Source organism: Bradyrhizobium sp. MOS001, assembly GCF_004634465.1.
Taxonomy (GTDB): domain Bacteria; phylum Pseudomonadota; class Alphaproteobacteria; order Rhizobiales; family Xanthobacteraceae; genus Bradyrhizobium; species Bradyrhizobium barranii.
The window spans coordinates 1-57,671 of the sequence record NZ_SPVJ01000029.1; the positions used below are offsets into that span (position 1 = coordinate 1).

Annotated in this window: 48 protein-coding genes, 1 pseudogene and 2 riboswitches (1 of these 51 running past the window's edge); of the genes and pseudogenes, 13 read left to right on the forward strand and 36 right to left on the reverse strand. The window is 65.6% G+C overall.

The window, feature by feature from the left end; genetic code table 11:
- Nucleotides 1–247: 247 nt before the first annotated feature.
- The 5 genes from CT676_RS28175 to CT676_RS28195 form a co-directional block, all read right to left on the reverse strand.
- On the reverse strand, nt 248–1,195 hold the full coding sequence (locus CT676_RS28175; protein ID WP_135215839.1) for an ABC transporter substrate-binding protein: 948 nt from the start codon (nt 1,193–1,195) through the stop codon (nt 248–250).
- 102 nt (nt 1,196–1,297) lie between these two features.
- Nucleotides 1,298–2,335: a ribose ABC transporter permease gene (locus CT676_RS28180; protein ID WP_135215840.1), complete on the reverse strand. Its 1,038-nt coding sequence runs from the start codon at nt 2,333–2,335 to the stop codon at nt 1,298–1,300.
- Nucleotides 2,328–3,851 (reverse strand): sugar ABC transporter ATP-binding protein, encoded by a 1,524-nt coding sequence (locus tag CT676_RS28185; RefSeq protein ID WP_028155725.1) that lies wholly within the window; start codon nt 3,849–3,851, stop codon nt 2,328–2,330. Before CT676_RS28185 ends, CT676_RS28180 begins: the two co-directional genes overlap by 8 nt.
- Nucleotides 3,852–3,981: 130 nt before the next feature.
- Nucleotides 3,982–5,427 carry a xylulokinase gene (gene xylB / locus CT676_RS28190; protein WP_135215841.1) on the reverse strand — a complete coding sequence of 482 codons (1,446 nt, stop codon included), beginning with the start codon at nt 5,425–5,427 and terminating at the stop codon, nt 3,982–3,984.
- A gap of 13 nt (nt 5,428–5,440) precedes the next feature.
- Nucleotides 5,441–6,364: a LysR family transcriptional regulator gene (locus tag CT676_RS28195; RefSeq protein WP_135215842.1), complete on the reverse strand. Its 924-nt coding sequence runs from the start codon at nt 6,362–6,364 to the stop codon at nt 5,441–5,443.
- 108 nt (nt 6,365–6,472) lie between these two features.
- On the opposite strand from CT676_RS28195, the gene CT676_RS28200 reads away from it, so the two are divergent.
- The 11 genes from CT676_RS28200 (at nt 6,473) to CT676_RS28250 (ending at nt 17,355) form a co-directional block, all read left to right on the forward strand.
- Entirely contained in the window at nt 6,473–6,796 is a 324-nt protein-coding gene (locus CT676_RS28200) for a Dabb family protein (protein WP_135215843.1), read from the forward strand.
- On the forward strand, nt 6,793–7,872 hold the full coding sequence (locus tag CT676_RS28205) for a maleylacetate reductase (RefSeq protein ID WP_135215844.1): 1,080 nt from the start codon (nt 6,793–6,795) through the stop codon (nt 7,870–7,872). Before CT676_RS28200 ends, CT676_RS28205 begins: the two co-directional genes overlap by 4 nt.
- A 4-nt stretch (nt 7,873–7,876) precedes the next feature.
- Nucleotides 7,877–9,250, forward strand: a complete 1,374-nt coding sequence (locus tag CT676_RS28210; protein WP_135215845.1) for an amidohydrolase family protein — start codon at nt 7,877–7,879, stop codon at nt 9,248–9,250.
- A gap of 21 nt (nt 9,251–9,271) precedes the next feature.
- On the forward strand, nt 9,272–10,174 hold the full coding sequence (locus CT676_RS28215) for an NAD(P)-dependent oxidoreductase (protein WP_135215846.1): 903 nt from the start codon (nt 9,272–9,274) through the stop codon (nt 10,172–10,174).
- 14 nt (nt 10,175–10,188) lie between these two features.
- Nucleotides 10,189–11,073 carry an intradiol ring-cleavage dioxygenase gene (locus CT676_RS28220; protein WP_028155718.1) on the forward strand — a complete coding sequence of 295 codons (885 nt, stop codon included), beginning with the start codon at nt 10,189–10,191 and terminating at the stop codon, nt 11,071–11,073.
- Between the two features lie 54 nt (nt 11,074–11,127).
- Complete coding sequence (locus CT676_RS28225) at nt 11,128–12,522, forward strand: FAD-linked oxidase C-terminal domain-containing protein (RefSeq protein ID WP_135215847.1); 1,395 nt, start codon at nt 11,128–11,130, stop codon at nt 12,520–12,522.
- Nucleotides 12,519–14,045: a sugar ABC transporter ATP-binding protein gene (locus CT676_RS28230; RefSeq protein ID WP_135215848.1), complete on the forward strand. Its 1,527-nt coding sequence runs from the start codon at nt 12,519–12,521 to the stop codon at nt 14,043–14,045. The genes CT676_RS28225 and CT676_RS28230 overlap by 4 nt, the downstream gene beginning before the upstream one ends.
- Entirely contained in the window at nt 14,038–14,988 is a 951-nt protein-coding gene (locus CT676_RS28235) for an ABC transporter permease (RefSeq protein ID WP_063984397.1), read from the forward strand. Before CT676_RS28230 ends, CT676_RS28235 begins: the two co-directional genes overlap by 8 nt.
- A complete protein-coding gene (locus CT676_RS28240) occupies nt 14,985–15,962 on the forward strand; it encodes an ABC transporter permease (protein ID WP_014496503.1) in 978 nt (325 codons plus the stop codon). Before CT676_RS28235 ends, CT676_RS28240 begins: the two co-directional genes overlap by 4 nt.
- Nucleotides 15,963–16,004: 42 nt before the next feature.
- On the forward strand, nt 16,005–16,979 hold the full coding sequence (locus tag CT676_RS28245) for a sugar ABC transporter substrate-binding protein (RefSeq protein WP_071915426.1): 975 nt from the start codon (nt 16,005–16,007) through the stop codon (nt 16,977–16,979).
- A gap of 88 nt (nt 16,980–17,067) precedes the next feature.
- Nucleotides 17,068–17,355 (forward strand): YciI family protein, encoded by a 288-nt coding sequence (locus CT676_RS28250; RefSeq protein WP_085403158.1) that lies wholly within the window; start codon nt 17,068–17,070, stop codon nt 17,353–17,355.
- Between the two features lie 5 nt (nt 17,356–17,360).
- Here the strand turns inward: CT676_RS28250 and CT676_RS28255 are convergent, their stop codons facing one another.
- The 13 genes and pseudogenes from CT676_RS28255 to hydA (CT676_RS28315) all read right to left on the reverse strand — a co-directional run bounded on the left by CT676_RS28255 (nt 17,361) and on the right by hydA (CT676_RS28315) (nt 32,851).
- Complete coding sequence (locus tag CT676_RS28255; RefSeq protein ID WP_135215849.1) at nt 17,361–18,338, reverse strand: dipeptide ABC transporter ATP-binding protein; 978 nt, start codon at nt 18,336–18,338, stop codon at nt 17,361–17,363.
- Nucleotides 18,335–19,324, reverse strand: a complete 990-nt coding sequence (locus CT676_RS28260) for an ABC transporter ATP-binding protein (protein ID WP_063984401.1) — start codon at nt 19,322–19,324, stop codon at nt 18,335–18,337. The genes CT676_RS28255 and CT676_RS28260 overlap by 4 nt, the downstream gene beginning before the upstream one ends.
- A gap of 19 nt (nt 19,325–19,343) precedes the next feature.
- Nucleotides 19,344–20,267 carry an ABC transporter permease gene (locus CT676_RS28265; protein ID WP_135215851.1) on the reverse strand — a complete coding sequence of 308 codons (924 nt, stop codon included), beginning with the start codon at nt 20,265–20,267 and terminating at the stop codon, nt 19,344–19,346.
- A complete protein-coding gene (locus CT676_RS28270; RefSeq protein ID WP_135215852.1) occupies nt 20,264–21,205 on the reverse strand; it encodes an ABC transporter permease in 942 nt (313 codons plus the stop codon). The genes CT676_RS28265 and CT676_RS28270 overlap by 4 nt, the downstream gene beginning before the upstream one ends.
- A gap of 17 nt (nt 21,206–21,222) precedes the next feature.
- A complete protein-coding gene (locus CT676_RS28275; protein WP_135215853.1) occupies nt 21,223–22,827 on the reverse strand; it encodes an ABC transporter substrate-binding protein in 1,605 nt (534 codons plus the stop codon).
- Between the two features lie 141 nt (nt 22,828–22,968).
- Nucleotides 22,969–24,639 (reverse strand): ABC transporter ATP-binding protein, encoded by a 1,671-nt coding sequence (locus CT676_RS28280; protein ID WP_135215854.1) that lies wholly within the window; start codon nt 24,637–24,639, stop codon nt 22,969–22,971.
- Nucleotides 24,636–25,484, reverse strand: coding sequence for an ABC transporter permease (locus tag CT676_RS28285; RefSeq protein WP_008131147.1), 849 nt, complete (start codon nt 25,482–25,484; stop codon nt 24,636–24,638). Before CT676_RS28285 ends, CT676_RS28280 begins: the two co-directional genes overlap by 4 nt.
- The gene (locus tag CT676_RS28290; protein WP_063984406.1) at nt 25,481–26,515 is read right to left on the reverse strand and encodes an ABC transporter permease; all 1,035 of its coding nucleotides are present in this window, start codon (nt 26,513–26,515) and stop codon (nt 25,481–25,483) included. The genes CT676_RS28285 and CT676_RS28290 overlap by 4 nt, the downstream gene beginning before the upstream one ends.
- A 28-nt stretch (nt 26,516–26,543) precedes the next feature.
- The gene (locus tag CT676_RS28295; protein WP_135215855.1) at nt 26,544–28,163 is read right to left on the reverse strand and encodes an ABC transporter substrate-binding protein; all 1,620 of its coding nucleotides are present in this window, start codon (nt 28,161–28,163) and stop codon (nt 26,544–26,546) included.
- A 107-nt stretch (nt 28,164–28,270) separates the two neighbouring features.
- Nucleotides 28,271–29,643, reverse strand: a pseudogene (locus tag CT676_RS28300) (NAD(P)/FAD-dependent oxidoreductase).
- Complete coding sequence (locus CT676_RS28305) at nt 29,640–30,389, reverse strand: SDR family oxidoreductase (protein WP_135215856.1); 750 nt, start codon at nt 30,387–30,389, stop codon at nt 29,640–29,642. The pseudogene CT676_RS28300 and the gene CT676_RS28305 overlap by 4 nt, the downstream one beginning before the upstream one ends.
- A gap of 1 nt (nt 30,390) precedes the next feature.
- A complete protein-coding gene (locus CT676_RS28310; RefSeq protein WP_135215857.1) occupies nt 30,391–31,365 on the reverse strand; it encodes an NAD(P)-dependent oxidoreductase in 975 nt (324 codons plus the stop codon).
- Nucleotides 31,366–31,381: 16 nt separating this feature from the next.
- Nucleotides 31,382–32,851: a dihydropyrimidinase gene (hydA, locus tag CT676_RS28315; protein WP_135215858.1), complete on the reverse strand. Its 1,470-nt coding sequence runs from the start codon at nt 32,849–32,851 to the stop codon at nt 31,382–31,384.
- A gap of 56 nt (nt 32,852–32,907) precedes the next feature.
- On the opposite strand from hydA (CT676_RS28315), the gene CT676_RS28320 reads away from it, so the two are divergent.
- On the forward strand, nt 32,908–33,570 hold the full coding sequence (locus CT676_RS28320) for an aspartate/glutamate racemase family protein (RefSeq protein WP_135215859.1): 663 nt from the start codon (nt 32,908–32,910) through the stop codon (nt 33,568–33,570).
- Here CT676_RS28320 and CT676_RS28325 read toward each other — a convergent pair.
- The 12 genes from CT676_RS28325 to CT676_RS44355 form a co-directional block, all read right to left on the reverse strand.
- Nucleotides 33,567–34,244, reverse strand: coding sequence for a flavin reductase family protein (locus CT676_RS28325; RefSeq protein ID WP_135215860.1), 678 nt, complete (start codon nt 34,242–34,244; stop codon nt 33,567–33,569). The genes CT676_RS28320 and CT676_RS28325 overlap by 4 nt on opposite strands.
- Complete coding sequence (locus CT676_RS28330; RefSeq protein ID WP_135215861.1) at nt 34,241–35,173, reverse strand: N-carbamoyl-D-amino-acid hydrolase; 933 nt, start codon at nt 35,171–35,173, stop codon at nt 34,241–34,243. The genes CT676_RS28325 and CT676_RS28330 overlap by 4 nt, the downstream gene beginning before the upstream one ends.
- 115 nt (nt 35,174–35,288) lie before the next feature.
- Nucleotides 35,289–36,971, reverse strand: a complete 1,683-nt coding sequence (locus tag CT676_RS28335) for a long-chain-fatty-acid--CoA ligase (protein ID WP_135215862.1) — start codon at nt 36,969–36,971, stop codon at nt 35,289–35,291.
- A complete protein-coding gene (locus CT676_RS28340) occupies nt 36,968–38,263 on the reverse strand; it encodes an aminotransferase class III-fold pyridoxal phosphate-dependent enzyme (protein ID WP_135215863.1) in 1,296 nt (431 codons plus the stop codon). Before CT676_RS28340 ends, CT676_RS28335 begins: the two co-directional genes overlap by 4 nt.
- A gap of 10 nt (nt 38,264–38,273) precedes the next feature.
- Entirely contained in the window at nt 38,274–39,854 is a 1,581-nt protein-coding gene (locus CT676_RS28345; RefSeq protein WP_167768190.1) for a hydantoinase B/oxoprolinase family protein, read from the reverse strand.
- Nucleotides 39,851–41,860 (reverse strand): hydantoinase/oxoprolinase family protein, encoded by a 2,010-nt coding sequence (locus tag CT676_RS28350; protein ID WP_135215865.1) that lies wholly within the window; start codon nt 41,858–41,860, stop codon nt 39,851–39,853. Before CT676_RS28350 ends, CT676_RS28345 begins: the two co-directional genes overlap by 4 nt.
- Before the next feature lie 425 nt (nt 41,861–42,285).
- Nucleotides 42,286–43,833 carry a PLP-dependent aminotransferase family protein gene (locus CT676_RS28355; RefSeq protein ID WP_135215866.1) on the reverse strand — a complete coding sequence of 516 codons (1,548 nt, stop codon included), beginning with the start codon at nt 43,831–43,833 and terminating at the stop codon, nt 42,286–42,288.
- A 153-nt stretch (nt 43,834–43,986) separates the two neighbouring features.
- Nucleotides 43,987–45,420 (reverse strand): NAD-dependent succinate-semialdehyde dehydrogenase, encoded by a 1,434-nt coding sequence (locus CT676_RS28360; RefSeq protein ID WP_038934240.1) that lies wholly within the window; start codon nt 45,418–45,420, stop codon nt 43,987–43,989.
- A gap of 179 nt (nt 45,421–45,599) precedes the next feature.
- Nucleotides 45,600–47,009 (reverse strand): dihydropyrimidinase, encoded by a 1,410-nt coding sequence (gene hydA / locus CT676_RS28365; protein ID WP_135215867.1) that lies wholly within the window; start codon nt 47,007–47,009, stop codon nt 45,600–45,602.
- Between the two features lie 12 nt (nt 47,010–47,021).
- On the reverse strand, nt 47,022–47,762 hold the full coding sequence (locus tag CT676_RS28370; protein ID WP_135215868.1) for an aspartate/glutamate racemase family protein: 741 nt from the start codon (nt 47,760–47,762) through the stop codon (nt 47,022–47,024).
- 121 nt (nt 47,763–47,883) lie between these two features.
- Nucleotides 47,884–49,305 (reverse strand): PepSY domain-containing protein, encoded by a 1,422-nt coding sequence (locus CT676_RS28375; protein WP_135215869.1) that lies wholly within the window; start codon nt 49,303–49,305, stop codon nt 47,884–47,886.
- A gap of 12 nt (nt 49,306–49,317) precedes the next feature.
- Nucleotides 49,318–51,690, reverse strand: a complete 2,373-nt coding sequence (locus CT676_RS44355; RefSeq protein ID WP_166351663.1) for a TonB-dependent receptor — start codon at nt 51,688–51,690, stop codon at nt 49,318–49,320.
- 114 nt (nt 51,691–51,804) lie between these two features.
- A riboswitch (cobalamin riboswitch) is annotated at nt 51,805–52,007 on the reverse strand.
- A 71-nt stretch (nt 52,008–52,078) separates the two neighbouring features.
- Between CT676_RS44355 and CT676_RS28390 the strand changes: the two genes are divergently transcribed.
- Nucleotides 52,079–52,651, forward strand: coding sequence for a histidine phosphatase family protein (locus CT676_RS28390; RefSeq protein WP_135215871.1), 573 nt, complete (start codon nt 52,079–52,081; stop codon nt 52,649–52,651).
- A gap of 6 nt (nt 52,652–52,657) precedes the next feature.
- Here the strand turns inward: CT676_RS28390 and cobT are convergent, their stop codons facing one another.
- The 6 genes from cobT to cobM all read right to left on the reverse strand — a co-directional run.
- Nucleotides 52,658–53,710, reverse strand: coding sequence for a nicotinate-nucleotide--dimethylbenzimidazole phosphoribosyltransferase (gene cobT / locus CT676_RS28395; protein ID WP_135215872.1), 1,053 nt, complete (start codon nt 53,708–53,710; stop codon nt 52,658–52,660).
- A 10-nt stretch (nt 53,711–53,720) separates the two neighbouring features.
- Nucleotides 53,721–54,470 (reverse strand): precorrin-6A synthase (deacetylating), encoded by a 750-nt coding sequence (gene cobF / locus CT676_RS28400; RefSeq protein ID WP_135215881.1) that lies wholly within the window; start codon nt 54,468–54,470, stop codon nt 53,721–53,723.
- 41 nt (nt 54,471–54,511) lie between these two features.
- Nucleotides 54,512–55,189: an energy-coupling factor ABC transporter permease gene (locus CT676_RS28405; RefSeq protein ID WP_063984424.1), complete on the reverse strand. Its 678-nt coding sequence runs from the start codon at nt 55,187–55,189 to the stop codon at nt 54,512–54,514.
- Between the two features lie 36 nt (nt 55,190–55,225).
- Nucleotides 55,226–55,444: riboswitch (cobalamin riboswitch) on the reverse strand.
- A gap of 45 nt (nt 55,445–55,489) precedes the next feature.
- Entirely contained in the window at nt 55,490–56,221 is a 732-nt protein-coding gene (gene cobA, locus CT676_RS28410; protein WP_028148459.1) for a uroporphyrinogen-III C-methyltransferase, read from the reverse strand.
- Nucleotides 56,218–57,528, reverse strand: coding sequence for a cobyrinate a,c-diamide synthase (locus CT676_RS28415; RefSeq protein ID WP_135215873.1), 1,311 nt, complete (start codon nt 57,526–57,528; stop codon nt 56,218–56,220). Before CT676_RS28415 ends, cobA begins: the two co-directional genes overlap by 4 nt.
- Nucleotides 57,528–57,671: the end of a precorrin-4 C(11)-methyltransferase gene (gene cobM, locus CT676_RS28420; protein ID WP_135215874.1), read on the reverse strand. It continues 639 nt past the right edge of the window; only the last 144 of its 783 coding nucleotides appear in the window; its start codon lies off the right edge, out of view; its stop codon occupies nt 57,528–57,530. Before cobM ends, CT676_RS28415 begins: the two co-directional genes overlap by 1 nt.

A 57,671-nucleotide genomic window follows, 5' to 3' on the forward strand; every position in this document is an offset into this window, starting at 1 on the left:
TGATTGCGGGACATCCCGCCCTCGATCGCGGACACGACACGCTTGCGAAGATCCAGAGAATAAGGCTTGCCCATCCATGCTGGCCTCCAACCCAGCCAGAATGGTGAATCAGAAACACACCGATTTGGGAATCCCAAATCGATTCAACCTAACCCCATCCCGCTTTAGCGCGTGGCACGACGGACGGCGTGGATCACAACGCCGCCCGTCATCTCGTGTTCCGACCGCTCCCGCAGCAGGCGGCGTTCTACTGAGAACGATCCGAGGTCCAGCCCTTGTACTCGGCGACGTTGTCCCGGGTCACGAGCTTCGAGGGCAGGAGCTCGACGGTCGAGGCCGGCTTCTGGCCATTGAGAATGCCGACGCCCACCTGCACCGCGCGCCGCGCCATGAAGAACGGGTCCTGCGAAGCGGACGCCTGGACCTGCGGCGCCGCCGGATCCTTCAGCGCGGCCTCGATGTCGGGCGCGCCATCGACCGCGGTGATGACAATGCCGCTGCGGCCTTGCTGGCGCGCCGCGAGATCGGTGCCGATCGCCTGCGGATCGTTGATAGCGAAGATGGCGTCGATCTTGGAAAAGCGCGTCAGATAGCCCTGCGCGATGGTGAGACCGCCTTCACGCGAGCCTTTGCCGTCCTGGTCGCTGGACAACACCTTGATCCCGGGATTCTTCGAGAGAACGTTCTTGCAGCCGACGACGCGGTCGATCACGGCCGAGACCTGCGGCCCGTTCTCGATGATGACGTCGCCCTTGCCCCCCAGCTTGTCGACGATGTACTGGCATGAGATCTCACCGGCCTGCACGTTGTTCGTGGTTATGGTGGCGTCGGCGCCTTCGGCCGCGGTGTCGACCGCGACGACCACGATGCCCGCCGCCTGCGCCTTCTTGATCGCCGGCCCGATCGCCTTGGGATCGCCGGGGTTCAACAGGATCAGGTCGACGCCGGCGGCAATGAAATTGTCGATCTGGGTAACCTGCTTGCCGAGGTCGTATTCGAAGCCGACCGTCGTGATCTTCACATTGGGATTGGTCTTCCTGGCCTCGAACTCGGCGCCCTTCGACAGCGCGACGAAGAACGGATTACCCATCGACCCCAGCGAGACGCCGATCGACTTGAGTTCCTTGGCGAAGGATGGCGCGGTGCTTAGGGCAAGCGCCATCGCGGCGCCGGCGAGCGTGATCGTCTTCAACATTGGCTTCCTCCCTGGTCTGTATTCTTATCCGGCACGGCAGACCAGTTGCCGCAGCGGAAATTCGCATCACACCATGCGCACTCAGGTGCGCGCCGAACCCATTCAGGTTCTGGCGGAGCCCTGCAGCCGGTAGCGGTCCAGCGCCACGGCGCCGATGATCACCAGGCCCTTGATCACATATTGCCAGATGTCCGAGACGCCGACGAGGATCAGGCCGTTCGACAGGACGGCGATGATCAGCGCGCCGACCAGCGTGCCCCAGATCGAGCCGATGCCGCCGACGAACGAGGTGCCGCCCAGGATCACGGCGGTGATCGCATCGAGCTCATAGGACTGACCGAGCTGGAGACCGTTGGCCGCATAGAGCCGCGCCGCCTGCATGGCGCCGCCGAGCCCGGCGAAGAGTCCCGAGATGCCGTAGACGAAGATCAGCACGGTCCAGACCTTGATGCCGGCAAGCCGCGCCGCGCTTTCATTGCCGCCCACCGCATAGATGTGCACGCCGAGCACCGTCCGGCGCAGCACCAGCCACGAGACGAGGATGACGAGCAAGGCGATCACCGAGAGCCACGGGATCGACGCGACGCCGGGAACGAGCGTCAGCGAGCCATTGCCGATGAAGGCGTAGGGAATGGAAGGATTGAAGACGGTGGTGTCGGCCCCGAGCAGTCGCGCCAGGCCGCGTACGGCGGTGAGAGAGCCGAGCGTGACGATGAAAGGCGGCAGGCGGAGGAGTGCAATCAGCGCGCCGTTGATGACGCCGAAGCCGAGGCCGGTGAGCAGCGCGGCCGGCAGCCACAGCATCCCGAGCTCCGGCAGCTTGGAGAGCGTCAACCCGGCCATCGCGGACGCCGCCAGGATCGAGCCGACCGAGAGGTCGATGCCGCCGGTGAGGATGACGAAAGTCATGCCTGCGGCGAGCACGGTGTTCACTGCGGCCTGCTGCAACACGATGCCGAGATTCTGTCCGGTGAAGAAGCGGCCCTCCGACAGAAAATGGAAGCCGCCGCACAAGATCAACAACACCGGCAGCATACCGGCGGCGCGGATCAGAAGCCTTATACGCTGACGCTTCGTCTCCTGCGCGGCCGCGAGGCCCGCGGCGGCGGCGGTGTCCGTTTTTGGAGAGCCGTCATGCATCGAGTTGCTCCATCCCCGTGGCGAGCGCCATGATGTCTTCCTGGTTCAGGGGCGACGTCGCGCCACGCTCGATTTCACCGGCGATATGCCCCGCCCGCATGACGACCACGCGGTCGCAGATGCCGATGATCTCGGGCAGATCGGACGAGATGACGAGGATCGCGGTGCCGGATTTGGCAAGATTGTCGATGATCGAATAGATCTCGGACTTGGCGCCGACATCCACGCCGCGCGTCGGCTCATCGAGGATAAGGACCTTTGGCGTGGTCGCAAGCAGGCGCGACAGCAGCACCTTCTGCTGGTTGCCGCCGGACAATGCGCCGACGGTGACGTTGATATCGGCGGCACGAATGCCGAGCGCTGCGAACGCCCTGTTGGCACGGTCGCGGGCCTTGTCGCGGTCGAGGATGTAACCGATCCGGGCATCCCGGCCGAGCACCGCGAGGTTGATGTTGTCCAGGCATGACATGTCCAGGAACAGGCCGAGCGCCTTGCGGTCCTCGGTCAGATAGGCGACGCCGATGTCGAGCGCCTCACCCGGCGTGCGGATATCGACCGGGCGTCCTTCCAGCTCGACACGGCCGGAGGTCCTGGGCGCCGCGCCAATGATGAGATGCGCAAGCTCGGTGCGACCCGCGCCGATCAGGCCGGCGAGGCCGACCACCTCGCCCGCATGCACGGTCAGCGAGCAGCCCTTGACGCGCCGGCCATCGGCCATGTCGATCGCTGCGAGCACGGGATGCCCCCGCCCCGCCTCCGGATCATGATCCTTCTTGTAGAACGAGGAGACGTCACGCCCGACCATTAGCCGAACGATGGTGTCGGCGCGGATGTCCTGCTTGTCGAGCGCCCCGACCAGCCGGCCGTCGCGCAGCACGGTGACGCGGTCGCCGAGCGCGTAGACCTCGTCCATGCGATGCGAGATGTAGATGATGGCAAGCCCCTCGGCGCGAAGCTGGCGGATCAGCGCGAACAGCCGCGCGCTCTCGCCGGCCGACAACGCGGTGGTCGGCTCGTCCATGATCAGGATTTTTGATCTGACGTGCAGCGCACGCGCGATCTCGACCAGTTGCCGCTGGCCCATGGAGAGGTGCGCCACCAGCGTCGACGGCAGGAAGTCCGCGCCCAGCCGTTTCAGGATGGGGCCGACGCCCTCGCGCATGGCGCCGCGTGCCAGCAAGCCTGCTCGCGACAGCTCCCGGCCGAGATAGATATTCTCGGCAACACTGAGATTGGGAGCCAACGACAGCTCCTGGTAGATGATGGAGATGCCCGCCGCGCGCCCCCCGAGCGGACCTTCGATCCGTACCGGGCTTCCTTCAATGCGGATCTCGCCGCCGGGATCGGGCCTGTAGGCGCCGGACAAGATCTTCATCAGCGTCGACTTTCCGGCGCCGTTCTCACCCATCAGGGCATGAATTTCGCCGGCATAGACGGTGAGATCGACGGAACGCAGCGCCTTGATGCCAAAGAAGGATTTTGAGACCCCACGCATCTCCAGGATCGGATCGTTCATCGTGCCTCCCGACGCACAATGCGTTTCCTACCCGCGTCTCAATGATTTTGTCAGCGCGGTTCACGCATTAAACAAAAGGCTGCGGCACAGAGCAATACCGAACAGACGGGAATGCAACGTCGAGGCGGTGCTAGTGGCGCGGCCGATACAGTTCGCGCCAGGCGGGAAGCCGCTCGGCATAGGCATCGACCAGTCTTGCGTCGGGCTCGAACGTCTCAATGCGTTGCGGCCGCGTGCACACGGCGGCGATCGCCTCACCGGTGACAGCAAGCCGCCCCAATCTCGCCGCACCGAACGCCGCGCCGGTCTCGCCTCCGGCAAAGCGATGGACCGGAACATTCAGCACGTTTGCCAGCACCGAGAGCCAGAACCCGGACCGTGAACCACCGCCAATGGCGTCGGCTTCCGTCATCGCAATGCCGGCATCCGCGAGCGCGTCGCGGCAATCGGCAAGCGCGAAGGCAACGCCCTCGAGCACCGCCTGCACGATCGACCCGCGATCGGTGCCATGGCTCAAACCATTCAGCATGCCGCGCACGGCGGGATCGTCGTGCGGTGTCCGCTCACCCGCCAGATAAGGCAGGAAGCTCACAGGCGACGGTGCCTGCGGGCGCAATCCAAGCGGCGCCAGCAACTCGGCCTCGGTGGCGCCGAACAGGCGCGCGATCCAGGCCAGGCAGGATGCGGCCGAGAGGATCGCGCCGGCCTGAATCCACATGTCGGGAATGGCGTGGCAGAACGTATGCACCGCGCGGTCCGGGTTGGCAGCGATTCTGCTGGTCGGTGCCAGCAAGGCCCCCGAGGTTCCCAGCGACACGAACGCGGTTCCCGGCCTGATCGCGCCGATGCCGACAGCGCCTGCCGGATTGTCGCCGGCACCGCCTGCGATCACCGGCTGTCCGGTCATGCCCCAACGCCGCGCCAGCTCGCCGCGCAGCGTGGTCGCGGGCGCGCATCCCTCGACCAGACGCGGCATGTGATCGCGCGACAGGCCGGTCGCTGCCAGTGCTGCGTCCGACCAGTCCCGGCGCGCGGCGTCGAGCCACAGCGATCCCGATGCATCCGAGACGTCCTCGATGGCCTCGCCGCTCAGCACCAGGCGCAGATAGGCCTTTGGCAGCAGAACGAGTTTCGTCGCCGCAAAGATTTCGGGCTCGTGCGTCGCGATCCAGAGCAGCTTCGGCGCGGTGAATCCCGGCATCGCCTTGTTGCCCGACGTCGCACGCAAGGCGGGCCAGCGTCGTTCCAGGACACGACACTCGGCGGCGGAGCGTCCGTCGTTCCAGAGGATGCAGGGCCGCAACGGTCTCGAGCTCGCATCGAGCAGCGTGGCGCCATGCATCTGCCCGGACAGTCCAATGCCTTCGACGGCCGCCAACGCGCCGGCATGCGTCGCCTTCAAGGCATCCAGCGTGGCGAAGGTTGCATCGATCCACTGCGCGGGATCCTGCTCGAAATAGCCTGATAGCGGCGAGGCGGTCGTCAACGGCCGGCTCTCGCTCGCAATCACGCGCTGGGCACCGTCGACGAGAACGGTCTTGACCGCCGAAGTGCCGAGATCGATGCCGAGATACATGGCTGCTACCCGCTCACTTCGCCGCGTCCATCCAGATGCCCGGCTCCGAATGCTCGCGGATGTGGGTGACGAGGAAGTCGGAAAAAGCCCTGATCTTGGCGGGCAGCCCGGCGCGGTTCTGGTAGGCGATGTTCATGGTGAGCAGTGGCAGCTCCCAATCCACCAGCACCGGGACGAGACGGCCCGCCGCGATATCGCTTTGAACGATGTAGAGCGGCTGGATGAGGATGCCGAGCCCTGCCAGCGCCGCGCCGCGAATGACCTGGCCGTCATTGCTGTCGAGCGTCGGCGTGATGCGGACGGTCTGCGCGCCATGGCTTTTGCGCAGGCGCAACGAATAGGGATCGTTTGCGAGATTGTAGACCAGCATGTTGTGGCGCGCGAGATCGGCGGGCTGCTCCGGCTCGCCGGCGCTTGCGAGATAGGAGGGCGCGGCGGCGAGCACGCGCCGCATCTGGCCGATGCGGCGGACGATGATGTTCGAATCCGGCTCCTGCTCGCGCGTCCGGATCGCGACGTCGATGCCGGCCTCGATGAAATCGGGATAGCGGTTGGCGGTCGTGATCTGCATGTTGAGCTTCGGATAGCGCGCGCGGAAGGAAGGCAGCATCGGCGCCAGATAGATCACCGCAAAAGACAGCGAGCTCGTGACCCGCAGCGTGCCCTGCGGCGACAGCGCGCGATCGCTGACGATGTCCTCGGCCTCCGCCAGTTCGCTCAGCACCCGGCTGGAGCGCTCCAGCAGCTCCTGCCCCGCCTCCGTCAACCACAGCCTGCGTGTGTTGCGCTCGATCAGCCTGACCGCAAGGCGCTCCTCGAGCGCGCTGAGATGGCGGCTCGCCGCCGCATTCGACATGCGCAAGGCCTCGGCGGCTTTTGACAGGCTGCCGAGCTCGGCCGTCTTGGAGAACACCTCCAATTGCAGCAGGCGATCCATTTTTCCACTTTTAGAAAAAGAGACTTACAAATATTGACCTTTATTTCCACATCCCGCAAGTCAAAATGGCCAGAACACGAGCAAGATAGCAGGTGAGGAAACTGGGAAATGTCGGGCCCGATCAGGCACATCGTGATGTGGCGGCTACGCGGGGAGACCCCCGCGGAGCGTTCCGCGGCCCGTTCCAAGGTCAAGACCCTGTTCGAGGGACTGCGGGGCCGGATCGACGGCCTCACCCACATCGAGGTGGGCGTCGACGTCAGCGATGTTGACTACGCCTGCGACGTGGTGCTGTTCTCCGAATTCACCAACCAGGCCGCACTCGCCGCCTATGCCACCCACCCCGAACATTTGCGCGTCCGCGAGGCGCTGGGCGACTTGCGGATCGGACGCTTCCAGGTCGATTATCCCATCAAAGAGACCGGCGCATGATCGGTTCGTTCACCTTTGAAAACCTGCCCTGCCGCGTCGTGTTCGGCAGCGGAACGCTGGCCTCGGCCAAGGCCGAGATCGAGCGGCTCGGCGGCAAGCGCGCGCTGGTGCTGACGACGCCGCAGCAGGAGGCGCAAGGCAAGAGCTTGGGGGCCGCCCTCGGCCCGCTCTACGCCGGCATCTTTCCCGGCGCGACCATGCATACGCCGGTCGAGGTCACGGAGCGCGCGCTCGCGGCGATGAAGGCATGCGAGGCCGATTGCGTTGTCTCGCTCGGCGGCGGCTCGACCACCGGCCTCGGCAAGGCGCTGGCCTTGCGCACAGGCGTCAACCAGCTCTGCATTCCCACCACCTATGCCGGCTCGGAGATGACGCCAATCGTCGGCCAGACCGAGAACGGCCTGAAGACCACGGTGCGCGACGCAGCCGTGCTGCCGGAGACCGTGATCTACGACGTCGACCTCACCCTGACGCTGCCGGCGAGCCTCGCCGCAACATCCGGCATCAACGCGATCGCGCATGCCGTTGAAGCGCTCTATGCGCGCGACACCAATCCCGTGACGTCGCTGATGGCGGAAGAAGGCATCCGCGCGATCGCGCGCGCCCTCCCCGCCATTGCGGCCAAAAGCGATGACCGCGAGGCTCGCACCGAAGCACTCTACGGCGCCTGGCTCTGCGGCGTCTGCCTCGGCACGGTCGGCATGGCGCTGCATCACAAGCTCTGCCACACGCTCGGCGGTACCTTCGATCTGCCGCACGCCGAGACCCACACCATCGTGCTGCCGCATGCGCTGGCCTACAACGCACCGGCGGTGCCCGATGCCATGGCGCGGATATCGCGCGCGATCGGCGCGGCCGACGCGTCCCAGGGGCTCTACGAGCTCGCGAAGCGGCTGGGCGCGAAGCTGGCATTGCGCGACATCGGCATGCCCGAGAGCGGCATCGACAGGGCGGCTGATCTTGCCGTCACCAACGCCTACTGGAATCCGCGCCCGCTCGAGCGCAATGCCATCCGGGAGTTGATAGCCCGCGCCTGGGCCGGCGAGCCGCCTGTTACCATCAAAGCGGCGGCCTGAAGCGATGCGGCGCACGCTGATCAAATCCGCGGTCATCATCAGCATGGATGACGCGATTGGCGACCTCAGCACCGGCGATGTGCTGGTCGAGGGCAGCCGCATCGTCGACGTGCGCCCATCGATCGACCTCGGCAGCGGCGCTTCCGAGACCGAGATCGTGGACGGCACCGGGCGCATCGTCATCCCCGGCCTGATCAACGCGCACATGCACACCTGGCAGACCGCGTTGCGCGGCTATGCCGCCAATTGGACGCTGCTGGAATATTTCCGCCGCATGCATGCCGGGCTCGCGACCGTGTTCCGGCCCGACGACATCCACATTGCGACCCTCGTCGGAGCGCTGAACCAGATCAATTGCGGCACCACCACGCTGGTCGATTGGTGCCACAACAATCCGACGCCTGACCATACCGACGCTGCCGTGCGCGGGCTGATCGAAAGCGGCATCCGCGCCGCCTTCTTCCATGGCTCGCCGAAGCCCGAGCCGAAACCGGGCGAGCCGCATTTCTCCGAGATTCCGCATCCGCGCAGCGAAGTCGAGCGGCTGCTGGCAGGTCCCTTCGCCGATCGCGACGGCCTCGTCACGCTCGGGCTTGCCATTCTGGGTCCGCATTATTCGACGCTCGACGTCGCCATGCACGATTTCCGCCTGGCGCGCGAGCTCAAGCTGATCGCCTCGATGCATCAGGGCGGCGGTCCGGCCAAGACGCCCGGCGGCTGGGAGAAGCTGATCGAGGCCGGCCTCGTCGGCGCCGGCATCAACATCGTCCATGGCAACGACCTGCCCGACGATCTCCTCGACAAGATGGTCGATCTCGGCGTCTCCTTCTCGGTGACGCCCGAGAACGAGATGATCCAGGGCCACGGTTTTCCGATCACCGGACGGCTGCTCAAGCGCGGCGTGCGCCCGACCATCGGGATCGACCTGGAATCCGTGCTGGCCGGCGATCTCTTCTCCGTCGCCCGCGTCGCGCTGTCGATGCAGCGGGCGCTCGACAATGCGGAGTCGCGTCAAGTGAGCGGCACCATTCCGGCGACCACCACGATCCCCGTCCGCGAGGCGCTGCGCTGGATCACGACCGAAGGCGCCCGCATGCTCGGCCGCGAGGGCCAGATCGGCTCGCTGACGCCGGGCAAGCTCGCCGACCTCGTCATCATCAACGCATCCGATCTCAACCTCTTCCCGGTGCACGATCCCGTCGCGACCGTCGTGATGCAGACGAGCCTTGCCAATATCGAGGCCGTCATGATCGGCGGTACCTGGAAGAAGCGGGACGGCCGGCTGCTGGTCGAGGGGCTGGAGACGAAGAAGGACCTGCTGGCCCAATCCGGCCGGCGGCTGGTGCAGGATATCGAACGACAGGGACGCGCCGCCTGAAGGCGCCGATGGATGAGATCAATGACCGACGCTTCAAGGAATGTCGCTTTCATCGGGATCGGCAAGATGGGCCTGCCGATGTCGGCGCTCGTCGCCAAGGCCGGCTACGCCGTGACCGCATTCGATCAGAGCGCAGCCCGGATCAACGAGGCGCGTGCGCAAGGCATTTCGATTGCGGCTTCGCCGGCCGAGGCCGTGAGCGGAAAGGCCACGGTCATCACGTCCCTGCCCGATGACGCCGCCTTGCGCGGCGCGCTGCTCGGCCCCGCTGGTCTGATCGCCGCGATGGCGGCTGGATCTGTTCTGATCGAGACCAGCACCGTGAGCGTCGAGGCCTCCACTGAAGTTGCGGCCGCGGCTCAAGCCCGCGGCATTGCCTATCTGCGTTCGCCGGTCTCCGGCAACGCCAGCATCGTTCATACCGGCGCCCTGACCTGCTTCGTCTCCGGGCCGAAGGATGCCTTCGACAACGCCAAGTCGTTGTTCGCCGCCTTCACCCGCGCCCAGACCTATCTCGGGCCGGCCGAGGAAGCGCGCTACGCAAAGCTCTCGGTCAATCTGATGATCGCGGTGTCGGCCGCGATGATGGCCGAGAGCCTGGCACTGGCGCGCAAGGGCGGCATCGCCTGGCAGGACATTTTGAAGGTGCTCGACGATAGCGCGGTGGCCTCGCCGATGGTGAAGTACAAGACCGCACCGCTGCGGACACGCGATTTCGAGTCGACTTTCTCGTGCAAGCAGATGGCCAAGGATCTCGATCTCATCCTCGGCGCCGGCCACGCCGTGGGCGTGCCGCTGCAGCTCGCCGCGCAGGTGCGTGAGACCTATGGCTCGCTGGTCGCGCAGGGCGACGGCGACACCGACTTCATCGCGACCGTCAAGCACCTGGAACGTCTGTCCGGGCTTGGCGAACCCAAACTCTGATCGCGGAGACACCTATGCGTAACTTCAACGAGACCACGATCACGGACGCGGTGCTGGAGCGGATCAAGGACGCGACCGATCCACGCATCAAAGAGGTCAGCGAAGCGCTGGTGCGCCACCTTCATGCCTTCGTCCGCGAGGTCCGCCCGACCCAGAAGGAATGGGAATACGGCATCGATTTCCTGACCCGCACCGGGCACATGTGCGACGACAAGCGCCAGGAGTTCATCCTGCTGTCCGACACGCTCGGCGTCTCCATGCTGGTCGACGCGATCAACCATCCGGTGCCGGAAGGCGCGACCGAGACGACGGTGCTCGGCCCGTTCTTCGTCCAGGCCGCGCCGGAGAAGGACAGCGGCGCGGATATCTCGGGGCCGATGGAAGGCGATCCCATGCTCGTCACCGGCTCGGTCTCGACCGTCGACGGACAACCGCTCGCGGGCGCCATCGTCGATGTCTGGCATTCCGACGATGACGGCTATTACGACGTGCAGCAGCTCGACGACATCGGCGATCTCGCGATGCGCGCGCGCTTCCATACCGACGCCAATGGCCGCTTCCATTTCTGGTCGATCAAGCCGGCGGCGTATCCGATCCCGCATGACGGCCCTGTTGGCGAGATGCTGGAGGTCCAGGGCCGCCATCCCTGGCGTCCCGCCCATGTCCATTTCATGATCTCGGCGCCCGGTTTCGAGCAGCTGGTGACCCATGTGTTCGTCGCCGGCGACAAATATCTCGACTCTGACGTGGTGTTCGGCGTCAAGGACAGCCTGATCCGCGAATTCACTGGTCATCCTGCTGGCCGTGCGCCGGATGGTCGCATGGTGGAGCGCGACTATTTCCACCTCAATTACGATTTCGGCCTGAAGCAGGTCGCGAGTAACGCGAGAGCCGCCTAGGCTAGACGAAGGACCAACAAGAGTCCGGCAACAGGGAGCAGACGGGAGCTAAGGATGGGACCGCGGGTCAGCACGAGCATATTGGCCGATCGCCTCACCGGCATGATCGGCCCGCGCGCGAGCGTCGCGCGCGGCGTGCTCGATCAGCACGGGCAGAGCGAATCGCATTATCGCAATTTGCCGCCGGACATCGTCGTCTTCCCTGAAACCACGCAGGAGGTCGCCGAGATCGTCAAGCTCTGCGCCAGTGCGGGCATGCCAATCGTTCCGTTCGGCGCGGGCACCTCGCTCGAAGGCAATGCGGCCGCGGTCGCGGGTGGCGTCTGCTTCGACTTCGCCCGGATGAACAAGGTGCTGACGGTGCATGACAGCGACATGGACGTCGTCGTGCAGCCCGGCATCACGCGAAAGCAGCTCAATGCGGAGCTGCGCGGCACCGGACTTTTCTTTCCGATCGACCCCGGCGCCGACGCCTCGATCGGCGGCATGACGTCCACGCGTGCCTCCGGCACCATGGCGGTGCGCTACGGCACCATGAAGGACAACGTCATGGCGCTGGAGGTGGTGCTGGCCGACGGCCGCGTGATCCGGACCGCAAGGCGCGCACGCAAATCGGCCGCCGGCTATGACCTGACGCGGATGTTCGTCGGCGCGGAAGGCACGCTTGGCGTCATCACCGAAGTCACCTTGAAAGTGCACCCGGTTCCGCAGGCGATCTCGGCCGCTGTCTGCAGCTTCGACACCCTGCACGATGCCGTGGACACTGCGATCTCCGTGATCCAGTCCGCGATCCCCGTGGCCCGCATCGAGCTGCTCGACGACGTCATGATGCGCGGCATCAACGCCTACGCAAAGCTCGGCTATCGCGAGGCCCCCACCCTGTTCTTCGAATTCCACGGCTCGGAGAGCTCCGTTGCCGAGCAGGCCGAGGCCGCGCAAGCCATCGCCGCCGACCACGGCGGCCATGGTTTTGCCTGGGCGAAGGCGCAGGAGGACCGCAGCCGGCTCTGGCACGCCCGCGACAACACGCTCTATGCGGGCCTGGGCCTGCGGCCCGGCGCACGCGCCGTGATCACCGATGTCTGCGTCCCCATCTCGCGGCTGGCGGAATGCCTGACCGAGACCAGGCGCGACGCGGACGAGCACGGTTTTACCGCCCCGATCGTCGGCCATGTCGGCGACGGCAATTTCCACATGCTGATCCTGATCGACCCGGCAAAGCCGGATGAGGCCGAGGGCGCCAAGGCGCTTCAGGCCCGCATGGTCGCCCGCGCCATCGCGATGGACGGCACCTGCACCGGCGAGCACGGCATCGGGCTCGGCAAGATCGAATATCTCACCGATGAGCTCGGCGAGGCCGTCGACGTGATGCGATCGATCAAGACCGCGCTCGATCCTGATGGACTGATGAATCCCGGAAAGATTTTTGCGAGCGGAGTGCACGCATGAGCAGCGCCGCATTGGCTATCGAGCCCGCCTCACCCGCGCCTCTGCTGGAGCTGCGCGGCATCAGCAAGGAGTTTCCCGGCGTCAAGGCGCTGGATGATGTTTCCTTTGCCGTCTTCCCCGGCGAAGTCCATATGCTGTTGGGGGAGAACGGCGCCGGCAAGTCGAGCCTGATGAAGGTGCTGTGCGGAGCCTACCGTGCTGATGCCGGCGAGTTCTATTACAAGGGCGACAAGGTCGCGATCTCTTCGACCGCGGATGCGCAGAAGCTCGGCATCGCCGTGATCTTCCAGGAATTCTCGCTGGTCCCCCATCTCGATATCGCCCAGAACATCTTCCTCGGCCGCGAGCCGAAGGGCCGCATTCCCGGTACCATCGACCGCCGCAAGATTCTGGCCGACGCCAGGCGCGTGCTCGGCACGATCGGGTTCGAGATCGATCCCTCCACCACCGTCGACAAGCTGGGGGTGGCGCAGCAGCAGATGGTCGAGATCGCGAAGGCGATCAGCCAGAACGCGCGCATCCTGGTCATGGACGAGCCGACGGCGGCGCTGTCCGACCGCGAGACCGAGCTGCTGTTCGCCCTGATCGCGCGGCTGAAGGCCGACGGCGTGTCCATCGTCTATATCTCGCATCGCATGGCCGAGGTGTTCGCGCTCGGCGACCGCATCACGGTGATGCGCGACGGCCGCCGCATCGACGGCGTTCGCCCCGCCGACGTCACGCCGGACCAGCTCGTCCGCATGATGGTCGGCCGCAACGTGGACATGACCTACCCGCGCAATTTTGCCGACAAGCCCGGCGAACTGCTGCTCGAGGTCAAGGGCTTGAGCTCGTCGACCGGTATCTCCGATATCAACATCGAGGTGCGCCGGGGCGAGATCGTCGGCCTGTGCGGCCTGGTCGGTTCCGGCCGCAGCGAGGTCGCCCGTGCCATCTTCGGCGCCGATGCCGTGACGTCAGGCGAGATCATTTTCGACGGCAAGGCCATCTCCGGCGAGCCTGATCTTGCCGCCCGCCGCGGCATCGCGCTGATCCCGGAGAGCCGCAAGAGCGAGGGCCTCGCCCTGCTGCGGTCGGTGAGCGACAATCTGGTGGTGTCCGCGCTGCGAAAACTGTTCCCGAGCGGCCTGTTCGACCAGCGCAGCGCGCAGCGCACCTCCGACGGCCTGATCCGGCAGCTCCGCATCGCAACGCCAAGCGCGCGCCAGATTGTCGGCCTGCTCTCGGGCGGCAACCAGCAGAAGGTCGTGATCGGCAAATGGCTGGCGGCCGGCTCAAAGCTCTTCATCTTCGACGAGCCGACGCGCGGCATCGACATCGGCGCCAAGTCCGAGATCTTTGCGCTGATCGACCGGCTGGTCGCCGAAGGCGCGGCGGCCTTGATGATCTCGTCCGAGCAGGTCGAGATCTGCCATGTCTGCGACCGTGCCTATGTGATGCGGGAGGGTCGCATCGCGGGGCACCTGAAGCGCAACGAACTGACCGAGGAGAACATCGTGCGACTGGGGATGCATCATGCGTGAAGCCGCGGTCGTCTCTCAACCCAATCCGCTGCAACGCATTCCCGGCGTTGCCATCGTCTTGGTGCTGCTGATCGCCCTGTTCAGCGCGATCGCGCCCGGATTCCTGTCGGTCGCCAACCTCTCCAACGTACTGGTGCAGTCGACCATCCTGACCATGCTGGCGCTGCCGATGACCTTGATCATCATGACCGAGGGGCTGGACCTGTCGATGGGCGCGGTGCTGACGCTGACCTCGCTCTGCGTCGCCATCGTGTCGCTCGCGACCAAGTCGATGCTGCTGGGCCTCGGCGCCGGGCTTCTCGTCGGCGCGGCCTTCGGCTTCGCCAACGGCTGGCTGGTCGCCATCGTCGGCATTCCGCCCTTCGTCGCGACGCTCGGCACGCTCGGCATGGCACAAGGCCTGTCGCTGATCGTCAGCGACGGCCAGAGCGTGGTCGGCATTCCCCACAGCGTGCGCGACATCTATTCGGCGACGCTTCTGGGCGTGCCAGTGCCCATCGTGATGGCGCTGGTGACCTATGCTGCCTTCCACGGACTGCTCTACCATACCCGCTTCGGCACCTACATCTTCGCGCTTGGCGGCAACCGCGAGGCGCTGCGCTATGCCGGCCTCTCGCCGAACAAGCTGCTGATCGCGGTCTACGCGATCGGCGGCGCCATGGCCGGCATTGCCGGCCTGCTGATGACCGCGCGCATGAATTCCGGCCATCCGACCGCCGGCCTCGGTCTCGAATTCGACGCCATCGCCGCGGTCGCGGTCGGCGGTACCTCGTTCGAGCGCGGCAATGGCTGGCTGCTCGGCACGTTGCTCGGCGTGATCGCGGTCGGCGTGCTTCGCAATGGGCTCAACCTGATCTCGATGCCCTCCTCGGTGCAGGTCGCAAGCGTCGGCGTCCTCGTCATCGTCGCTCTCTTCCTCGACGGCCTCCGGAGCCGCGCATGACCGACATCTCCAAAGAGGCCCTCTCGCCGCCCCGCTCGTTCCTGTCGCAGGACGCAATCCAGGTGTTCTACCGCCTGCTCGCAGCTCTGCTGATCTGCGCGGTGCTTGCCGTGCTCAGCGACTCGTTCCTGAGCCTCGGCAACATCCTCAACGTGCTGAGACAAGCGAGCCTGACCTTCTTCATCGCCTCAGGCCTGACGCTGGTGGTGCTCACCGCCGGCCTCGATCTCTCCGTCGGCGCCAATGTCGCGCTGTCGGCCTGCATCGCCGGCACCGTGATCCACAAGACCGGTTCGCCGGCGCTCGGCATCCTCACCGGGCTCGCCTGCGGCGGCATCGTTGGCCTGCTCAACGGCATCATGGTCACCGCTCTGCGCATCCCCTCCTTCATCGCCACCTATGGCATGCTCTGGGTGCTGAACGGCCTCACCTACTGGTACATGGCGGGCGAAACCCTGCACGGCTTCCCGGCAGGCTTCCGCCAGATCGGCAGCGGCTATCTGTTCGGCCTGCCGATCCCGGTCTACCTGCTGCTGGTGTTCCTTGGAATCGGGACGCTGTTTGCGCAGCGAACGATCTGGGGCCAGGAGATCTATGCGATCGGCGCCAATCCGGTCGCCGCCCGCCTCTCCGGCATCCCGGTCGCGCGCCGCCTGCTGCTGGTCTATGCGGTATCCGGCACCATGGCAGGACTGGCCTCGATCATCTTCCTGTCGCGGCTCAATTCCGCCGAAGCCGACATCGGCGAAAGCCTGACGCTGCCCGCGATCGCAGCCGTGCTGATCGGCGGCACCTCGCTGTTCGGCGGTGTCGGCACCGTGTTCGGAACCTTCATCGGCGCGCTGATCCTGACGCTGGTGCTGAACGGCATGAACCTGTTGTCGGTCAGCGCCAACTGGCAGCCGCTCGTCACCGGCATCATCGTCATTCTCGCGGTCTGGCTCGACATGAAGACCCGCCGCCGCGCGCAATGAGCTCTTAGAAATCCAACAAGCAAAATGAGGGATGGAGGCTACATGAAACAGAAAATGGGTTATTTGGCGCTGCCGCTGCTGATGGCGGCCGCGTTCACGACACAGGCGCGCGCCGACGGCGAGACCATCGCCGTGTTCACCAAGAACCAGACCAATCCGTTCTTTCAGACGGTGCGGGTCGGTGCCGACAACATGGCGAAAGCGCTGAACGCGAAGACGCTGCAGTACATCCCGACCAAGCCGGACTCGATCCCCGAGCAGCTCAGCCAGATCGAGGACGTCGTGGTGAAGAAGCCGAGCGCGATCGTGTTCACGCCGGTCGACTACAAGGCGATGGTGCCGGGCGTCGAGAAGATCAACGAGGCGAAAATCCCCGTCGTCAACATCACCGACCGCTCCGCCGGCGGCAAGTTCCTCTCCTTCGTCGGCGCCGACGATTACAGCCTCGGACTCGAAACCGCGCGCTTCCTGCTCAAGACGCTGGGCGGCAAGGGCAACATCGTCATCATCGAGGGCGTCAAGGGCTCGCTGACCAATGTCGATCGCGTCCGCGGCTTCAACGACGCGCTGAAGGAGAATTCGGGCGCCAAGCTGCTGGCCTCGCAGCCCGGCAACTACCAGCGGCTGCAGGCGCTCCAGGTCATGGAGAACCTGATGCAGTCGAACCCGCAGATCGACGGCGTGCTGGCGGCCAACGACGCCATGGCGGTCGGCGCGATCGAGGCGCTCGACGGCGCGAACCGCAAGGCCCAGGTGATCGGCATCAACGGCACCAAGGAGGCGATCGACGCGATCAAGTCCGGCAAGCTGCTCGCCAGCGGCGACTACAACGGATTTGCGCAAGGGTGTCTCGGCACCATGATGGCGATCCGCAGCTTGCGCAACCAGCCTGTCATTTCCGAGATCGTGCTGAAGCCGACCGTCATCACCAAGGACAATTACCAGCCGTTCGACGTACCGCTGGAGCAACGGACCTGCCCGACCTTCGAGGACGCCGGCAAGCTCGGCGCCAAATAGCCCAACCGCTCATCACAAGCACGGACGGCCGCCTTCGCGGCCGTCCCAAGAATCGTCACAAGAAAAACGACACGTCAACGGAGACATCATGCTGTTCGCCATTCACGCCCTCGACCGCGCCGGCGCGCTGCCGACCCGGCTCGCCAATTACGACGCCCACAAGGCCTTTCTGAGCGACACATCGCGCTTCGGCGTCAAGATCGTGATGTCTGGGCCGCTGGTCTCCGACGACGGCGCGACCATGATCGGCAGCCTGTTCCTAATCGAAGCGCCCGGCCGCGCCGAGGTCGAAGCCTTCAACCGCGCCGATCCCTTCGCCGCAGCCGGCATCTGGGAGAAAGTCACGATCACAGGCTTCCTGCGCCGCCAGGGCTGAAGGGCCTACGGCGCCTCTTCGAGGTGACAGGCCACCCATTGCTCGGGTCCGGTCGAACGCAGCGTCGGCTCCTCCGTGCGGCAGCGATCGAAGACGTATGGGCAACGGGTGTGGAAGCGGCACCCGCTCGGCGGGTTGACCGGGCTCGGCACGTCCCCCTTGAGGATGATGGGATTGCGCTGGGCGCCGGGCTCGGGCAGCGGGACCGCGGAGAGCAGCGCCTTGGTATAGGGATGCCTTGGCGCGGCAAAGATCTCGCGGCGCGGCGCCACCTCGACGATCTTGCCGAGATACATCACCGCGACACGATGGGTCATGTGCTCGACGATCGCGAGGTCATGGCTGATGAACAGCAGCGCCAGGCCGAACTCGCGCTGGAGGTCCTGCAAGAGATTGACGATCTGCGCCTTGACGGAGACGTCGAGCGCGGAGACCGCCTCGTCGCAGACGATCAGCTCGGGCTCGGCTGCGAGCGCCCGCGCGATGCCGATGCGCTGACGCTGGCCGCCGGAGAATTCGTGCGGCCGGCGGTTGAGCGCCTCGCGCGGCAGCCGCACGGTATCCATCAGTGCCGTCACGCGGGTTTCGAGATCGGTGGCGGATTTGGCGAGGCCGAAATTGCGGATCGGCTCGGCCAGGATGTCGCGCACGCGCATGCGCGGATTGAGGCTCGAGAACGGATCCTGGAACACCACCTGCACGCGGCGGCGCATCTGGCGCATCGTGCTCGGATGCGCGTCGTCGATGCGCTGGCCGTCGAGGATCACCTGGCCCGCCGTGATGTCGAACAGCCGCAGGATGGCGCGGCCGACCGTCGACTTGCCGCAGCCGGACTCGCCGACCAGCGACAGCGTTTCGCCTTTCGCGATCTCGAAGGACACACCGTCGACGGCATAGACATATTCGGACTTGCGGCCGAACAGGCCCTTTTTGACCGGAAAATGCTTCTTGAGGTCGTTGACCTGGAGCAGCGGAGGACTCATGCCGCGATGGCCCCCTTGGCGGAATAGTGGCAGGCGGCGACGTGGCGAGGCGCCTTCTCTTCGAGCCCCGGCGCATATTGGCGGCAAAGATCGGTCGCGAGCGCGCAGCGGCCGGCGAAGACGCAGCCGATGATGGGCTTGCGCAGATCAGGCACCTGCCCCGGGATTTCGGCCAGCCGCCTCGCCGTGCCTGTTAGCGAGGAGCCGAGCCGCGGCACCGCGCCGAGCAGGCCCTGCGTATAGGGATGACGGGGTGAGCGGAACAGCTCGGCCACCGGCGCCTCCTCGACCTTGCGGCCGGCATACATCACCATGACACGTTCGGCGATCTCGGCGACCACGCCGAGATCGTGGGTGATCAGGATGATCGCCGCACCGACCCGGCGCTTGAGATCAAGCATCAGCTTCAGGATCTGCGCCTGGATGGTCACGTCGAGCGCCGTGGTCGGCTCGTCCGCGATCAGGAGCTTCGGATTGCAGGCCAGCGCGATCGCGATCATCACCCGCTGGCGCATGCCGCCGGAAAGCTGATGCGGATATTCGCGCACGCGCCGCTTGGGCTCGGGAATGCCGACCAGCGTCAGCATCTCGATCGCATGCGCCTCGGCCGCCTGCTTGTCCAGGCCCTGATGGATCATCAGCGTCTCGCGGATCTGGCGGCCGACCGTCAGAACCGGGTTGAGGCTCGTCATCGGCTCCTGAAAGATCATCGAGATGTCGTTGCCGCGAATGGCACGCATCTCGCGATCGGACAGTTGCAGCAGGTCCCTGCCCGCAAAGCGGACAGCGCCTGCGATCCTGCCCGGCGGCTCCGGAATCAGCCGCATCAGCGACATCGAGGTCACCGACTTGCCGCAGCCGGATTCGCCGACGATGGCGAGCGTCTCGCCTTCGTTGACATGAAAGGACACGCCGTCGACCGCGCGGTTGATGCCGCCGGGCGTGCGAAAGTGGGTCTGGAGGTTCTCGACTTCGAGCAAGGCCATCGCGATCAACCCCTCGACATCAGAGGCTCTTGGCCATGCGCGGATCGAGCGCATCGCGAAGGCCGTCGCCGAGCAGGTTCACGGCGAGCACGGTGACGGAGAGGAACGCCGCCGGGAAGAACACGATGTAGGGCTTGACCTGCCACAGCGCGCGGCCCTCGGCCATGATGTTGCCCCAGGACGGAATGGTGGGCGGCGTGCCCGCCCCGATGAAGGACAGGATCGCCTCCGTGATCATGGCGCTGGCGCAGATGTAAGTCGCCTGAACCAGCATCGGCGCCAGCGTGTTGGGCAGGATGTGGCGCAGGATGATCATCGGCGTCCGCGTGCCGCAGGCGACCGCGGCGTCCACATAGGGCTGCTCGCGCAGCGACAGCACCACGCTACGGACAAGACGGGAAACCCGCGGGATCTCGGCGATGGTGATGGCCAGGATGACGTTGCCGACGCTGCCGCGCGTCAGCGCCATCAGCGCGATCGCAAGCAGGATCGGCGGGATCGACATCAGGCCGTCCATGAAGCGCATCAAGATGCCGTCGGCCCAGCGGATGAAGCCGGAGACGATGCCGATGGCGAGGCCCGCCGCGGATGCGAGGATCGCAACCGACAGGCCGACCGTGAGCGAGACCCGCGCGCCAAAGAGCACGCGCGAATAGATGTCGCGGCCCAGCACGTCGGAGCCAAACCAGAACGCGGCGGACGGCGCGCGGGTGCGCTTGGCGGGCGCAAGTGCCGTCGGATCGACCGTCCCGAGATAAGGCGCGAAGATCGCGATCAGAACGAGCGTCAGCAGCAGCGCGCCGCCGATCGCGACCGTGGGATGGCCACGCAAGAGGCCGATGAAGCCGCGCCGGATCCTAACCGGCCGCAGGATTTCAGGCAGTTGCGGCGCGAGAACGAAGCCCGCCGGCAGCGCTTGCGGATTGACGGTCGTATCGGTCAATAGCGGATCCTCGGGTCAACGAGCGTATAGATGACGTCGATCATCAGATTGACGAGGACGTAGACGAAGCTGAAGAGGAGCACGATGCCCTGGATGACGGGATAGTCGCGGCGCAGGATCGCGTCGATCGTGAGTCGGCCGAGGCCGGGGATCGCGAACACGCTTTCCGTGACGACCGCCCCGCCGATCAGGAGCGCGATGCCGATCCCGATCACGGTCACGATCGGGACCGCGGCATTCTTCAGCGCGTGAACGAAGAGGATGCCGCCCTGCCCGAGGCCCTTGGCGCGCGCGGTGCGGATATAGTCCTGCTGCAAGACTTCAAGCATGGTGGCACGCGTGATGCGCGCGATCAGCGCGATGTAGACGCAGCCCAGCGCGATCGACGGCAGGATCAGGTTTTGCAGCCACGGCCAGAAGCCCTCCGTGAGCGGCGTGTAGCCCTGCACGGGAAGCCATTCGAGCTCCAGCGCGAAGATGTAGGCAAGGACATAGCCGACGACGAACACGGGCAGCGAGAAGCCGAACACGGCGAACGCCATGATGGCGCGGTCGATGAAGCTGCCAGCCTTCCATGCCGCCACCACGCCGAGCGGCACGGCGACCACGATAGTGAGCAGCAACGTGACGGTCATCAGCGACAGCGTCGGTCCGAGACGCTGTCCGATCATCGCGGAGACCGGAAGGTTGGTGAAGATCGAGGTGCCGAGATCGCCGTGCAGGATGCGCCAGACCCAGCTGCCGAACTGGATCAGGAAGGGCCGGTCGAGGCCGAGGCCCTGGCGAATGCGCTCCACATCCTCCGGGCTCGCCTGATCGCCTGCGATCACCACGGCGGGATCACCCGGCGCGATGTAGAGCAGGCTGAACACGAACAGCGCGACGATTGCCATCACCGGCAAGGTCGAGACGATGCGACGGAGGATGTAAGAGAGCATCTGGCTTCAGCGTACCATCATGCGGATTTCGACACGTTCCAGAAGAACGGCAGCGGCCCCTTGGTGATGCCGGAGACGTTCTTGCGCCATGCCGTGTAGGTCAGGAAGAAGCCGGTCGGCGCGTAGACGACATCCTCGAGCGCCGCCTTGTTGACCTGCCCGATCGCGGCCTTCTCTTCCTCGAGATTCTTGGCGTCGAACCAGGCCGTGATCTCCTTCTCGGTATTCGGGCTGTTGGGCCAGCCGAACCAGGCCTTGTCGCCATTGGCGCGGATGGCGGTGTAGGCGGCCGGATTGATGCAATCGGCGCCGGCGTGCCAGCTGTGGAACATATTCCAGCCGCCTTGCCCCGGCGGTGTCTTCATCGCGCGGCGCGCGCCCACCGTGCCCCAATCGGTCGCGACGAAATCGACATTCATGCCGAGCTTCTTGAGCAGATCCGCGGTGACGTCGCCCTGCGCCTTCGTGATCGACTGGTCCTGCGCGACCACGCATGTGACCGGCTGGCCGGAATAGCCGCTCTCGGCGAGCAGCTTCTTGGCCGCATCCAAATCGCGCTTTCCTTTCAGGATCTCGCCGCCCAACTCGGAGTAGAGCGGTGTGTCCGGCGTAAAAAAGCCGGGCAGCGGCTTCCACAACGTATCGTCGTCGCCGACCAGCGCACGCATATAGTCTTCCTGGCTCAACGCCATCAGCACCGCGCGCCGCGCCTTCACATTGTTGAAGGGTGGGTGCAGATGGTTCATCCGGAATGAGCCGATATTGCCGAGGGGATCGCCGATATCGACGCTGATGTTCTTGTTCTTCTTCAGCACGGGCACGAGATCGGAGATCGGGTTCTCCCACCAGTCGACCTCACCGTTCTGCAAGGCGGCCGCAGCGGTGGCCGGATCCGGCATCACCAGCCACTCGACGCGATCGACCAGGATGTTCTTGCCGCCGGCAAGCCACGACGCCTTCTCCTGTCGCGGCACGTAATCGGTGAACTTCTCGAACACCGACTTGGCGCCGGGCACCCATTCGCTCTTGGCGAACTTCATCGGACCCGAGCCGACATATTCGGTGATCTGCTTGAACGGATCGGTCTTCGCGATGCGCTCGGGCATGATGAAGGAGCACGGCGCGTTGTTCTTGGCCAGCGCGTACAACATTTTCGGGAAAGGCTGCTTCAGGACCCATTTGAAGGTGCGGTCGTCGACCGGAGTCAATTCCTGCTGGATAGCGAGGATCATCAGACCCATTGGATCGCGCGCGGCCCAGCGCGACAGGCTCGCGACAACGTCCTTGCTCAGCACCGGCTCGCCGTCATGGAACTTGAGACCCGCGCGCAGCTTGAAGGTCCAGGTCTTGCCGTCGTCGGTGGTCTCCTCGGACTCGACCATTTGACGCTGCGGCTGGAGCTTGGCATCGACGCCGTAGAGCGTGTCCCAGACCAGCGCCGCCGCGTTGCGCACGACATATTGCGTGCCCCAGATGGGATCGAAATTGGCGAGGTTGGCTTGCGGCACGAAGCGCAGGGTGCGCGCAGAGGCGCCTTGTGCGATCGCCGGGGCCGAGAGGCCGCCCGACAATGCCAGACCGCCCGCGCCGGCCAGTCCCTTCAATACGGTCCTGCGATCCATGAAATCCTCCCAGTAGTGCCGTGATGCCGGCCATCGTTGGCCAAAGGCAGGTGAAACCAGAACCCATTGGCGTGCAAATGGTATGCCACTAACCGGGCCTTCGCCAGCGGGATCTCATCTGGATTACGACCGGTTCAGGCGTCAAAGCGCGGCCGCCAGTGCCGGTCCGGTCTCGATATGCGGAATCGCCTCGACCAGCTTGCGCGTGTAGTCGGTCTTGGGATTGTCGAACAGCGCCCGGCTCTCCCCCTGCTCCACGATGCCGCCATTGCGCAGCACGATGGTGCGGTCGCAGAGCATGCGCACAACATTGAGATCGTGGCTGACGAACAGCAGCGCGATGTCGTTCTCGCGGCGCAAACGGTCGAGCAGTTGCAGCACCACCGCCTGCACCGAAACGTCGAGCGCGGCGGTCGGCTCGTCCAGCACCAGGAGCCGCGGCCGGCAGGCGATGGCGCGGGCGATGCCGACGCGGGCCTTCTGGCCGCCGGAGAGCTGGTGCGGAAAGCGCGGCAGCAGATCGAGCGGCAAGCCCACCCGCTCGGCGCACTCCTCCACCCGCTTGCGCAGCGCATCGCCCGTACGCATGCCGTCGAGCCGCATCAAGGGATGGGCGATGCAGTCGAACGCCGTGAAGCGCGGGTTGAGGCTCTCGTTCGGGTCCTGGAAGACCATCTGGATGTCTTTGCGCAAGGGCGAACGGTGAAAGTCGCGCGAGGCGACGTGGCCGATCGACTGCCCGTCGAACACGATATCGCCTTCGCTCGGATCGATAAGACGGCAGATCATCTGCGACGTCGTGCTCTTGCCGGAGCCGGACTCGCCAACGAGCCCGACGCTCTCGCCGCCGGCCATCGTCATCGAGAAATCCGCGACCGCCGCGGAGCCCTGGTCAAAACGCTTGGCGAGCTTGCGCACCTCGAGGAGCGGTGGCGTCCCGTGCGGGAGCTCCTGCCTTGGCTTGCTGACGATCGTCGCATGCCGTTCCCGCTCCTCCTCCGTCACGAGATCCTCGATCCGCGACGTCGCGGTCGGCGATGCCGCAACGAGGCGGCGGGTATAGGCGTGCTGCGGTGCGCTGAAGAGCTTTTTGGGGCTCGCTTCCTCGACGATGCGGCCGCGCTCCATCACGGCGATGCGGCGGCAATAGCGCGCCGCGAGACCGAGATCGTGCGTGATCAGGATCGTCGCCATGCCGCGCGCGGCGGCAATGTCTGCGAGCAGATCCATCACCACCTTCTGGGTCGTGACGTCGAGGCCGGTGGTCGGCTCGTCGGCGATCAGCAGCGCGGGATTGCAGGAAATCGCGATCGCGATCATCACGCGCTGGCACATGCCGCCGGACAGCTCATGCGGATAGGCGTTCATCCGCGTCTCGGGGTCGCGGATCTGGACAGCGCGCAGCAGCTCGAGCGCCTCGGCGCCTGCGGCGTCCTTCGATATCTTCTTATGCGTGAGGATCGCATCCGCGATCTGCAGGCCGATCGCGCGGATCGGGTTGAGCGCGGCCCGCGGATTCTGGAAGATCATCGACATCGCGGCGCCCTGGAGCTGACGAAGATCATCGCCCCTGAGTTTTGTGACGTCCTGCCCGCGAAACAGGATCTTGCCGCCGGTGACGCGCCCGGCCGCATCGAGCAGCCGCGTGGTCGCGAAGCCGGTGACCGACTTGCCCGAGCCGCTCTCGCCGACGAGGCCGAGCATCTCGCCCTTCTCGACCGAGAGCGTCACGCCGCGCACGGCCTCGACCATGCCACGCCGCGTCGAGAACGAGACGTGGAGGTCGTTGATCCCTAGCAGCTCCTCGCTCATGTGCGCATCCGCGGGTCGAGAATGTCCCGCATCCCGTCACCGAGAAGATTGAAGCACAGCACGGCCATCATCAGCGCAAGGCCCGGAAACGCCACCAGCCACCATCGCCCGGTCGAGATGAAGCGTGCCCCTTCCGCGACCATGATGCCCCATTCCGGCGTCGGCGGCTTGACGCCGAGACCGATGAAGGACAGGCCGGCGGCATTGAGAATGGCCCAGCCGAGATTGAGCGAGATCTGCACCGCCATCGCCGGCAGGATGTTCGGCAGCAGGAAGCGCAGCACCACCGAGAAATGGCTCTCGCCGCAGGCGCGCGCGGCTTCAACCCAGCCGACATTGCGGCGAACGTTGACCTCGGCGCGTGCGAAGCGGATGTAGAACGGAAGATTGATGATCGCAGTCGCGATCACGATGTTCTCAATCCGGTTGCCCAGGGCGGCAACCATCGCCATCGCCAGCACGAACAGCGGAAAGGCCATCATCACATCGACGAAGCGGCCGACGCCACGGTCGAGCTTGCCGCCGGCATAGCCGCAGAACGCGCCGACGACGGCGCCGATCACGAAGGAGATGCCGACCGCGGAAACCGCAATGGCAAGATCGAGGCGCGCGGCGATGATGAGGCGGCTGAACACATCGCGGCCGAGCTGGTCGGTGCCGGCGAGATGGGCCGCGCTCGGCGGCAAAAGCGCCTCCGAGACATTGGAGACCACGGGATCATAGGGCACGATCCAAGGCCCGAAGATCGCAATCAGGACGAACAGCGCAACGCCGGCCGCGGCAACGGCGGTGAGCGGATTGCCGCGCAGAATCCAGACCGAATGGCGGAGAGTTGCGCTGGTCATTCGATTGACACCCTGGGATCGGCGATGCCGTAGCAGATGTCGACCACGAGATTGACCAGCACGAACAGGCTGGCCATCAGCAGCACGAAACCCTGCACCGGCGCATAGTCGGAGGATAAGAGCGCATCGAGCGCGTAGGAAGCGACGCCCGGCCAGGAGAACACCTTCTCCACCAGGACATTGGCGCCCAGCATGGTCGAGAACACGATGCCGGCGATGGTGATGACGGGCAGGATCGCGTTCCGCAGCGCATAAGTGACGACCACCTTGTGCCAGGACAATCCGACCGAGCGCGCGGTGCGGACGAAATCGCTGCCGAGCGAGACCAGCATCGAGGCCCGCGTGATCCGCGCCAGCGGCGCGATCACGAACAGCGCCATGCTCACCGCCGGCAGAATCAACTGCTTGCAGGCCGCCCACCAGCCCTCGATATCTCCCGCCAGCAGGAAATCGATCGACAGGAACCCGGTCCGTTGCGGCGGCAGCGAAGTGAACACGTCGATCCGCCCGGTCGGATCAGGCGCGAGCCCGAGCAGGTAGTAGAAGACATAGATCAACAGCAGGCCCGAGACGAAAGTCGGCACGCAGACGCCGAGCGCGCAGAACAGCCGCACGCCGTGATCGACGATCGAGCCGGGCTTCAAGGCTGCGACAACGCCGAGCGGTACCGCCGCGATCAGCGCGATCAGGAGCGCCGTGAAGGTGAGCTCCAGCGAAGCCGGCAGCCGTTCGCGCAGGTCCTTCAGCACCGGCTGTCCCGTCATCATGGAGCGGCCGAGATTGCCGTGGCCGATGTCAGAGAGATAGAACACGAGCTGCTCCGGCACCGACCTGTCGAGCCCCATCTGCTTGCGGATCTGCTCGATCTCCTCCTTGCCGGCATTCGGCCCCGAGGCGAAGAACACCGCGGGGTCACCGGGCAGCACGCGCATCAGCAGAAAGGTGAACACCAGCACACCGAACAGCGCCGGCAGCGACGACAGAAGCCGCCTGCCCGCCCGCACCATGGTTGCACCAAGACCGGTCGTCACCTCTGAGAGCTCCTCTCGTTGTCCGATGTCACTTGCGGCTGACGTCGCGATAGTCGACCTGGCGGTGGAACTCGTAGGTGTAGCCTTCGACCGACGACGCCATCACCGCATCCTGGTTCGGCTGCCACAGCATGATCTGCGGCATCAGATCGACATGCATCGCGTTGAGCTTGCGGCCGGCGTCCTCATACTTGGCCTTGTCCGGCTCGAAACGCGCCTCCTGCGCGATTGCGGCAAGATCCGGGTTGTTGATCGAGCTGTAATTCCAGCGCTGATTGCCGGTGTAGAAGTTGCGGTAGAAATAATCGGTCGACGGCAGCCACGCTACGATGCCCTCGGTGTAGAAGGGAAGCTTCTTCTCGTTGATCTGCGTGGACATCTGCGCGTCCGGCAGCTTCTGGATGTCGACCTTGATCCCGATCTTGCCGAGTGACTCCTTCACCAGCGCGGCCATCGGCTCCGCGGTCGAGGACTGGCCGACGTTGAAGCTGAAGGTAGTCGAGAAACCCTCGGGGAGCCCGGCCGCCTTGAGATATTCCCTTGCCTTGTCGAGGTCGACCTTCACGGGCTGCTGGAAAGGATAGATGCCGTTCAGCGGCTTGCCGTCCGGCCAGGTCGCGCCGAACAGCGGCGCGCCGCGGCCGAACAGGGCGGCCTTGAACATGTCGTCATAGGGCAGCGCGTAAGCGATGGCACGGCGGACATTGACGTTGTCGAAGGGCGGCATCTGGTTGTTCATCGAGACATAGGTGATCGCATTGTACTGCGGGGTCGAGACCACCTTGAGCTTGCCCTTGGCCTCGAGCGACTGCACGTCGCTGGCCTGGAGATCGACGACGAGGTCGGCATCGCCGCGCTCGACGAGATTGGCGCGGGTCGCCGGCTCCGGCACGGACTGAATAATCACGCGCTTGAAGAATGCGGGCTTGTTGGCCGAACCGCGGTTCCAGGTCTCGTCGCGCTTGAGGATGACCTGCTCGCCCGGCTTGAAGGTCTCGACCACATAAGCACCGCTGCCGGCGGTGTGCTCCTTCAGCCATGCGGTGGCCCAGGGATCATCCGGCGTCGCGTGCTCTTTTGCCACCTTCGAGTTGATGATCAGGGGATAGACGGTGGCGAGATTGGGCAGCGCGAGCTTGTCGGGTTTCGGCAGCGTCACCTCGATGGTGAGGGGATCGATCACCTTGAACTGGTCCGCCGACGTCAACGAACCCGTCAGGAGCTGGGCCTTGCCGAGGATCGGCGCGGTGACGCAGCGATCGAGCGACCATTTCACGTCCTCGGCCGTGACGGGCGAGCCATCCTGGAACTTGGCGTCCTTGCGCAGGCGGAAGGTCAGCTTCAGTCCATCGGGGCTGACATCGTAGGATTCGGCGAGCTCGCCGGTGATCGTGTCGAGATCGAACACCCATTTGCCGTTGAGCTGCTTGCGGCCGAACGCCACCAGCCGATCGTAGGTGCTCATGCTCAGCGCGAAGGATTCGCGCGTCGATCCGGGGATGTTGGGATCGAGCGTGTTGACCGCTGATCCCGTGACGTAGCGCAACGTCTCCGCCCTGGTCTGTGCCTTCGAAGGCGCGGTGGCAATGAGCAACAGCGCAGTGGTGGCGAGGACTGAGGCCGCGGGCCTGAAAGACACAAAACGCATTCGTTTTCCCCAAAATTTCGGCAAGAACGCCAGCAAGGCAGGTCAAGAAAGAAGCAAGTTGCGCGCCAATCCCGCAGAGGCGCTTCGTCGCGGCGGTGCATGGATGATCATCGCGATTCCTCCATTGTTCGCGCGGGCCGCGCAACCACGGCCTGCGGCACGTCGTAGGCGCTGAGCGAAGCCCAGTGGCGTTCAACATCGGCGCGAAACAAGCCGCGCGTCAGGCCATTGACCAGCTTGGGAATGGCGGTCGTCATCGCATTGATCGACGATCCCGACGGACCAAAACTCATGGTGGAGGCAATGGCGAACAGATGGATGTCGGAGATCCACGGCGTCTCGCCTGACGCACGCTCGGTGAAGGCGTAATCGTCAGCGAGATAGGGAAAGCGGCCGAGCCGCGCGTTGTGCTCGCTCGAAGGCGGCTGATAGCGATCGGCCCAGGTCGCGATATTGCCGGCAAATTTGGCGAGCTCGCCGCGGCCGGCGAAGTTCATGTCGATGCCGGTGCCGCAAATGACGAAATCCGCGGTGATGGCGCCGCGTGGCGTGTGCAATTCGACACCGCCATCGGTTTGCCTGGTGCCCTCGACCGGCGCGCCTTCGTGCAGTGTGAAATTGGCGTGACGCGCGCAGCGGTCGTAAGTCGGCTGCGGAAATCCCTCGCGCATTTCGAGGATTTTGCGCATGAAGCGCCAGCGCCAGGCATCGTCGAGATCGCTGAGATGGCGCAGGAAGCCGCGAAAGGTGAGCCAGCGATAGGGCTGGATCACCTGGATCTGAGCGCGGCGGCAGAGCAGATGCACCTCCGCCGCGCCTGCCTCCAGCGCGGTCGCTGCATTGTCGAAGGCGGACGCGCCGGCGCCGATCACCGCGACGCGCTTGCCGCGCAGGCTTTCGAAGTCGATGTCGTCGGCAACAGTTGCGACCGAATCTGCCGGCAGATCGCGCAGGGGCTCGGGAATCATCCAGTCGCCCATGCCCTCCTGCCCCGTCGCCAGCACGATCTTGCGGGCATAGAGCGTCCCGACGCCATCGGCGCGTCTCACACGCGCGGCGAGCAGACCGCCTGACGCAGGCGCAATCTCCAGAAGTTCGCAGCCGTTGCGCACGGGCAGACCGATCGTGCGTCGCAGCCAGAGCAGATAGTCCGCCCAATGCTCTCTCAGGATCAGATTCAGCTCCTGCCAGCTCTCCTTGCCGAAACGGGCTTCGTGCCAGGACTGATAGGTCAGGCTGGGAATATCGAGGTCCGGTTCCCCTCCTCGGCCTTGTCGAGCAGCAGGATGTTGCTGACGCGCGAGCGCATCAGGCCGAAGCCGATGGCGATACCGGACTGGCCGGCGCCGATGATGAGAACATCGAGCGCGGGCTTGCCATCCGGCCCCGTCTTCGGCTCGAGCCAGGCAGCGCCGGGATGCGCGATCATCGCGAGATCGGCGCGCACGGTCGCTTCAAGCTTTGCCAGCGCGTCGCTCATGCCGCGAGCCAGCCTCCGTCAACCACCATCACGGTGCCGGTCGTGAACGAAGACGCATCACTGGCGAGATGCAGCGCGGTCTGCGCGATCTCTTCCGCCTCACCGAACCGCTTCATGGCGTGGCGATTGCGGGAGGCTTCGCGCACCTCGTCCGAATTGGCGTGGCGGGCAAAGCTGCGGCGCAGCATCGGCGTGTCGATTGCGCCGGGCGCAATCGCGTTGACACGGATGCCGTCGGTCGCGAAATCGACCGCCATGGTGCGCGTCAGGCTGACGATCGCACCCTTGGCGGCGATATAGGCACTGTTGCCCTTGCCGCCGGCGATCGCAAGCTGCGACGCCAGCGTGATGATCGAGCCGCTCTTCTGCTGCTGCATCTGCGGCACCGCCGCGCGCGCCCACAGCCACGTGCCCCCGACATTGGCGCGGAACACCGCGTCCCAGTCTTCCAGGGTCGTCGTCAGCACCGTGCCACCGCAGGAGAAGCCCGCCGCGGTCATCAGAATATCGAGCCGGCCGAGCCGCGCCACGACATCGCTGACAACGGTCTCCGCGAAACCGGCGTCACCGACATCGCCGACATGCGTCGTTGCCTCGCCGACCAGACTCAGCGTCTCCTGGAGGCCGGCGGCATCGCGATCGACCAAAGCAAGCTGCGCGCCCTCCTCCGCAAACAGCTTTGCGCTGGCACGGCCAATGCCCGAAGCTGCTCCCGTGATGATGGCCGTGCGCCCTTGCAGCCGCATCTCAGATCCACTCCTTGTGCTGGGTCAACCAGGCGCTCATCGCCGCGGCGGACTCGGCACAGCCGAACCGCGCGCGCCAGCCGAATTCGTCCGCCATCCGGTTCACCGCGAGCGGCGCGCGAGCCGGCCCGTGCAGCTTTATGGCGGTCTTTTCTCCGGGTGCCGCGAGCCGGCACTCCAGGCCGGGATGCAACGCCGCGAACGCCTCGCCCCATTGCAATGCGGGCCACGCCCCGCCGTTCGAAATGTTGTACAGCTGGTGACGAGGGCGCTCGGCCTCGACCAGAATCGCGACCGCTTCGGCAGCGTCCGGCGCGTAGGTCCAGTCTCGCATACCCGGCCCCGGCATGATCGCCGGCTCACCGCGAGCGAATGCGGCCAGGATCTGATACTGGAGGCTCGGTGTATCGCGCACTGAACCGGGTCGCTCCCACGGCCCGAACACCGCAGTCAACCGCACGCTCAGGAAATCGCCGCCAAAGAGTTCGGCATGGCGAGCGACAGAGCGCTCCGAGGTGAACTTGCTGATCGCATAGAACGAGATGGGATGGCAGGGCGTCTCCTCCTCCAGAATCTCGACCCGCCCACCGGATGCGCCATAAGCCGAGGCCGACGACAGATTGACGACACGGCGAACGCCATGACGGATCGCCGCGAGCAGGATCGGGATTTGCGCCATCACATTGATCTCGAGAACGCGCGCGGTCGACGCTCGCTCGAGTTCATCGCCGGCCGTCACCGCGGCGCCCAGCACGATCGCATCGCAGCCCGCAGCAATGAGGGCGTCGATGGCGTCTGCGTCGGTGATATCGCCCTGCACGGCGTTGAGCCGTGCGCCGTAATCCGCGAGAGTTCGCCGCGCTGATGGCGGCAACTCTGCGCGGTCATACAGCGTCACGTCATGCCCGCGCGCGAGCAGCACCTCGGCAAGATTGAGGCCGACAAAGCCGGTGCCGCCGAAGATGACGATCTTCATCGCGCGCGATCCACCATCACAGTAGCTTTGCCCCGAAATTCCGCTCCGGATCCATGTCGGCAACGAGCCGGCCGGTGGGCTTTGCCGCCTCGCCGCCGCTGCGCGCCAGGAATTTTCCGCTGCCGGCGTCCGCAAGACACCTGTTGCCGTCGATGATCACCCGGCCGCGCGAGAGAACGCTAACCGGCCAGCCCTTCAGCTTGCGGCCCGCGAACGGCGTGTAGCCGGCGAGGTCGTGCATCATCTCGTCGGCGATCACAGTCTCGCGATTAGGATCCCAGATCGCGATATCGGCATCGGCGCCGACCGCGATCGAGCCCTTGCGCGGATGCAGATTGTAGATTTTTGCCGGCGCGGTCGAAGTCAATTCGACGAACTTTTCAAGGCCGAGCCGCCCCTTCGACACCATCGCGTCGAACAGCAGCGGCAGCCGCAGTTCCAGGCCCGGCAGGCCGTTGGCCACCTGCTTGAAGTTCGGATTGGGGCCGGCGCGCAGCTTGCCGGTCTCGTCGTAGCGATAGGGCGCATGATCGGACGAGATGGTCTGGAGATCGCCGAGCGACAGCGCCTGCCACAGCGCCTCCTGATCCGCATGCGTGCGCGGCGGCGGGCTGCACATCCACTTGGCCCCCTCGGCGCCAGGCTTGTCGAGATCGTTTGCCGTGAGGAACAGATATTGCGGACAGGTCTCGGCGAAGACCTTCAACCCCTGCCCGCGCGAATCGCGGATCACCTTCGCGCCTTCGGCCGTGGACACATGGAAGATCATGATGGGCTGGTCGATCAGCGCCGCCATGCCGATCAGTCGCGTAAAGGCTTCCGCTTCCGAGACGCGGGCGTGGCTGACGGCGTGATATTTCGGCATGGTGTAGCCGCGCGCGAGCAGCCGCTTCACCATCCAGGCGATGATGCCGTGATTTTCGGCATGGGCGCACAACATCGCGCCGGACTGGCGTGCGGCCAAGAGAATGTCGAGCAACGGCTCGTCGTCGACCTTGAGCCGGTCATAGGTCATGAAGATCTTGATCGAGCCATGGCCCTGCTTCACCAGCGCTGGAATGTGCTCCTCGACCGTCTCCTTGGTCGCATCCGCAATGATCATGTGGAAGGCGTAGTCGATCACGGCGCCCTTCTTGGCCAGCGCGTGATAATCCTCCACCACCTGCGGCAGCTTCATGCCGACATGCTGGGCAGCGAACGGAATTACCGTGGTGGTGCCGCCGAAAGCGGCGGAGACGGTCGCGCTCTCGAAGGTGTCGGCATTCATGATGCCGGCCGCGGACAGCTGCTCGATATGCGCATGGCTGTCGACGCCGCCGGGCAGCACCAGCTTGCCGCGTGCGTCGATCTCGCGTTTCGCCGCCGGAAGCCCGCGGCCGATCGCTGCGATGGTCTCACCGGAGATCGCGACATCGGCCTCGAACACGTCGGTCGTGGTGGCGACGCGGCCGCCGCGGATGATCAGGTCGTATGTGGGTTCAGTCATGAGGCACTCCATGATATGCCTGAGCTACGTGATCGCCATTTCAAGGGAAGACCAACATGCCCCGGCCGCGCATTCTCGTCATCAATCCGAATTCCAACCCTGCGGTCACGCAAGGGCTGGAGGAGGCGCTGAAGCCGCTCGGTTTCGAGGGTGGCCCGGAACTGGTCTGCCAGTCGCTGGCCGAGGGTCCGTTCGGCATTGAAAGCCAGGCCGATGTCGACGGCGTTGCGATGCCGCTGCGCCGGCTGGTCGAAGGCGACAACAGCTCGGCTGCGTTTGTCATCGCCTGCTACAGCGATCCCGGGCTTCAGGTCTGCCGCGAAGGCACCGATCGGCCGGTATTCGGCATCGCCGAGTGCGGCGTGCTGACTGCGCTCGCGCGTGCCGAAACCTTCGGCGTCATCGCGATCGCCCAGCGTTCGATCCCGCGCCACATGCGCTATCTCAGGCAGATGGGCCTGACGGAGCGCCTCGCGGGCGAGCGCCCCCTCAACATGAGCGTTGCCGAAACCGCATCCGGCGAAGGTACGCTCGCGAAGATGATCGAGGTCGGCCGCGCGCTGCGCGACGAGGATGGCGCCCGCGCCATCGTGATGGGCTGCGCCGGCATGGCGCGCCACCGCCGTCCGCTGGAAGACGCGCTTGGCATTCCGGTGATCGACCCGACACAGGCGGCCGTCACCATGGCGCTGGGTACGGTGCAGTTCTCGGCTCACTAGGCGTCCTTCAGCTCTTTGCCGTCCTGGCGTGCGAGCCATTGCGAATGGCTCTCGCGCGCAAGCGCAAACGTATCCCGCTGCGTAGTGTAGAGATTGCCGAACATGCGGCCGATCGGCCGGTAGGCATCGAGATCGACATACATGTTGGCCTCGTCGACGAGGCCCTCCCGGGCATGAACCCTGAGCACCTCACCGACCAGCAGTTCGCGATCGGGCGAGAAATTCAGCACGACGTGACGGCGGCATTCGAGAGCAAATGGTGCAACCGCAAGGCGCGGCACCTTCACGTCAACTGAGGGAAGCGTCGCAAGCCCGGTCGCCGCGACCTCGCTGTCACCAGAGGGAAAATCGACCGCGCAATCATTCATCGCGGCAGACAGCGCCTCATCCACCATGTGAACGACGAACTCGCCGTCACGATGGATGTTGCGGGTCGTATCCTTCGGGCTGTGATCCGGCTTGTGCTGGAGCCCGAGCACGATCAGCGCGGGGCTTTCGGAGAAGACATTGAAGAAGCTGAAGGGCGCGGCATTCACCGCTCCGTTCGCGTCCAGCGTCGTTACCAGCGCGATCGGCCGCGGCACGACCACGCCGCAAAGCAGCTTGTAGCGATCGCGCGGATCGAGCTCGCGCAGGGAAATGCCGGATGTACTGTTGCCTGCCATCGGCGTCATTTCTCCGGCGGCGGCACCGCGCCGGTCTGGCTGGTGATCAGGCCGTAATGCTCGATGCGGCGATGCTGGGCAAAATTGAAGATCGTGGTCTTGCCGAAGGTGGTGGCGTCGAGGTCGCAGGCGTGAACCAGGACCTCGTCGCCCTCCGTCTTGGCCTCGGCGACGATCTCGCCATCGGGATCGACGATCAGGCTGCCGCCGAACAGCGGATGGCCGTCCTCGACGCCCGCCTTGGCCACCGCGACCACCCAGGTCGCGTTCTGATAGGCGCCGGCCTGCACCGAGAGGCGGTTGTGGAACAGGCGCTTCTCGACGCCCTCCTCGCTCTTCTCCGCATTCACCGACGGCGTGTTGTAGCCGATCAGCACCATCTCGACGCCCTGCAGGCCCATGACGCGATAGGTCTCGGGCCAGCGCCGGTCGTTGCAGATGGCCATGCCGATGATGCCGCCCAGCTCGCGCCAGACGTTGAATCCGAGATCGCCCGGCTCGAAATAGCGCTTCTCCAGATGCTGGTGCGACCGCTTGGTGTCGTAGTCCACATGGCCCGGCAAATGGACCTTGCGATATTTGCCGACGATCTTGCCGGACTTGTCGGTCAGGATCGCGGTGTTGAAGTGGTGCCCGTCCGGCGTCAGCTCGGCGTAGCCGAAATTCATCGCCATCTGATGCTGCGCCGCACGCTCGAACAACGGCTTGGTCGCCGCATTCGGCATCTCACGCTCGAACCAGGTATCGAACTCGGCCCGGTCCTCCGAATACCAGCGCGGAAAGAACGTCGTCAGTGCCAGTTCCGGATAGACGATCAGGTCGGCGCCTTTGGCTTTCGCCTCGTCCATCAGCGCGATCATGCGCCTGACCACGGCCTCGCGGCTGTCGGCCTTCTGGATCGGGCCCATCTGGGCGGCGGCAACAGTGACGATACGCATCAGCGGGTTCCTGGTTTCTTGAATTTTTTGGTGAGGCTGGGGATCGTAGCTTGAGGGGCGTGCCGGCGCGCGCAGCATAACGCGGTCTTGCGCCGTTTTTCCAGCCAAGCAGCTTTCATGCCGTCCGCCCCCATTCGGCATCCTGCAAAAGCCGCCAGTTGATCTTGTTGCTGGCGGTGCGCGGCAGCTCATCGACGAAGACGACGGCGCGCGGCGCCTTGTAGCTTGCCATCGCGCCACGGGCCCAACCGACGATGTCGTCCGCCGAAATCGTCGCGCGCGCGGCTTCATCGAGCACCACCAGCGCCTTGACGGTCTCGCCGCGGTAGTCGTCGGGGGTCGAGACGACGCAGCATTCCCGGATGGCGCGGTTCTGGTACATCGCGGCTTCGACCTCGGCCGGCCACACCTTGAAACCGCTGACATTGATCATCCGCTTCAGGCGGTCGACCGCGAAGAAATAGCCTTGGGCATCGCGATAGCCGAGATCGCCCGTGCGCAGGAACCGCTTGCCGGACAGTTCTATGAAGGACTCGGCATCGGCCTGCGGCCTGTTCCAGTAGCCTTGCAGCACTTGCGGCCCGTGCACGACGATCTCGCCGACGACATTGTCGTCGAGCTCGATCAGGGTCTCGGGATCGACGACCCTCGCATCGGTCTCGTGCACGGCAATGCCGAGACACTGCGGCTTCGGCGAAGCGATCGGATTGAGATGGGTCGGCGACATCGTCTCGGTCATGCCGTAGCCCTCGACGAAATCGAGGCCGAAGCGGCCTTTGAGCCGTTCGGCCACCGCGGTCGGCATTGCCGCACCACCTCCGGTCAGCACCTTGAGTTTTGCAAAGCACCGATCGCGGAACCGGACGCTTGCGAGCACGTCCACGATCATGGTCGGCGCGGCGTTCCAGAACGTGACGCCGTAGGTCTCGAACAGATCCGGCAGCAGATCCTTGTCCCAGCGCGCCATCAACAGCAGCGTGGCGCCTGTCACCACCGCGGCATTCATCGAGCCCTGCATGCCCGCGACATGGAACAGCGGCATGAAGCCGGTCATCACGTCGCTGCCGTCGAGTCCATACCAGCGTGCCTGCAGGACGGCGGTGAACAGCGCGCTGCGATGGGTATGCATGCAGGCCTTGGGCTTGCCTGTCGTCCCCGACGTATAGGGCAGGATCATGAGATCATCCGGCCCCGCGGTCATTGCGCCTGGCTGCAAACCTTGCGCGATCGCAGATGACCAGGAATGCCGGCCTGGCGACGACGGTATCTTCGACGGCGCCTCGGTGATGCATGAAGGCAGCGTATAGGGCGTGGCGGCCGGCACTTCGTCGCGATATTGTGCGACGATCGTATGGGAGATGGCTTCGCCCACCAGCGGCGCGAATATTTCGCTCAATTCGCTTCCGATGATCGCGACCTTGGCGCCGCTGTCCTCGGCGAGATACGCGATCTCGACCGTCTTGTTCATGGGATTGACGGGCACGATCACGGCATCCGCCCGCGTCACCGCGTAGTAGGCGATGACATATTGCGGCGAGTTTTGCAGCGCGATCATGACGCAGTCGCCGCGCTTCACACCGCAGACCTTCTGCAGGAAGCCGGCTAAGGCATCGACCCGCTCGCGTAGCTCGGCATAGCTCAGGCTCGCACCATAAAACACCGTCGCCGGGTGCGACGGCTGATCCGTCGCCGCGCGTGCCAGCGCGTCGTACAGCGTGCCCTCCGGCATCGCGAGATGCCAAGGCTCGTCCGCCAGCCAGGCTGGCGAGCGATGAGGTGTTGCGAGGTCTGCGCTCACCCGTGCTCCTCGTCTGCGATATCGAGGCCGTGGTCGAGCGCATCCAAAAGCAGTTCGGCCTCATGCTCGGAGATGACCAGCGGCGGCGCCAGGAACAGCGAGGTCTGCTCACCGCTGGTGCCGATCACGGCACCCGCCTCCAACGCCCGCTCTGCGACACGCGAGGCGATCGGCACCTCGGTGGTGTCGGCATGCCAGGAGCGCCAATCCGGACCGTGCAGCTCCACCGTCCAGTGCAGCCCCTGCCCCGCCACGCGCTGCACGCTCGGATGCTTTTGCGCGATCGCGAGCAGGCGGCGGGTGAACAGCTTTTCCAGGCTCGCTACGCGCTCCAGGATTTTCTCTTCGTTGACGACCTTCAGGTAAGCGCTGACGGCAGCCATGCTGATCGGATGGCCGCGCAGCGTGCCGTAATTCTGCCAGCTCGTGCCCTTGAGCCGCTCGACGATGTCTTTCGACACCACGACCGCCGCGACTGCCGCCGCACCGCCGCCGAGCGATTTTCCGAGCGTCACGATATCGGGGCGGCTCTCCGCGCCCTGGAAGGCGAACCAGCGGCCTGCGCGGCCAGCGCCGGTGACGACCTCGTCCGCGATCCAGTAGGAACCTGCCTGCCGCGCGCAGCGGCCCAGCTCGTCCTGATAGGCACCGTCGTAGTAGATCCCGCCCTGGGTGTAGTCGATGATGGTCGCCGCCGTGTCCGAGAGCAGACGCGTGGCATCAGCCAGATATTCGCTAGGCGGCGTATTGTTGATCGGCGCGCCATAGATCGCGCCATCCGGCGCCGGGAGAATCCGCACCGGCGCCATCGGCGCCGGCAGCTTCGAGCCGCCTGCGTGCACCGCGAGGCCACCGTGCCATTGCGGCTGCACCGTCATGCTGCGCGACAGGCCGGTGATGCCGTGATAGGCGCGCTCGCGCGTCGCCAGCGCCGGCCGCTGCGTCAGCGCCTGGCAGAGCGACAGCGCCATGTCGTTGGCCTCGCTGCCGCTGATGCAGAAGCGCACCGCGCCGACCCAACCCTCTTCGCCCTTGAACGCGGTCGCCATCAGGTCGTCGGCAGCCTGCTCGCGGCCAACCCAGGTCCAACCTTCGTTCACGACCGGCGTATCGGCCGCGCGGCGGATCGCCTCGACCATCGCGGGATGGCGGTGGCCGAGGCCACCGCCGGTGTTGCTGCCGTCGATCAGCTTGCGGCCATCGGACAGGTGAAAATAGACGCCCTCGCCGCCGACGACGGCCATCGGCGCGGCTTCGCCTGCGTTCAGACCCGTTCGCAACAATCTGCTCATCGCAATCCCCTCACTCCGCGGCCGCGGCGCCGTAGCCGCCGCCGCCGCACATCTCGATCGTGACGAGATCGTCTTGCTGCAACACCAGGTTCGATTTTCCGTCGATCGCGACGTTCGCGCCCTGCCTGACAAGCGAGATGCGGCAGGCCTTGCCGGATTCGCCGCCCTGCATGCCGAACGGCGCAATCACCATGCGCTCGATGCAGGTGGTCAGGTGCATCGAAGGCGCGAGGATGCGATAGGTGCGAACCGAGCCGTCACCGCCGCGATGCGCCCCCGCGCCGCCGGACTGCCGGCGAATGGCCTGCTGCTCCAGGCGGATCGCGTAGCTCGCCTCGATCACCTCCACCGGCGTGTTCGACGTATTGGAGAGATGCACGCGCGTCGCCGACATGCCGGCCCGATCATGCCGCGCGCCCTCACCACCACCGTGGACCTCGTAGAGCATCTTCCACGAGCCGTTCTGCCGCGGCTCGGCAAAAAACAGCACGCCCGCCGTGGTCGCGCCACCGGCCGACAGACGCTCGGGAATGGTGTCCTGCATCGCGCGAAAAATCGCATCGACGATGCGCATGGACGTCTCGTGGTTGCCGGCGGCAACGGACGCCATCCAGCCCGGCTCCAGGATTGAGCCCGGACGTGTGATGATGGTCAAAGGCCGGAGCGCGCCCGCATTCTGATGCATGTCGCGCCCACTCATGATGCGTGCCGCATAGGCGACCGCCGAGCGCGCCATGAACGGCGTCGTGTTGCAGAAGTTCGAGACGCGGTCGCAGCTTCCGGAGAGGTCGAAGGTCGCCTCGTCGCCGCGAATGGTGATTTTCACATGGATGCGCGCAGGCGCGTTGTTGACGCTGCCGTCGTCGAGATAGTCTTCGCCCTCGTAGACGCCATCCGGCAGGTCGCGGAGCGCCTCCCGCATCTCGATCTCGGAGAGATCGTGCAGGCGCGACTGCGTCGCCATGAACACCGCCTTGCCGTGCTCGCGGCAAAGCTCGACGATGCGCTTCTCGCCGGCCTTGGTCGCGGCTATCTGGGCGAGCAGATCGCCCTCGCAGGACTCAGGATCGCGGACGTTGGCCTTGAGCAGCTGCACGATCGGCGTGTTGACGCCGGCTGACGTGGCGATCAGCACCGGCGGAATCCGCATCGCCTCCTGAAAAGTGTCGATCGCCTTCGCAAAATAGCTGCCCGGCCAGGTGCCGCCGATGTCGGGCCAGTGCGCCAGGCTCACCGCAAAGGCCACGATCTCGCCGTCGACGAAGACGGGACGCACGACCTTGACGTCGTTGAGATGATTGCCGCCGAGTGCGCCGACATTGTAGATCAGCACGTCGCCGTCATTCAGGGTCTCGACCGGCACGACCTTCAGGAGTTCCGGGATCGTGTAGGCCATCGCGCCGAGATGGATCGGGATGTCGCGGCCCTGCCCGACCAGGCCGCCGCGGCCATCCGTGATCGCGGACGACAGATCGCCGGCCTCGCGCAGCAGCGGCGAGCGCGTCGAGCGCGTCATCACCAGGCTCATTTCCTCGGCCGCGGCCGAGAGCCCGTGCCTGATAACCTCGACGACGAACGGATCGAGCTTCATGCCGCCCTCCGCGTCAGGAACAGGTTGCCGGCGGCGTCGGGTTGTGCTTGCCAGCCGGGCGGGACCACCACCGTTGACCATGCGTCCTCGATGATCGCGGGGCCGCTGACGACATCGGTCAATTTGGCGCGATCGATGATCGCGGTCGGGATATCGTGGAGGCCATCGAATGAGCAGGCTCGCTTGCCCGACGACACCGCCCTCACCGCAGTCGCCGGCCGGCTCACCACCGTCGTCGACGGGCGCCGCGCCTGCACACGCACGGATTCGATGACGCAGCTCTCGCTGGTCGCATAGCCGAACAGCTCGTGATGCCGCGCCAGAAAGTCCTTCTTCAGCTTGGTCACGTCGAGCGGCAACGTGAACGGCACCGGAATGGCATCATTCTGCGCCGCGTAGCGCATCAGCGCCACAAGCTCGACCTGGATCTCGGCCCTCGCAACGCCGTTGGCGATCAGCGGCGCCGAAGCATCGTCCATCAGCGTCCCGATCCGCTCCGACACCCGGGCGAGATCGATGCCGTCGAGAGCAGCGCGAAGAGTCTGCTGCTGAAGGAAGCTGAAATCGGCTGTGAGACAGCCCAGCGCGGAGAACGCGCTCGATGCGCTCGGCACCACGACCTCTGCAATCCCGTAGAGATCGGCAAGGCCTGCGGCATGCATCGGGCCGCCGCCGCCGAAGGCGAGCAGCGTGCAGTCGCGGCCATCGATACCGCGCTCGACCGTGACGCGGCGGAGCGCACGGGCCATCGTCGCGTTGGCGACCTTGATGATGCCGAGTGCTGTTTCGGTCAGGCTCATCCCCAGGGTGCGCGCGATCGGGTCGATGACGCGTTCCGCGGCCTTGATGTCGATGTCGATGCGGTCGCCAAGCTTGGTCTCGGGGTTGAGATAGCCGAGCACGGCATTGGCGTCGGTGATGGTCGGCTCAAGGCCGCCGCGGCCATAGCACGCCGGCCCCGGCTCGGAGCCGGCGCTCTCCGGCCCGACCGTCAGGCCGCCGGGACCGTTTCGCACGATCGATCCGCCGCCGGCCCCGATGGAATGGACCGCAAGCATCGGCTGACGCAGCGGCTTGTCGCCGAGCATGCGGCCGTCGGTCATCTCGGCCTGCCCGTCGACGATCAGGCAGACGTCCGTCGTGGTGCCGCCCATGTCGAAGGTGAGCATGCGCGATGTGCCGAGCTGGCGCGCGATACTGACCGATGCGGAGACACCGGCCGCCGGCCCCGACATCGCCATCACCAGCGGCCGCCGCTTCACGGCCGAGATCGGGACCATGGCTCCGGCCGAATGAAACACCTGCAAGCCGGGCCCGATCGGCAGCCGCTGCTCCAGCTCGCTGAGATATTCCACCGCAATCGGCATCGCGGCCGCGTTGAACACGGTCGCCGACGTCCGTTCGTATTCGCGCGCCTCGGGATTGACCTCATGCGACAGCGAGACGTGGGCGACGACGCCCCTGAGGCGCTCGCCCAGCATCTTTTCGTGGACGGGATTGGCATAGGCGTGAAGCAGCGCCACGGCGACGCTCTGTACGCCGGTCTGCTTCAGCCAGGCCACCAGGCGCCCGATCTCGGTCTCATCCAGCGCCTTCAGCACCCGGCCCTCGTGATCGAGGCGCTCGGCGAGCCCAAAACATCGTTCGGGCGGCACCAGCGGCGGCGATTTCGGCGGAATGTCGAGACGATAGAGATCGCGGCGGCGATAGCGCGCGATCTCCAGCACATCGGCGAACCCTTCGGTCGCGACCAGCGCGACCTTCGGCAGCCGGTTCTCGACGATGGCGTTGGTGACGCGCGTGGTGCCGTGCACGAAGCGCTTGACCTCCCTCTTGCGCAGGCCCACCGCCTCGATCGCCTCCAGCATCGCCTGAACCGGCGCGTCGGGGCGCGACGGCACCTTTGCGATCCGCGCCTCCGCGGAGCCGCGCCGGATGGCGATGATGTCGGTGAAGGTGCCGCCGATATCGGTGCCGACTTCCCAGTGATTTTCGGAGGAGCTCATGTGCGGGGTCAGTTACGGATGACGTCCGAACCGGACGCCGGGTGCTTGCCGTCCATCGCAACGTCCAATGCCAAACCGAGAGCGCTCATCATCATCCCCTGTCATGCCACCGCCTGCGAGCGTGCGACAGAGCGATGGGCTCGGGATAGGGCCAGAGTTGTCGCAAACCGCTAGACCAGCGCAGGACCGGCATCACGCGGTGCAACACCGGCTGCACGTTTTGGTGCAGCCATGCCCGCGCAGAGAGCACACGAACGCGAACCGTTCCATGCGACAAACGTGCAGCGCACCAAGGATTTCTCCACGCAAATCGTGACGCCCGCTGCACTGCAATCGGAGCACTCAAAAACGTCTGTCTAATTTCCAGGCGATTGAACGGCGTTGCGGGAAAGCCGCATGCCTACGAGCTATGCACGACGGTCGGCTCAGCTTCTCTTTATTGTACGAACAGTAAGAGAGGATATTGCCGGGTCGGATGGTGCGTTGCGGCGACCGCTGCCGATGCGAGCCGCGATTCTCGCAAGCAGCGGCGCGGCGTCCTCGACCCGCAGCCGCCCGTAGCCGAACACCAGGCCCTGCCGCGTCGGCTGCTCCAGAAAGTTTTGCGAGAGCGGCTGGACGTGGATGCCGGCCTGCTTCAGGACCGCGGCCGCTTCTCGGTCGCTCATGCGTGCCTGCATCGCTTCAGTGAACAGCGCCACCAGATGCAATCCGGTGACGGCGGAGGATACGGTGAGATCGTCAGGCATCAGCGCTGCGATCGCATCGATCAGTGCCTTCCGGCGCGCGGCGTAAATCCGCCGCATCCCGCGCAGATGCCGCAGCAGGTGCCCTTCCCGCATGAACTCGGCCAGCGCGAGCTGACCGATGCCGGAGGTGTGCACATCGATGCGCGCGCGGCCCTTGGAAAAGCCTTCGATGAAATGCCTGTTGGCGACGATGTAGCCGAGCCGCAAATTCGGCATCATGATCTTCGAGAACGTGCCGAAATAGATTACCCGCCCCTCGCGATCGAGCGAGCGCAGCGAGGCGATCATGCTGTCCTGGTGCCTGAACTCGGAATTGTAATCGTCCTCGATCACCCAGACGTCGTTCTTGTTGGCCCAATCGAGCAGCTCGAGCCGCCGCTCCAGCCCCATGCTGACGCCGAGCGGATATTGATGCGACGGCGTCACCACGATCAGCTTCGCACCCGGTGCGCGCCGGATTCCTTCGGAGACGACGAGGCCCTTGTCATCGACCGGAATTGGAACGAGCTTCGCACCCGCAGCCGTGAGCGCCCAGCGCGCCTCGACGAAGCCGGGCTCCTCGACCCACACCTCGTCGCCGGGATCGAGGATCATCCGGCTGCAGAAATCAAGCGCGCCCGATGTGCCTGAGGTGACGACGACCTCTTCCGGCGAGCAGACGAGCCCGCGCACCGAGCCGAGGAAGTTCGCGATCTCGCTCCGCAAGCGCGGGTGGCCTTCCGAGGGAAGATCGAGACACTCCTGCTCTCTGGGATTTAGCCAGGTCTGGCGCAGCAGGCGCGACCATTCCTTGAATGGGAAGATCGAGACGTCGGGTGCGCCGGGCGCGAACACAGACGGCCAATTGGTCTCGTAATCCAAACCAAGCAGCGATCGCCAACGCTCCGACATGTGGGCAGGCTTGCTCGCAGGCGACGTAGTGGACGGAGGCTCCGCATGCGGGGCTGCAACGGCGGCCACCATGACGCTGCCACGCGGCGTCGATTCAAGATAGCCCTCGGCGTAGAGCAGATCCCAGGCGGTCAGCACTACCGTGCGCGAGCAGCCCAGTTCGCGCGCGATATCGCGGGATCCCAGAAATTGCGTTCCGGCCGGAAAGACGCCACGCAAAATGCCATCGCGGATGTGCGCCGCGATCTGCAGATGCAGCGGCACCGCCGAATTCCGGTCGATATGCATCCCGGCAAGGGACACGCGCTTGCTCGGGTGACGGCTCTTGTCCATGTCTCGCCCGTCAGGCAACGCAGGTCCTATCCACCGTCATTCCGGGGCGCGCCGCTTGGCGCGAGCCCGGAATCCATTTTCCCTCTTTACGCGCGGCGCGATGGATTCCGGGTTCGCGCTTCGCGCGCCCCGGAATGACAACGCGACTCTTCCTTACGCGCTCGCCTGGGTCACGAACTTCGTGTTCAGGTAACCCTCGATCGCCTCGAGGCCGCCTTCGGAGCCGTAGCCGGAATCCTTGATGCCGCCGAACGGCACTTCCGGCAGCGCGAGGCCATGGTGGTTGATCGACACCATGCCGCTCTCGATATCGGAGCCGATCGCCTGCATCGTCTTGGTCGAGGTCGTGTAGGCATAGGCCGCAAGGCCGTAAGGCAGACGGTTCGCCTCGGCCACCACCTCGTCATAGCTGCGGAAGGAGGTGATCGGCGCAAGCGGTCCGAACGGCTCCTCGTTCATGATGCGGGCATCGCGCGGCACGTCGGTGATCACAGTCGGCTCGAAGAAGAAGCCTTCGTTGCCGATGCGCTTGCCACCGGCCTGCACCTTGGCCCCGCGCTGCACAGCGTCGGAGACCAGACCCTCCATCGCGTCGACGCGTCGCGGGTTCGCCAGCGGACCCATGCGGGTGTCCTTGTCGAGGCCGTTGCCGACCTTCAGGCTCTTGGCCGCGGCGACGAACTTGTCGACGAAGGGCTGATACACGCTCTCATGCACCAGGAAGCGCGTCGGCGAGACGCAGACCTGGCCGGCATTGCGGAACTTGTTGGCCGAGAGAATCTTGGCGGCGTTGTCGAGGTCCGCGTCCGCGAACACGATCGCCGGCGCGTGGCCGCCGAGCTCCATGGTGACGCGCTTCATGTGCAGGCCCGCGAGTGCGGCCAGATGCTTGCCGACCGCGGTCGAGCCCGTGAAACTGATCTTGCGGATGATCGGGTGCGGAATGAGATATTCGGACACTTCCGACGGCACGCCGAACACCAGCTGGACGACGCCGGCCGGAATGCCCGCGTCGGCATAGGCGCGCACCAGCTCCATGCAGCTTGCCGGGGTTTCTTCCGGGCCCTTGACGATGATCGAGCAGCCGGCGGCGAGCGCGGCCGAGATCTTGCGGACCGCCTGGTTGATCGGGAAATTCCAGGGCGTGAACGCGGCGACCGGGCCGACCGGCTCCTTGGTCACGAGCTGGGAGACGTTGCCCATCCGCGGCGGCACGATGCGGCCATAGGCGCGGCGGGCTTCTTCCGAGAACCAGTCGATGAGGTCGCCGGCGAGCATGGTCTCGCCCTGCGCTTCCACGACCGGCTTGCCCTGCTCCATGGTCATGACAGGCGCGATCTCGGCGGCGCGCGAGCGGATGATGTCGGCGGCCTTGCGCATCAGCTTGTAGCGGTCGAACGGCGAGGTCTTGCGCCAGATCTCGAAGCCGGCCTTGGCGGCCTCCAGCGCGCGGTCGAGGTCCTGGCGCGAGGCGTGCGGGGTCTTGCCGATCGGCTGGCCGGTGGCGGGGTTGAGGATGTCCTCCGACTTGCCGGAAGTGCCGTCGGTCCACTCGCCGGCGATGAACATCTGAACTTTCGGGTACATCCCTGGTGTCTCCTGCATGATTTCGGCGGCGATCAGCATTGGCGTCCGGTCGCCTCATAAGTGGGCGCAGAGCTACACCGAAAGGCGGCCGGCGAAAAGGGATCAATGATGTCGCAGCAGCGCGAGGATGGTATGCGCAACGGACGACATGGCGTCGTCCCGATGCAATTATTTTTCCGTCACACCAGGCTCGACTTGCCGCGGCTGAGCACCTCGCCCGCGCCCTTGTCGCCGACGATCTTGCCCTGCTCGTACACCACGCGGCCCCGCGCGATGGTGGTGACGGGCCAGCCGGTGACGTCAAAGCCTTCCCACGGCGTATAGTCGGAGCCATGGTGCAAATCGGCCTGCTGAATCGTCTTTGTCAGCTTCGGGTCCCACAGCGCGATATCGGCGTCGAAGCCGACGCCGATCGAGCCCTTGCGCGGATAGAGCCCGTAGATCCGCGCATGATTGGTCGCAGTCAGCTCGACGAATTTCTGCAAGCTGATACGCCCTTTCGACACGCCCTCGGAGAACAGGATCGGCAACCGGGTCTCGACGCCGGGGATGCCGTTCGGCACCCAGCGGAACGAGGTGCGGGAATTCGGCGTCAGCTTGCCCTTGGGGTCGTCGTAGCGGAACGGGCAGTGATCGGACGAGAAGGTCTGGAACACGCCGGTGGTGATCCCTTCCCATATCGCCTGCTGGCTTTCGGCATCGCGCGGCGGCGGCGAGCAGACATACTTTGCGCCTGACATGTCCATGTTCAGGCCTTTCATGTCGTCGGCCGTCAGCGTGATGTACTGCGGACAGGTCTCGGCATGCACCGGCAGTCCGCGCTGCTGGGCCCAGCGCACCTGCTCCATCGCCTCGCGCCCGGAGACGTGCACGATCATGATGGGGACGCCGATCACCTCGGCATGGCTGATGGCGCGATGCGTCGCCTCGCGCTCGACGGCCTGCGGCCGCGAGGTGCCGTGATAATAGGGCGCGATATGGCCCTCGCGTTCGAGCTTCGCGGTGAGGAAGCGGATCGCGTCGTAACCCTCGCAATGGACCATGACCAGCGCCTCCTCGCGGCGCGCGACGTCGAACACTTCCAGCAGCTGCTTGTCGCTGAGCACGAGGTCGTCATAAGTCATGAACACCTTGAACGAGGTGTAGCCATCCTTGACGAGAGCCGGCAGCTCCTGCCCGAGTACGACTGCGGTGGGGTCGGAGATGATGAGGTGGAAGGCGGTATCGATGTAGCATTCGCCCTCGGCGAGCTTGCGGTAGTTCTCGACGCAGGTGCGCAGCGACGTGCCCTTCTCCTGGAGCGCGAAGGGCAGCACCATGGTGTTGCCGCCGGCCGCCGCGGCGCGCGTTGCCGAAGCAAAATCGTCGGCCATCACCACGTCGGGGCCGGAGGCCTGGGAGATGTGGACGTGGCTGTCGATCCCGCCCGGCAGCGCCAGCAGACCTGTCGCGTCGATCTCGCGCGCCGCACCTTCAATGCGGTCGGCGATGCTGACGATGCGTCCGTCGCGAATGCCGATATCGGCGCGAAACTCGTCGCTGGCCGTCACGATGGTGCCGCCGCGAATGGCGAGATCGAGCTGCGTCACAGGAGGGCTCCGTCAGTTGATGATCGCTGATGTCTGGAAGATCCGGCCCCACGCCGCAAGGGCCGCGATGTCGCCGCCGGCGAGTTCGAGTGTCCGCCAGAGCGTGACCGCGACCGAGTCCAGCACGGCGATACCCAACTCCCGTTCGAGCGAGGCAGCCAGCGCGGCGCCGTCGAGATTGGTGCAGAGAATGACGACGGCATCGGCACCGTCCGCCGCGACCGCGCGGATCATGTCGGCGATCGTCGCGGGCGTGACCTCACCGAAGGAAAAGTTATCGCGCAGGCCGAGATGCCGCTCGGCGTGAGGGGCGATCCCCTCCTCGGCCCAGACATCGCCGATACGCCGTTGCACGTCGTCCGTATAGGGGGAGACCAGGCCGACGCGTCCGGCGCCGAGCGCGCGGACGGCGTCGATGCAGGCGAGCGTGGAGGTCGTCGCCGGGATATCGGTCCGCGCCGCGATCGCTTCGCACAGGCTCCGGTCGCGGCCGATACCGAGCCAGCTTGCCGACGTGCCGTTCCAGGCAATGGCATCGACCCTGGCGTCCGCCAGCAGATCCGCCGCCGGCAGCATCACCGAGGCATCGAACTGGTTCAGCGCCGCGGCATCGAGCGCGATCTCGGTAACGCGGAAGCGCGAGAAATGAGCGGTGACGCCGGCCACGCCATGCAGCATGGAACTGGTGACGGGCTCCAGCACCGAGTTGGACGACGGGGTCATCATGCCGAGGCGCTTGCGCTGAATTGACATCGATCACGATCGCCCCATTGAGAGAGCGCACCGCTGCGCCCCCTCGGACGATCATCCGCGCCTGCCATCGCCCGCGCAACCCGCAATCTGCATGGCGCATATGATTTGTTCGATACGCAGCTCAAGCCGCGAAGGTCGACCGCAAGCGCCGCCAGCCGATCACGATGCCGGTGACGGAAAATGCCAGCCCGAGCAAGCAGAGCCCGACGACCAGGATATCGCGCAGACGCGGATGCGCCATGAGAACGGGAAAATCGAGCGTGTGAAGCGCGCTATAGAACCAGCGATAGGCGCGCCGTGAGGCATCCAGTCTTTGCAGCACGCGGCCGTCGGCACCGTCGATGTCGAACCAGAGGTCGCCGCATCGGGAGCGATAGACGGGCGCTCCGGGGACAACGGAGTACGCGGGATAATCGTCATTGTCGGCAAGAACGGACGAGTCGCCACAGCCCGGCGCAAGGCGCGTCGTCAGGTCATGGACATCCTTCTCGCCGAGGAATGCCACCTGCCGGCTGCGGATCGCCTCCCCCGCTTTGGTCAAGGTCTGACTGGCGAGGCCGGTCCGGTCGCGCCGGTAGACAACACCGTTGACGGCGAACCATTCGACTTCGCGAGCCGACGGCTGACCGAACGATGGGGCCGTCGTCCAGTCAGGCGCGGCATACACCACGCCCGCTTCGGTCGGGGTCAGCTCCCCGCGCGAGAACAGCCGGCCGTGATCCATCGAGAGCCAGCCACTGAAACTCCAGGTCAGCACGAAAACGGTCGCGACGAGACCAATGATGTGATGCAGTGCGTGCCAGCCGCGATAAGGCGACGAGACCCGACGCCCTCGAATCCTGATCCTAATAATTCCGAGCACCGCGCCGAGCGTCGCGGCGATAAAGGCCACCAGCGACAATGTCGAGACCACCTGATCCCAAAGGGACCAGTTGCTCCTCAGGACTGTCGGATAGATCCAGTGCAGGACGCTGCCGGCCCAATTCCACCCGCGCTCGCTGCGGGTCGTATCCAGCACGACTTCGCCGGTGCGCGAGGAGACATAGACCTCGGTTCCGGCCGCATCGCCAAGAGCGACGCGCAACAGAGGCCGGTGTCGATCAAAGCCGTTCGGCACGCTCCATTGATCATAATCCGCGCCCGAAATCATCGCCGCCCGCGCGGCATCGAGCCCGCGTTGCCGGGCATGATCCCGCGCGATACCGACCGCGACGTCGGCCGACGTCACCGATGCATCCCGTCCGTCGGAGGCATGGATCGCGGCCACACGCGATGGGTCCGACACGACATAAACCGGCCCGTCGCTCCGCTGGACCAGGCGAACGCGCGTGGCGTCCGCTATCCCGCTCGCGGCGACGGCATCCGCGACCGCAATCCTCACCTCTCCGCCAGCCACCGGCGCGAGCCCGGAAAAACGTTCCGCTTCCGTCAATGACGGAAACGGGACGAAGTGCATCACGATTCCGCTCGCGAACCACATCGCGAACAGCAGGCAGAACGCGATCCCGAGCCAGCGATGCAGCAGCACGATCGCGTTCATCATGTGGTCAGCGCCCTACCATTTGAACGCGGCCGAGAGCTCATAGGTCCTGGGCGCACCGAGCAGGATCTGGTCGGGATAGAACGGATCGCCCCAGATCGCGTAGCGCTTGTCGGTGATGTTGCGCACGCGGAAGCCCAGACGGGCCTGGTCGACCGCGTTGAACACCGTCTTCGGGATGTCGACGAAGGCGTAGACGTCGGCGACGGTGTAGGCCTTCATCGTCACGACGTTGGCATCGGTGTTGTAGCGGTCGCCGACATAGCGGCCCGTGATGCCGAGCTCCACCGGCCAGGGCGTGAAGAACCGGTACGACGCACCGGCATTGGCCACGACACGCGGCACGTTCGGCGGCGTGTTGCCGGAGAACGAACCACCGGCAAAATTGTAGTCGGCATAGCGTGCATCGACATAGGCGATGTTGCCCCAGAGCCGCAGGGGATCGATCGGGCGTACGGCCGCGGCGAGCTCGACGCCCTTCGACTCCTGCCGTCCCGCGATGTTGAGCTGCATGCCGCCAGCCGCCGCATAGACGTTCTTGCGCTCGATATCGTAGGCCGAGAACGACCATTCCGCCCTGTTGTTCCACAACAGATGCTTGACGCCCGTCTCATAGGTGCGCGAGGTCGTCAGGTCGAGCGGCTGGGCTGGCCCAAGCAGGAAGATGTTGTTGGCCGAGACGTCCGCGCCGGTCGCGTACTGGCTGAAGAAGGTCAGGCCGGGCACGGCGTCCCAGGTGTAGCCGATACGCCCCGTCGTCGGGACCCAGGACTTCGAGAACGGGAAGCTCGCCTTTTCCAGCCCGGCGGCGTCGGTCGAGTTGCGGTCAAGCCCGATATGCTCGACGCGAAGGCCGCCGACCAGCGCGAAGGTTCGCGTGAGCTTCACCCGGTCCTCGAACGACAGCGCCTCGTTGTCGATGCGCGCGGTCTGCTGCTGCGTCGTGAGCAGGCCGTAAAGGCCACGGTCGGGATTGACGAGCGAGACGTAATCGTCCGGGAAGTTGGCCGCGCCTGGCCTGACGAAATCGAGATAGCTGGACGAAAGTGTCGTGACCAGGCGGTTGTCGAAGCCTGCGATATTAGCGTCCCAAATCAGGTCGGTAATGTTGCCGACAAGGCGTTGGCTATGTGCAACATAGAAGCGCTCGCGATCGACCATGTTCGAGTTGGGCAGGCCCGTACTGGCATTGAAAGCCTCGATCTCGTTGTTGAACCAGGTACGCTCCGCGCCATAGGCATAGGCTTGGCTCTTCAGCGTCAGGTCAGGCGCCAGCTTCAGTTCGAAGCCGCCGCGCAGCCACACCTCTTGTGCCACGTTGCGGTTGTCGAGAACGTTGTAATTGGTGTTGAAGGTACGATCGTCGATCGTGATCGCACCGAGATTCGTTTTGTTGAAGTTCGAGACGTAATTGCCCGAAACAATGCCGCTCGTCGCATGCGAGCCGCTGAAGGCGATCGGTACCAGCGGTGCGCCCCAATAGGCCTTCGAGCGATCTTCCCGGTACTCGATCGCGCCCCAGATCTTGAGGCTGTCGGAGATGCGGTAATTGAGCTGGCCAGACACATCCAACGTCTTGGTATTGGTGTCGTCGGCAAAGCCATTGAGCGAGGCGCGGCTGATGTCGAAGCGGTAGTCGAGCCCCTGCACGTTGGTGCTGCCGCCCGAGCCGTAATGGACGCCGAACGAGTTGAGCGAGTCCCAGGAAAAGTCAGCTTCATTCCGGATCGGTCCGGTGTGTGGCTGCTTCGTGATCAAGTTGATTGCGCCACCGGCGGCACCTTCGCCCGACATCAGCGAGGCCGGACCTTTCAAAAATTCCACGGCTGCGAGATTGGCCGTATCCGTGATCCGCGAGGTCATGTTCTGCGGACCGATCTTGATGCCGTTGTAGAGCATGTTGATCTGGCTGTTGGTGAAGCCACGCATGGAGAAAGCCGCGGGCTCGGCCGGATTGTCGCCGGAGGTGACACCGACCGCGCCCTGCGCAACCTCCGACACGGTGCGATAGCCCTGCTCCCGCATGGTCTCGGCCGAGATGACTTCGACGGTCGCGGGTGTCTCCTGCACGGTCAGGCCGAGGCGCGAGGCGCTCTCGGCAACCACATTGGTGTTGAGCGGCGTCTGCGCCGCCGCGGTCGGCACGACGGGCTTGGCCGCGGCCGATGCGGCCGCTGGCCTGCGCGATGCCGCGCGGCGTGGGCTCTGCGCGTCCCGGGCCGCCGGCTTTGCCGGTTTGCGGGATTGGGCGGGCGACACCTCGACCGGCGGCAGCGGCTCGCGGGCCTGCTGCGCCAGCGCTGCGGGCAGATCGGCGACTGCAAATGAAGTAAGCGCGGCGGAAGCGAGCAGGAAGCAACGCGGTCGTACAAGACGAATGGAAGACACAGTTCGGGACCTCGGTATGACGTCAGTGGCACGTCACAGCGAACCAGGTCCCACCTCCGGCCTTTGAGCCTTCCGATGAAGCCGAATGTCTGTACTCCCCGACCGACATCTTCGCGTGTGACCACGGCTGACGGCAGGTCTCCTGGCTCGCGGGTCAGTACCTTGCATCGCCTTCCCGGGACCGAGATACCCAGTGGCTCGTGACGCAAGATTCGCCGCTTACAGTTGCGGGGGCAGCCGCGGCATTGGGGACAAAATCCCCGCACCGCATTCCCTTTTCATCCCCACTCGGGGAAACCGTCAAAGCCATCTAGGATTACCGACAAGACAGAGTCAATGTGCCGCTGCGACGTTATTACCACAGCGACCAACTTCCTTGGAGATAGGCATGGAAGGCGAGACCTTCCTCTGGCTGATACGGCATGCGCCCGTCGACGGCGTCAAAGGGACGATCCACGCGGCCGACGCGCCCGCCGATCTCGGCGATCGCGTGCAACTGGAGGCGTTGCGGCAGAGGCTTCCGCCAGATGCTGCGAGCTTGGTGAGCCCGGCGCGACGTACGGTTGAGACGGCGCGCGCGCTGGGACTCGAACCCGCGTTGGTGCCCGAATTTGGCGAGCAGGATTTTGGCGACTGGACCGGCCGGCGGCATGACGAACTCGCTGCGACCGGCGGGGAGACCTATGCGCAGTTCTGGAGCGATCCGGCGCACGGTCGGCCGCCGGGCGGCGAAAGTTTTGAGGATCAGGTCGCGCGTGTCCGGCTGGGTCTCGCGCAAATCGGCGCCGGCTCGGCAACGCTCGTCGTTCACTCCGGCACCATCCGCGCCGCGCTCTGCATTGCGCTGGATCTGACACCACAAGCGGCCCTGCGCTTCGTGATCGATCCGTTGTCACTGACCCGGATCGACCGGCTCGCCACCGGCTGGCGCGTCGTCGCGGTCAATCAGCGCGCGGCTTGAGCTAGATCAGGCCGGGCGATCCGGCACGTTGGCCTGCGCGAAGGTCGCCATGCCGTTGTGAAGGCTGCACGCGAGCCGCACCAGCGGCAGCGCGATGGCCGCCCCCGATCCTTCGCCGAGCCTGAGATCGAGGCTGATCAACGGCTGCACGTTCAGCGCACGCAGCACCAGCCGATGTCCCTGCTCCGCCGATTGATGCGACGGCAGCAGGAATGGCTGGCACGACGGGTTCAGCCGCACCGCCGCCAGCGCTGCCACGGATACGATGAAGCCATCGATCAACACGGGAATGCGGGCTTGCGCAGCAGCAATGATGGCGCCGCAAATCGCCGCGATCTCGAGGCCGCCGACCGCGCACAGAATTTGTTCCGGCGAAGCGCCCGCAACGCCGTAACGCGCGATCGCAGCGTCGATCACGCGCGCCTTGTGCGCGCGGCCGGCCGCGTCGACGCCGGTACCGCAGCCCGCGATCTCCTCGGCACTGATGCCGAGCAGGCTCGCCGCAATCGCCGCCGACGTCGTGGTATTGCCGATGCCCATCTCGCCGAAGATCAGGAGATCGGGCCTGCTGGCTTCTGCGCGCGCGACTGCGCGCTGACCGGCTTCGAAGGCGAATGCCAGCTCCGTGGGGGGGAGCGCTGCTTCCACGCTGAAGTCGCGCGTGCCGCTGCGCGGCTTGTCAGTGACGATTCCTGCCATCTCCTCCTGCGCCAGCGTACCGGCGTCGACGACCTCAAGGTTTGAGCCAAGCTCACGCGCCAGCACCGAGATCGCGGCACCGCCCGAGGCAAAATTCGCCATCATCGCGATGGTCACTCCTTGCGGATAGGCCGACACGCCCTGCGCGACGATGCCGTGATCGCCGGCGAAGACGATGATCGGCACTCGCGCGGCGCGCGGCTGCTCGGTCGCCTGGAGGCCCGCAAGCTCGACCGCAAGCTGCTCCAGCCGGCCGAGCGCGCCGGCCGGTTTTGTGAGTTGCGCCTGACGCGCGAGCGCCGCCTCGCGGTGGACAGCGGAGACATCGGGGCATTTCCGGGTGACCCATTCAGGGAGCATGCTGCCTCGCTTACGGCCGGCGCTTGAGAATGTAGCTGTCCATGATCCAGCCATGCCGTTCGCGCGCATCCTGTCGCGCGGCGACGATGTGCGGGGCGATCTCGGCCAGAACGCCCGACATGACGATCTGATCGGGCATGCCGAGATAGGCGCCCCACCAGATGTGCAGCCCCGCAGGATCGAGCGACTGGAACGCCGTGCCGCCGTCGAGCATCACCACCACGGTATCGACGCCCTGCGGCCAGCCACCCTCGCGCAAGCGGCGCCCCGTCGTGACGAGGAAGGGCTCGCCGATGTCGTTGAGCGGCAGCGCATGCGCCGCGCACAGCGCCTGGATCGAAGTGATGCCGGGCACGACGTCGATATCAGGCAAGGGATCGAGCCGCCGCGCAATGCGCAGCGACGAATCATACAGTGAGGGATCGCCCCAGATCAGCAGCGCGACTTTGCCATCATCACCGAGATGGCTGGCGATCGTCTGCGACCAGGCCGCGGCCACGGCCTCGTGCCAATCGTCCACGCCCTTGTGATAATCCGCTTCACCGGCATCGCGCACGGGAAGATCGAACTCGGCAATGCGTGTCGTTTGATTGGTGAGCACATCCGCGCAGATCGTCCGCCTGAGATCTGCGAGATCGGACTTCGCCGTCCCCTTGCGCGGGATCAGGATGAGATCGGCCGCGTTGATGGCTTGAACGGCGGCGCGCGTGAGCTGCTCGGGATCGCCGCAACCGATGCCTATCAGGGAGAGCGTGAGCATCGCGCGTTCAGGGGCGGCCATGACGGCCGCCCCTTTGTCTCTTAAGCCGCGTTGTGCAGGCGCGGCGTGACGAGACCGGGCGCGGTGACGCCACGCAGCGATTTTGCCAGTGCCAGCACACCGAGGTCGGCCAGCGGCTCGATCACTATGACGAGCGCGTAGGAGGCCGCGAAGGTCGCGATGTTGACGAGGTTGGTCGCACCGAAGCCCGAGCCATAGAGCGCCCAGAACGCAACCCAGGCGATGACGCCGGCCTGATACGTGGTCGACAGCGCCAGCGCCTGCCGATACCTGAGATCGACATAGGCGGTGTTGCGGGCAATGATCCGCGCGGCGATCGCCTGGATCCCGAACAGCGGCACCAGCAGCGTGGTGACGTTCATGCCGAATTGCGGCAGATCGGGCGGCTCGAAGAAGATGCCCTGGAACAACAGTCCGAACGCAAGGCCGAAGGCCGCGGGCGCCGCCCCAAACAGCAGGAACAGGGTCGAGCCAAGGATGAAGTGCACCTCGGAGACGCCGACCGGGAAGTGCGGCAGGATCTCGAAGAAGACGAACACGAGGCCCGTGGTGGCGAGCGTCCGCGCCGCGAACGACGTGATGCCCTGCTCGCGCACGGTCTCGACCGCGAGCTTCAGCGCAACGCCGCCGACGGCGATGCCGGTTGCGTAACTCAACACGAGCTTGGCGCCCGATACAACTCCGGGTTCGATATGCATGGTTCAGTTCCTTCCTGCCGTCACACCCGACGGCCTTGGCCACAAAACATGCACGGCCGGTCTCCTGGCTCGCGGTTCACTGGGGTTCTCCGGCCTTCCCGGGCCTTGCGGCCCAGTGGCTGATCGGAGTCCCTCACCGCTTACAGTCGCGGGGGCGGCTGGGGTTTTGGGCGGCGCAACTGTCCGCCCACCCCCATTCCCGATTATGCTCTGGCGGCTTGCACCACCCCGAGCACCATGCGTCTCCTGTGTGCCCCTTTCGCCAGCCGGGCGTCAAGGGGCGAAGGGCGGCCGGGACGGTCATGACGGATAATCGCCCGCCAGCGCGCCGAACAGGATCACGGCAGCCGTCGAGGCGGCGCCGCCCCGCGCAAGCTGTTCGGCCAGCTCGGCAATGGTGGTGCGGACCAGCCGCTCGTCGGGACGACCGAGGGATTCGGCGAACAGCGCCGGGGTATCCGGCGCGAGGCCGTGCTCGATCAATTTTGCGACAAGCGCCGGAAAGGTGCGCCGGCCCATATAGACCACGGTGGTCGCTTCGGGATCCGCCAGCGCCGCCCAGTTCAAATTCTGCGGCAGCTCGCCGGTGACATCGGCCCCGGTCACGAACTGCACCCGGCGCGACGTGTGGCGCCGGGTCAGGGGAATGCCGGCTTGCGCGGCGGCGACACAGGCCGAGGTGATTCCGGGAATGATCTCGTAGCCGATGCCGGCTTCGCGCAGCGCCTCCAGCTCCTCCTCGAGCCGGCCAAAGATACCGGCATCGCCCGATTTCAGCCGCACCACACGGACGCCGGCCGCGGCGTAGTCGATCAGCAGGCGGTTGACGTGGTGCTGCTTGGTCGAGGGCCGCCCTGCCCGCTTCCCGACCGCGACGAGATTGGCGCCGGGCCGGGCCAGATCGAGGATCGCGCCGGAGGCGAGGTCGTCATAGAGCACGACGTCGGCATCGCGCAGCCGCGCGGCGCCTTTGAGCGTGAGGAGCTCGGGGTCGCCGGGGCCGGCCGAGATGAAAGTGACAAAACCGCTCACCGATCCTCCGCGATCAGATGGAAGAACGTGCCGGTGGCTTGTCCCCGCCGCGAGCCGGTCTCGGCGATGACCGCGCCTGTTGCATCGTGCACGACCGCCAGCGGCGTATCGGGCTGCGCGATAATCGTCGAATAGTGGAACTCATGACCGCGCAGGCGCGCACCGACCTGATGGCCCGGCATCGGCGCGGCGAGCGCAGCGAGACGATAGCCGAGATGCATGCGGCGCTTGGCAAAGCTCGTCTCCAGTCCGAGCAGGCCCGTCATCTCATGGCGAATGCCGTCGGCGTCGGTCAGAGCGGTTCCCAGCACCATATAGCCTCCGCATTCGCCGTGCACCGGCCGTGTGTCAGCGAACGCGCGCAAGCCACTGCGAAAGCGGGCATTGGCCGCGATCTTCCCCGCGTGCAGCTCGGGATAGCCGCCGGGCAGCCAGCAGACGTCGGCGCTCGCGTCGGGCGCTTCATCGGCAAGCGGCGAGAATGTCGAGATCTCGGCGCCGGCCGCGCGCCAGGCCTCCAGCATGTGCGGATAGATGAAGGAGAACGCGGCATCGCGGGCCAACGCAATGCGCTGCCCGGGCGGCGTCACGTTCATGCCGTTTACCGCCGGTTGCGGCGACCAGCTTGCTGCCGATCGCAGCACCGCATCGAGATCGACATGCTCGGCGACGAAGCGCGCGGCTTCGTCGATCAGCTTGCCGATCTCGGCCTGCTCCTCGGCCTGCACCAGGCCGAGATGCCGTTTCGGCAGGCTGATCTCGGCATGACGCGGCAGCGCGCCGAACACGGCGATGCCGGCGTCGTTGAGTGCACGCCGCACGAGATCTTCATGCCGTGGGCTGGCGACGCGGTTGAGCACCACGCCGGCAAGGCGCACACCGGCTCGATAGTCGCGAAGGCCTGCGGCGATCGCCGCCGCCGTCTGCGCCTGTCCGGAGGGATCGATCACCAGCAGCACCGGCCAGCCCAGCATCTCGGCAATGTCGGCGGTGGCGCCGGTGCCGGAGACGCCGCGCGCCGCGACGCCGTCGAACAGGCCCATCGAGCCCTCCGCGAGCACGACATCGGCATTAGTGCCGCGACCGACGAGATGAGCAATCGTCCCGCGATCCATCGCCCAGCTATCGACGTTGACGGAAGCGCGCCCCGTCGCAGCGGCATGGAAGGCGGGATCGATATAATCGGGCCCGCTCTTGAAGCACTGCACGTTCAATCCGCCATTGCGCCAGGCGCGCGCGAGCGCCAGCGTCAGCGTGGTCTTGCCGACGCCGGAGGCCGGCGCGGAGATGACGAGCCCTGCCGGCATCACAATGCCTCCGGAAAGCGCGGATCGGCGCCGACCGGCCGATAGCGGCGGTCGTAGTCGACGGCATAGAGGCGGCTCTCGTCGAAATCCGCCGCTCCAAGCGTCTTGCCAACCAAAATGAGTGCCGTGCGCTCCATCTCGGT

What these genes read in the sequence shown, in the direction of transcription:
- CT676_RS28270 (WP_135215852.1), bottom strand. Translation starts at nt 21,205, where the DNA reads ATGCTCTCTTACATCCTCCGTCGCATCGTCTCGACCTTGCCGGTGATG.
- CT676_RS28305 (WP_135215856.1), bottom strand. Translation starts at nt 30,389, where the DNA reads ATGCGGCTGCAAGGGCGCACGGCCATCATCACGGGAGCAGCTTCGGGC.
- CT676_RS28225 (WP_135215847.1), top strand. Translation starts at nt 11,128, where the DNA reads ATGGGACCGCGGGTCAGCACGAGCATATTGGCCGATCGCCTCACCGGC.
- CT676_RS28340 (WP_135215863.1), bottom strand. Translation starts at nt 38,263, where the DNA reads ATGAGCAGATTGTTGCGAACGGGTCTGAACGCAGGCGAAGCCGCGCCG.
- CT676_RS28280 (WP_135215854.1), bottom strand. Translation starts at nt 24,639, where the DNA reads ATGAGCGAGGAGCTGCTAGGGATCAACGACCTCCACGTCTCGTTCTCG.
- CT676_RS28200 (WP_135215843.1), top strand. Translation starts at nt 6,473, where the DNA reads ATGTCGGGCCCGATCAGGCACATCGTGATGTGGCGGCTACGCGGGGAG.
- CT676_RS28220 (WP_028155718.1), top strand. Translation starts at nt 10,189, where the DNA reads ATGCGTAACTTCAACGAGACCACGATCACGGACGCGGTGCTGGAGCGG.
- hydA (WP_135215858.1), bottom strand. Translation starts at nt 32,851, where the DNA reads ATGACTGAACCCACATACGACCTGATCATCCGCGGCGGCCGCGTCGCC.
- CT676_RS28320 (WP_135215859.1), top strand. Translation starts at nt 32,908, where the DNA reads ATGCCCCGGCCGCGCATTCTCGTCATCAATCCGAATTCCAACCCTGCG.
- CT676_RS28185 (WP_028155725.1), bottom strand. Translation starts at nt 3,851, where the DNA reads ATGAACGATCCGATCCTGGAGATGCGTGGGGTCTCAAAATCCTTCTTT.
- CT676_RS28235 (WP_063984397.1), top strand. Translation starts at nt 14,038, where the DNA reads ATGCGTGAAGCCGCGGTCGTCTCTCAACCCAATCCGCTGCAACGCATT.
- CT676_RS28210 (WP_135215845.1), top strand. Translation starts at nt 7,877, where the DNA reads ATGCGGCGCACGCTGATCAAATCCGCGGTCATCATCAGCATGGATGAC.
- CT676_RS28325 (WP_135215860.1), bottom strand. Translation starts at nt 34,244, where the DNA reads ATGACGCCGATGGCAGGCAACAGTACATCCGGCATTTCCCTGCGCGAG.
- CT676_RS28230 (WP_135215848.1), top strand. Translation starts at nt 12,519, where the DNA reads ATGAGCAGCGCCGCATTGGCTATCGAGCCCGCCTCACCCGCGCCTCTG.
- CT676_RS28260 (WP_063984401.1), bottom strand. Translation starts at nt 19,324, where the DNA reads ATGGCCTTGCTCGAAGTCGAGAACCTCCAGACCCACTTTCGCACGCCC.
- CT676_RS28415 (WP_135215873.1), bottom strand. Translation starts at nt 57,528, where the DNA reads ATGCCGGCAGGGCTCGTCATCTCCGCGCCGGCCTCCGGCGTCGGCAAG.
- CT676_RS28295 (WP_135215855.1), bottom strand. Translation starts at nt 28,163, where the DNA reads ATGCGTTTTGTGTCTTTCAGGCCCGCGGCCTCAGTCCTCGCCACCACT.
- CT676_RS28330 (WP_135215861.1), bottom strand. Translation starts at nt 35,173, where the DNA reads ATGCGTATCGTCACTGTTGCCGCCGCCCAGATGGGCCCGATCCAGAAG.
- CT676_RS28360 (WP_038934240.1), bottom strand. Translation starts at nt 45,420, where the DNA reads ATGTACCCGAAAGTTCAGATGTTCATCGCCGGCGAGTGGACCGACGGC.
- CT676_RS28275 (WP_135215853.1), bottom strand. Translation starts at nt 22,827, where the DNA reads ATGGATCGCAGGACCGTATTGAAGGGACTGGCCGGCGCGGGCGGTCTG.
- xylB (WP_135215841.1), bottom strand. Translation starts at nt 5,427, where the DNA reads ATGTATCTCGGCATCGATCTCGGCACTTCGGCGGTCAAGACCGTTCTC.
- CT676_RS28245 (WP_071915426.1), top strand. Translation starts at nt 16,005, where the DNA reads ATGAAACAGAAAATGGGTTATTTGGCGCTGCCGCTGCTGATGGCGGCC.
- CT676_RS28205 (WP_135215844.1), top strand. Translation starts at nt 6,793, where the DNA reads ATGATCGGTTCGTTCACCTTTGAAAACCTGCCCTGCCGCGTCGTGTTC.
- CT676_RS28345 (WP_167768190.1), bottom strand. Translation starts at nt 39,854, where the DNA reads ATGAAGCTCGATCCGTTCGTCGTCGAGGTTATCAGGCACGGGCTCTCG.
- CT676_RS28370 (WP_135215868.1), bottom strand. Translation starts at nt 47,762, where the DNA reads ATGTCAATTCAGCGCAAGCGCCTCGGCATGATGACCCCGTCGTCCAAC.
- CT676_RS28375 (WP_135215869.1), bottom strand. Translation starts at nt 49,305, where the DNA reads ATGATGAACGCGATCGTGCTGCTGCATCGCTGGCTCGGGATCGCGTTC.
- CT676_RS28175 (WP_135215839.1), bottom strand. Translation starts at nt 1,195, where the DNA reads ATGTTGAAGACGATCACGCTCGCCGGCGCCGCGATGGCGCTTGCCCTA.
- CT676_RS28195 (WP_135215842.1), bottom strand. Translation starts at nt 6,364, where the DNA reads ATGGATCGCCTGCTGCAATTGGAGGTGTTCTCCAAGACGGCCGAGCTC.
- CT676_RS28215 (WP_135215846.1), top strand. Translation starts at nt 9,272, where the DNA reads ATGACCGACGCTTCAAGGAATGTCGCTTTCATCGGGATCGGCAAGATG.
- CT676_RS28405 (WP_063984424.1), bottom strand. Translation starts at nt 55,189, where the DNA reads ATGCATATCGAACCCGGAGTTGTATCGGGCGCCAAGCTCGTGTTGAGT.
- CT676_RS28255 (WP_135215849.1), bottom strand. Translation starts at nt 18,338, where the DNA reads ATGAGTCCTCCGCTGCTCCAGGTCAACGACCTCAAGAAGCATTTTCCG.
- CT676_RS28180 (WP_135215840.1), bottom strand. Translation starts at nt 2,335, where the DNA reads ATGCATGACGGCTCTCCAAAAACGGACACCGCCGCCGCCGCGGGCCTC.
- CT676_RS28310 (WP_135215857.1), bottom strand. Translation starts at nt 31,365, where the DNA reads ATGAAGATCGTCATCTTCGGCGGCACCGGCTTTGTCGGCCTCAATCTT.
- CT676_RS28350 (WP_135215865.1), bottom strand. Translation starts at nt 41,860, where the DNA reads ATGAGCTCCTCCGAAAATCACTGGGAAGTCGGCACCGATATCGGCGGC.
- cobF (WP_135215881.1), bottom strand. Translation starts at nt 54,470, where the DNA reads ATGCTCACGCTCTCCCTGATAGGCATCGGTTGCGGCGATCCCGAGCAG.
- CT676_RS28250 (WP_085403158.1), top strand. Translation starts at nt 17,068, where the DNA reads ATGCTGTTCGCCATTCACGCCCTCGACCGCGCCGGCGCGCTGCCGACC.
- CT676_RS28285 (WP_008131147.1), bottom strand. Translation starts at nt 25,484, where the DNA reads ATGACCAGCGCAACTCTCCGCCATTCGGTCTGGATTCTGCGCGGCAAT.
- CT676_RS28355 (WP_135215866.1), bottom strand. Translation starts at nt 43,833, where the DNA reads ATGGACAAGAGCCGTCACCCGAGCAAGCGCGTGTCCCTTGCCGGGATG.
- cobT (WP_135215872.1), bottom strand. Translation starts at nt 53,710, where the DNA reads ATGCTCCCTGAATGGGTCACCCGGAAATGCCCCGATGTCTCCGCTGTC.
- CT676_RS28390 (WP_135215871.1), top strand. Translation starts at nt 52,079, where the DNA reads ATGGAAGGCGAGACCTTCCTCTGGCTGATACGGCATGCGCCCGTCGAC.
- CT676_RS28240 (WP_014496503.1), top strand. Translation starts at nt 14,985, where the DNA reads ATGACCGACATCTCCAAAGAGGCCCTCTCGCCGCCCCGCTCGTTCCTG.